Origin of the sequence: Aeromonas sp., from assembly GCF_050633025.1 — a bacterium.
GTDB lineage: Bacteria > Pseudomonadota > Gammaproteobacteria > Enterobacterales > Aeromonadaceae > Aeromonas.
The window spans coordinates 1-57,671 of sequence record NZ_JBODRQ010000002.1 but is presented as its reverse complement, the minus strand read 5'-3'; the positions used below and the strand labels follow the sequence as shown (position 1 = coordinate 57,671).

Sequence of the window (57,671 nt, the reverse complement as noted above, 5' to 3'; positions counted from 1 at the left end):
CGCCTGCAGGTTGTCCATCCCGCCCAACACCTTGAGGTACTGGATCGCCAGCATCTGCGGGTCGGTGGGCACCACGCTGGCATGGCGCGGGTGCTCCTCTGCGATGGGCTTGCTCGGCATGCTGAGGGGCGCGCGCTCCAGCAGTTGATAAAAGAGCAGTGTGTAGGCAACGAAGAACAGGATACCGACCGGAATGAGCCAGAAGCTATGTTCGCCTGCCTGATAGCTCAACACCAGATCCAGCAGACCGGCGGAGAAATAACTGCCCACCTTGATCCCCAGTCCGCTACAGATTGCCAGTGACAACCCGGTCAGCAGGGCATGGGCGAGAAACAGCCAGGGGGCAGTAAAGGCGAACAGAAACTCGATGGGCTCTGTGATGCCCACCAGTGCCGAGGTGAGCGCCAGGGTGAGCAACAGCCCGCCCTGCGGTAGCCGCTGCATCCGCTGGCGGTGCAGCCAGATGGCAAAACAGGCGCCCGGCAGGCCAAACATGATGATGGGGTAGAGACCGGCCACATACCCTTCATGGAGCGGTTGGGCGGTGGCCAGCGCTTGCAGGTTGCTCTCGCCAAGGCCGATGACGCTACCCAGCACCTGATGCAGTCCAAGCGGGATCAACAAGCGGTTGAGGGTGCCGTAGCAGAAGGCGCCAAACGGCGTGGTAAGCAGCTCGGAGGTGAGCAGGGTCAGCCCGCGCTCCAGCGGTGGCCACAGCAGCGAGAGGGGAATGGCGATCAGCAGGCAAGCCAAGGCCGACACCAGCAGGCTGGGAAATTCCCCCTTGGCGATTTGCAGCCAGCGAGGCTGTGTCTGCTGGTGTACCCAGGGATAGATGATGGCGGTGGTGAGCCCCGCCAGCAGGCCGCAGATCATATCGGCGTGCAGGTTGGGGGCTAGCGTATTGAAGGCGGTGCTGAGCAGCAGGAAGTTGACCGCTCCCGCCAGCGTCTGTCCGCTCAGCTCCTGCCGACTCAGACCAAAGGCGATCGCCACCGCATAGATAAGCGGCATTTGGCTGAAGATCGCCTGACCGGTGAGAGAGAGGATTGCCAAATCGAGTACATCGGGTTGCCCAAGCCGGTAGATCAGCGCCGCCATCGGCAGGATGGAGACGGGCAGTAGCAAGGCATAACCGAGCCGTTGCAGGGCTTTAGTAACGACTTGTCGAGTGGCTTTAGCGGGCATACAGAGACTGCTTTTTGTGACTTGGCGCACAGTTTAACCGTAAAAACCTATTTAGGGATAGTATTGGAACCTTTTATTTATTTTGTTGTCATTTACGCTCGAAAAGTGCGCGTACTTCCCGCGAGGGCGGTGTCGTCAGCAGGCTCACCGTGATAAAGACCACCAGCGCCAGCGCGAGGCTTGGCACGATGGCGTGCAGGCCAGCCAGCTTGATCCCCCACTGACTCAGTGCCCCATAGCTGACGATGCCGCTGACCATGCTGGCCAGCGCGCCCGAGCCGTTCGCCCGCGACCAGTAGAGGCCGAGCACCAGCGGCCAGAGGAACACCGCCTGCAGACCGCCAAAGGCGAGTAGGTTGAGCCAGATGATCATCTCGGGCGGTTGCAGCGCCGCCAGCAGTACCAGGGTGCCCAAGATCAGGGTGCAGAGCAGGGAGAGGCGCGGAATGTGCACCTCCAGCTTCTCCTGCTTTGGATTGAGATAGTTGAGATAGAGATCCTTGACCAGGGTGGCGGAGGCCTGGATAAGTTGAGAGTCGATGGTGGACATGATGGCCGCCATCGGCGCCGCCAGAAAGACCCCGGCCAGCCAGGGGGGCAGCACTTCCATCATCAGGGAGGGCATGATCTTGTCCGGGCTATCCATGCCCGGCAGGATGGCGCGGCCAAGGGCACCCGCCAGATGCATGCCGAACATCAGCAGGGCGCTGACCACGGTGCCGATCAGAATGCCGCGATGGAGCGCCTTGCTGTCGCGATAGCCAAAGCAGCGCAGTGCCGAGTGGGGCAGCCCTACCACCCCGACACAGACCAGGATCCAGAAGCTCAGCATGAAGGGCTGGGTCAGCATGTCGCCGGCCCCTTGCGGGCTGACCAGTTTGGGGTCGATCTCCCTGAGCTGGTGGATGAGGTTCGGCAGGCCGTCACCGGCAATCAAAATCCCCGCCAGCAAGGCGCCGGTGCCGATCAGCATGATGATCCCCTGCAGGGCATCGGTCATCACCACCGCGCGGAAGCCGCCGATGATGGTGTAGAGCAGTACGCAGCTGGCAAACAGCATCAATCCCTGCTGGTAGGAGAGGCCGGTGGCGGTCTCCAGCAGGCGGGCGCCGCCGATAAACTGCACCACCATGGTCGCGATAAAGGCGAGGATGATAGTAACGGAGCCGAGGATCACCACTGCCTTGCTCTGATAGCGGGCCCACAGCATGTCGTTGATGGTCACCGCATTGACCCGGCGGGCGATGATGGCGAACTTCTTGCCCAGTACTCCTAGAGTGAGCCAGACGGTGGGCAGCTGGATCATCGCCAGCAGCACCCAGCCCAGACCAATCTTGTAGGCTGCACCCGGCCCACCGATAAAGGAGGAGGCCGAGGTGTAGGTGGCCACCAGCGTCATCGCCAGCACCAGCCCGCCCATGCTGCGGTTGCCGATGAAGTACTCCTGCACGAAGTTGCCTTCGGCGCGATGGCGACTGGCCCAAAACCCGACCCCCAGCACCAGCACCAGATAGATGAAGAGTGGCAGCATCAACTCAAGATTCATGGGATGACTCCTTGCCGGAAGGGGTGTGGGTATCGAGGGGGATCTCCACAAATAGCCGGTTCACCATCAGGGCGCAGAGCAGAATGAACAGCAGCGGCATCACCATGCAGCTGAGCAGGAACCAGAGCGGGATGTCCCACAACTCCAGATGGACTGGGATGAAATAGGCGGTGCCATACCAGGCAAAGAAGTAGAGCAGGGTCAGCAGCAGACAAAAAGCGGCTTCCCGGCGGGCGAGAGCAAAACGGTTCACCTTGGCCTCCGACAAATTTGAGGGGCGCAAGGATAACAAAAAAGGGCCATGCCGCCATTAATGTTGAACCGTTAGGGGCCATAAACCATGGTTATCTGATGTGAAAGGATCAGAAGCCAATGGATTGGTTCCAGATTTTTATATTTTTCACAGGGCATTATTTATATATGGCGTAATGTGACGTGGTTCGTCAGCCATTGAGCAACCGGATTAAAATCGTTCATCGCTTTGTGCAGCAAAGAAAAGGGGGCTACTCAGAGCCCCCATGCCAGATGCGATGTTAATCAGGTCAGGCTTGCTGCCAGCTTTCGATACTGCGCTGGATGCCTGCATCGTCCAGACCGAGCAGGGCATAGATCTCCTGCTGGGTGCCCTGTTCCACGAAGCGATCCGGCAGGCCGAGGTTGAGTACCGGCTTGCACTGCTTGTTGCGCATCAGCAGCTCGTTCACAGCCGAACCGGCGCCGCCCATGATGGCATTGTCTTCGATGGTGACGAAGTGATCGTGGCTGGCCGCCAGCGACAGCACCAGCGCCTCATCCATCGGTTTGACGAAGCGCATGTCCACCAGAGTGGCATCCAGTGCCTCTGCAGCCGCTTTCGCGTGGTGCAGCAGGGTACCAAAGGCCAGAATAGCGGTGCCCTTGCCCTCTCTCAGGATTCGTCCCTTGCCAAGCGCCAGCGCCTGCATTTCTGACGAGATGGGGGCGTCGCTCAGGCTGCTGCCGCGCGGATAGCGCACTGCGGCAGGGCCTTGATGGAGATAGCCGGTATAGAGCATCTGGCGGCACTCATTCTCATCAGATGGCGTCATCACCACCATGTTGGGCACGGTGCGCAGGAAGCTGATGTCGAACGCACCCTGATGGGTCGGGCCATCGGCACCCACCAGACCGGCCCGGTCGATGGCGAACAGCACCGGCAGGTCTTGCAGCGCCACATCGTGGATCACCTGATCGTAGGCGCGCTGCAGGAAGCTCGAATAGATAGCGACCACCGGCTTCTTGTCGGCGATGGCAAGACCTGCGGCGAAAGTGACTGCATGCTGTTCGGCAATCGCCACATCGAAGTAGCGATCCGGATACTGCTGGCTGAATTTTACCAGCCCTGAGCCTTCGCGCATGGCGGGGGTGATACCGACCAGCTTCTCGTCTTTGGCGGCCATGTCGCACAGCCATTGGCCAAAGATGGCGGAGAAGGTGGGTTTGGCGCTGCTCGCCTTGGGCAGGGAGCACTCGTCCGGATTGAACTTGGGCACGGCGTGGTAACCGATGGGGTCTTTCTCCGCCGGCTCGTAACCCTTGCCCTTCTTGGTTTTGACGTGCAGCAGTTGCGGGCCCTTGAGGTTGCGCATGTTGCGCAGGGTCTCGACCAGTGCCTCGATATCGTGGCCGTCAATGGGGCCGATATAGTTGAAACCGAACTCCTCGAACAGAGTACCGGGCACTACCATCCCCTTGAGGTGCTCCTCGGCCCGCTTGGCCAGCTCCTTGACCGGCGGCAGACCCGCCAGCACCTTCTTGCCGCCTTCGCGGATGGTGGTGTAGAGCTTGCCGGACATGACTCGGGCCAGATGATTGTTCAGCGCTCCGACATTCTCGGAGATGGACATCTCGTTGTCGTTGAGGATCACCAGCATGTCCTTGTGGACGTCACCGGCGTGATTGAGTGCTTCAAAAGCCATCCCCGCCGTGATGGCGCCATCACCGATCACCGCCACCACCTTGCGCCCCAGCCCTTCACTCTCGGCGGCGACTGCCATGCCGAGTGCCGCACCGATGGAGGTGCTGGAGTGGCCGACGGATAGCACGTCGTACTCGCTTTCGCCGCGCCAGGGGAAGGGGTGCAGACCATCCTTCTGACGGATGGTGTGGATCTGATCACGGCGCCCGGTCAGGATCTTGTGGGGATAGGCTTGATGGCCCACATCCCAGATCAGCCGATCGAACGGGGTGTTGTAGACGTAGTGCAGGGCTACGGTCAGTTCGACCGTGCCGAGACCGGAGGCAAAGTGTCCGCTGGAGCGGCTGACTGAGCGCAGCAGATATTCGCGCAGCTCGTTGCACAGCACCGGTAGCCGCTCTTTGGGCAGGGAACGCAGCTCTATCGGGGTGTCCGCGAGGGCCAGGTTGGGGAAATTGCTAATATCAACGCTCATTTTTTAACTGTTATCCAGCGTTTAGTGGGTTCGCTCGATGATGTAATCGGCGAACGCTTCCAGAATGTCGGTATTGTAGGGCAAGGATTGCAGGGCTGTTAAGGCTTTCCCATGCAGTTCGCGAGCCAGCTCACGGGCTTTTTCGAGTCCAAGAAGAGCCGGATAGGTACTCTTCTCCAGCGTCAGATCGGAGCCCTGCGGTTTGCCCAGAGTGGCGGTATCACCTGTGATGTCGAGGATGTCATCCTGCACCTGGAAGGCGAGGCCAATCGCAGCGGCGTAGGTTTGCAGTGCAGCCAGCGTGGCGTCATCGACATCGGCTTTGCACAGGGCGCCGAGCGCCACGGCACATTCAATCAGCGAACCGGTCTTGTGGCTGTGTACCTGCTCCAGTTCGGCAAGCGTGATCTGGCGCCCTTCAGCTTGCAGGTCCAGCGCTTGACCGCCACACATACCCAGATAGCCGGAGGCGCGGGCGAGGGTACTCAGCATCCGCACCCGGTTGGCCATCAAGGTATCGGGCATGGGGTGATCGGCCAGAATGGAAAACGCCAGGGTCTGCAGCGCATCACCGGCCAGAATCGCGGTTCCTTCGTCAAACGCCTTGTGAACGGTTGGCTGACCACGACGCAGGTCGTCGTTATCCATGGCGGGCAGATCATCGTGCAGCAGGGAGTAGGCGTGGATGCACTCCACGGCAGCCGCGGGGCCATCCAGCAGTTCGCTCTTTACCCCCAGCATCTCGCCGACCGCGTAGACCAGAAACGGGCGAACCCGCTTACCGCCCAGCAGCAGGCCATAACTCATGGCATCGCGCAGGCGCGGCGCCATGGCGGGCAAGGATTCAAGTTGTGCTGACAGACAGTCGTCAATACGCTGACGATGCAGACGGGAAAAATGGTCCAGCGCCACTCACTCTTCTCCTTGTTCTGGTTGTTCTGGCTGGAAGGGGGCGAGCTGGTCACTGCCATCGGCTTGACTGAGCAGGATCTGGATCTTCTGATCGGCCTGTTCCAGCTTCTGTTGGCCGGCACGCACCAGATGGACTCCTTGCTCGAACTGTTTGAGTGCCTCTTCCAGAGGGAGGGAACCTTGTTCCAGCTGATGAACGATAGTTTCCAGCTCTTCCAGAGTGGCATCAAAACTCAGACGCTCGATTTTTTTACAGGCCATGTCCATCCTCGGGAATTAAAAAAAACGGCTTATATTAACATTGACCGTCCACTGGGGGGAGGCAGAAAAGCATTGGCTCCTCAAACTCTCGCTAAACTGGTCGATAATGAGCCATCATGCATCACTAATGTATGCTTGCCGCATAAGTCGCAATAGCAGAAAATTCAACAGACTATAAATAGACATAAGAACCGGTGACAGGAGTAGGGATGTGGATCTAGGCAGTCTGATAGGGATAGTGCTGGGTTTCGGGGTGGTGGTGTACGGGATGCTGCTGGGCGGGCCCATGAGCATGTACGTGGATATGCCATCGGTCTACATCACCATATTTGGTTCCATCTTCATCGCCATGATGAAGTTTAACCTTGGCCAGTTTCTGATGGCATTTAAGGTGGCGGGCAAAGCCTTTATGTACAAGGGCGACAAGCTTGAAGACCTGATCACCAAAGCCGTTGAACTGGCTGATGCGGCTCGCAAAGGTGGCTTTCTGGCGCTGGAGGCTGCAGAGATCCCCAATGCATTTATGAAAAAAGGGATCGACATGCTGGTGGATGGTCACGATGCTGATGTGGTGCGTGCCGTGATGGAAAAGGATATCGACCTGACAGCCGAGCGCCATGTCATTGCCATCAAGGTATTCCGTACCCTTGGGGATCTGGGCCCTGCCATGGGGATGATAGGTACGTTGGTGGGTCTGGTGGCCATGCTGGCCAACATGAGTGATCCCAAGTCGATCGGCCCGGCGATGGCGGTGGCCTTGCTGACCACTCTGTACGGGGCTATTGAGGCCAATATGTTGGCGATCCCGATAGCAGACAAGCTGGAACTGCGCAGCGGGGAGGAAAAGCTCAGTCGTACCCTGATCCTTGATGCGATTATGGGGATTCAGGATGGTCAGAATCCGCGGGTGATCCAGTCCATGCTGCAGAATTATCTCAACCAGTCCAAACGTAATACCGGCACCGAGTAGGGGGCGTTATGTCTGATTGCAAGTGCCCGCCACCAGGGCTTCCCGGTTACATGGGAACCTTTGCCGACCTGATGTCCCTGTTGATGTGCTTCTTCGTGTTGCTGCTCTCCTTTGCCGAGATGGATGTGCAGAAGTTCAAGCAGCTAGCCGGTTCCATGGATAAGGCATTCGGGGTACAGAATATCCTCGAGGTGAAAGATATCCCCAAGGGCACCTCGGTGATTGCCCAGGAGTTCAGACCCGGTCGCCCTGAGCCTACGCCGATTGATACCGTGATGCAGCAGACTATCGATATGACCCAGACTGAGCTGGATTTTTTGCCCGGTGACTCGGATCAGGCCGGTGGTCAGGACAAGACGGATGGCAAGTTGACGGGGGGGGATACCGCTCAGGATGCGAAGAAGGCGCAGCAGCAGTCAAATACCCTGGCAAAAGCTCTCGCCGAACAGCTGAAAGATCAGATTCAGGATGGTGCCATCGAAATTGAGGCGTTGGGTCAGCAAATCATTATCCGGATCAGGGAAAAGGCGTCGTTCCCGGCCGGTTCGGCGTTTTTGCAGCCCCAGTTCTGGCCGGTCATTCGCAAGGTTGCGACCCTGCTCAAGGATGTGCCGGGTGAAATCACCATTTCCGGTCACACCGACAACGTGGCGACCGAAGATGAGCTGTTCCAGTCCAACTGGGAGCTGTCGTCCCAGCGGGCGGTGGCGGTGGCGCACCAGATGCTGAAGGTCCCCGGTTTTGATCAGGGGCGGCTGGTGGTACAGGGGATGGCGGACTCCCAACCATTGGTGCCCAATACCACCCCGGAAAATCGTCGGATGAACCGGCGGGTGGAGATCGCCATCATGCAGGGTAAACCAACCGTTTCGGCCCCCATTTCCGTACCGGAAGGGAAGTAAGGGGGTAATGTCGATGACGCAAGTGGGATCTGCATCAGGGGGCTGACGTGGATTTTGTGTTGGCTTCATATTAAGATGCCTCATCCGAACCGATTGCTGCGGCCTCCTTGTAGATGGCCGCAGTTTCTATATTCAAGCAACCCAGGTTTCGACTATGAATCATACTCCGATGACTGTTCGCGGCGCTGAGAAGCTGCGCGAAGAGCTCGATTATCTCAAGACCGAGCTTCGTCCCCAGATTATCGAAGCGATTGCCGATGCCCGTGAGCACGGCGATCTGAAGGAAAACGCCGAATACCATGCCGCTCGCGAGCAGCAGGGGTTCTGTGAAGGCCGCATTCAGGAGATTGAAGCCAAGCTCTCCAATGCCCAGGTGATCGATGTCACCAAGATGGCCAACAACGGCCGCGTTATTTTTGGCGCGACCGTGACTCTGCTCAAGAGCGAGACAGAGGAAGAGGTTGTTTACCGCATCGTGGGTGACGATGAGGCTGATATCAAACAGAACCTTATCTCCGTCAACTCCCCCATTGCCCGCGCCCTGATTGGCAAGGAAGTGGACGATGTTGCAATCGTCAAGACGCCGGGCGGTGATGTGGAATACGAAGTACTGGAAGTCGCTTATATCTAAGCGAATGCTACAGACGATGAAACAGGGGGGCTGGTGCTCCCCTGTTTGTCTTTATCTATATGATTGTTTATACAAATCAGGGCAGATATGCCTCGGTAAAGGCGTCCTGATGGCGCTGGAACAACCAGTGGCGCAGCCGTTCGATGTTGCTCTCGCTCATTTGAAAGCTCAGTGCCCAAGTGGCATGCTCGGCATTGGCTTTGATGCGCCTTACCAGTCGTCCCTGCAGTGGAAGAGGGGCCTCTTGCTCGATGCAGAGCTTGCCGTTGATGGGGGTATCGGCCACCATGTCGGTTGGCAAATTTTCCACGATGAGGCCGTTGAGGGAGAGGCTGAGCACCTGAAACAGGCCCAGGTCGCTGCAAAGCTTGGCTTTTTGGGTGAGACGCCAGGCACGCGGTTGGGCAAACCCTAGCTCCCTGATGACTGGTGCAGATAACCGGGGCTCGACGAAGCCATCTTCCCCTTGGGTAAAGCTCAGGGGAAAACGCAGCTGATGGCCTGCGAAGCGAGCTTCGAGTACAAGGTGTTCGGCTTTTTGCAGCAAGCCAAGCATGGGGGCATCGAGGTGACCACTCAGAACATGGGTGTCCTGATTGCTCCCCAAGTCCCGCAGCATGGCCAGCTCATCGTCGGTCAGAATAGGATGGTGAGCCATAATGCGTGTCCGGAAGTATTCATCGCAGGTTAAGGGCTTTGCGACTACTTTGGCAAGCGACTCGGGAAGAAGTGGAATAAGGAAAGAGCGATGCTCTTTCCTTTTACTTGCGGGGCAGCTGGATTTTGGGTTCGTTGGCTTGACGATAAATGGTCAGCACATGACCCATGCTTTGCACCTTGATTGAACCGGTTTCACGGACGATAGCATCCATAACCAGTTGTTTCATTTCGCGATCTTCAGAGGCAACCTTAACCTTGATCAGCTCGTGATGGTTCAGTGCCAGATCGATCTCGGCCAGTACACCTTCGGTCAGACCATGCTGACCCAGCAGGACGACAGGCTTGAGGCTATGGGCAAGGCCCTTGAGGTACTGTTTCTGTTTATTGTTGAGAATCATCGCAATTTCTTCATAAGTCAGGGTTGAAAGGGGCGTATTCTACCCCCACTTAGCCCTTAATACTAATAACCCTTGTGGTTTTTTAAAGTCGATTATCATGACCCAGAAAAAACGTTCCCCCAGTTCAACTCGCTGGTTAAAAGAACATTTCGACGATCAATACGTCAAAAAAGCCCAGAAAATGGGCCTGCGTTCTCGTGCTGTTTTCAAGATTGACGAGATCCAGGGCAAGGATCGCTTGCTGAAACATGGCATGACCGTAGTGGATTTGGGGGCAGCCCCCGGTGGTTGGTCCCAGTTCGCGGTTGAACAGGTTGGTGATTCGGGTCGCGTTATCGCATGTGACATTTTGCCGATGGATCCCATTGCTGGTGTCGATTTCCTGCAAGGGGACTTTCGGGAGGAAACTGTACTCGGCGCTTTGCTGGAAAGAGTGGGTCCCGACAAGGTCGATGTCGTGATGTCTGATATGGCGCCCAACATGAGCGGTACCCAGCAGGTGGATCAGGCTCGCGCCATGTATCTGGTCGAGCTGGCGCTGGACATGTGCAATCAGGTATTGCGTAGTGACGGCAGTTTCGTGGTGAAGGTGTTTCAGGGAGAGGGCTTTGATGCCTATCTCAATGAAATTCGTAAACTTTTCTCCGCTGTCAAAATTCGTAAACCAGACTCATCCCGCGCCAGATCACGGGAAGTCTACATTGTGGCTACCGGTTTTAAACTGTAGTACCCTAACCTTCATCGTTAACTGTCAGTCTGCGAGGTTACTGATTTGAGTGACATGGCGAAAAACTTAATCCTGTGGCTGGTCATCGCCGTCGTTTTGATGTCGGTGTTCAATAGCTTCAGCCCCAGCGATACCACCAGTCGCCAGCTGGACTATTCCAGCTTCGTTAAAGAGGTGACCCAAGAGCAGATCCGTGAAGTGCGGATGGACGGTAAGGTCATTAATGGCGTCAAGCGTACTGGTGAACGATTCACCACCATCATCCCTGCGCCGGATCCCCAGCTGCTCAACGACATGCTCAATCACAATGTCAAAGTGATGGGCGAGAAGCCGGAAGAGCCGTCTCTGTTGACCTCTATCTTCATCTCCTGGTTCCCGATGCTGCTGCTGATCGGTGTCTGGGTCTTCTTCATGCGTCAGATGCAGGGCGGCGGTGGCAAAGGTGCCATGTCGTTCGGCAAGAGCAAGGCTCGCCTGATGAGTGAAGATCAGATCAAGACAACCTTTGCCGATGTAGCTGGTTGCGATGAAGCCAAGGAAGAGGTGAAGGAGCTGGTCGACTATCTGCGCGACCCGAGCAAATTCCAGAAACTGGGTGGCAAGATCCCGACTGGCGTACTGCTGGTAGGTCCTCCCGGTACCGGTAAAACCCTGCTGGCCAAGGCCATTGCGGGCGAGGCCAAGGTGCCATTCTTCACCATCTCAGGTTCCGATTTCGTGGAGATGTTCGTCGGTGTCGGTGCCTCCCGGGTGCGTGACATGTTCGAACAGGCCAAGAAATCTTCCCCCTGCATCATCTTCATCGATGAAATTGATGCGGTTGGTCGCCAGCGTGGCGCCGGTCTGGGTGGTGGTCATGATGAACGTGAGCAGACCCTTAACCAGATGCTGGTTGAGATGGATGGTTTTGAAGGCAATGAAGGCATTATCGTCATCGCTGCCACCAACCGTCCTGACGTACTGGATCCGGCACTGCTGCGTCCGGGCCGTTTCGACCGTCAGGTGGTGGTCGGTCTGCCGGATGTCCGTGGTCGCGAGCAGATCCTGAAAGTGCACATGCGCAAAGTTCCGTTGGCGGATGACGTCAATCCGGCGCTGATTGCCCGTGGTACCCCCGGTTTCTCCGGTGCGGATTTGGCGAACCTGGTCAACGAAGCTGCCCTCTTCTCTGCCCGTGAGAGCCGCCGAGTGGTCTCCATGGCCGAGTTCGAGAAGGCCAAGGACAAGATCATGATGGGTGCGGAACGCCGCTCCATGGTGATGAAAGAGTCCGAAAAAGAGATGACTGCGTATCATGAAGCCGGTCACGCCATCATTGGTCGTCTCGTTCCTGACCATGACCCGGTTTACAAGGTCTCTATCATTCCGCGCGGTCGTGCGCTGGGTGTGACCATGTATCTGCCGGAGCAGGATCGCTGGAGCCACTCCAAGCAGCATCTGGAGTCCATGATCTCCAGCCTGTATGGCGGTCGTCTGGCAGAAGAGCTGATCTACGGAGCCGAGAAGGTATCTACCGGTGCGTCCAACGACATCGAACGAGCTACCGATATCGCACGCAAGATGGTGACCCAGTGGGGGATGTCCGAGCGTCTCGGCCCCATGCTCTACGCGGAAGAAGATGGCGAGGTGTTCCTCGGTCGCAGCATGGCCAAGGCCAAGCACATGTCCGACGATACCGCTCGCGTTATCGATGCCGAAGTCAAGCAGGTCATCGACCGCAACTACGCCCGTTCCAAGCAGATCCTGCTGGATAATATGGACGTGTTGCACAGCATGAAAGATGCTCTGATGAAGTACGAGACCATCGACGCCAAACAGATCGATGATCTGATGGCCCGTCGCGAGGTTCGTGCTCCGAGCAACTGGCATGACGAGCACGGTGATACCCCGCAAGGCGGCTCCACTGTAGCTGCCGAGGCCAATCCTGCCGATGAGGCTGCACCGGTGGCGGATGTCACTATCGACAAAGCCAACGACGCGCCGGCCAAATAATCGTGACTCTCCAAACCCCGGGCTTGCCCGGGGTTTTTCTTTATCAGATGGACATGAAAATGCAGTTAACCAGCAAGGGGCTCAGCCTCTCCCTCGATCGTCCCCATGTGATGGGGATCCTCAATGTAACGCCCGACTCCTTCTCTGATGGCGGTAATTTCAACCAGTTTGAACGGGCAATGGCCCATGCGCGCCAGATGGTCTCTGACGGTGCGACCCTCATCGACATCGGTGGCGAGTCAACCCGCCCTGGTGCGCCCGATGTGAGCGAGCAGGAGGAGCTGGACAGGGTCATTCCTGTCGTGGAACAGATGGTCCGTGAGCTGGATGTGATGATCTCCCTCGATACCTCCAAAGCGGCTGTGATGCGGGAGGGTTGCAAGGTGGGTGCCCATCTGATCAACGATGTGCGGGCACTGCAAGAACCTGGAGCACTGCAAGCCGCGGCCGAAGCTCGGGTTCCGGTCTGTCTGATGCATATGCAGGGGCAGCCGAGAACCATGCAGGTCGAGCCGCACTATGAGGACCTGATCGGGGAGGTACGCGCCTTTTTTGATGAGCGTATTGCGACTTGTCTGACGGTCGGGATCCGTCGTGAAGAGCTGTTGCTGGATCCGGGATATGGCTTTGGCAAGACCCTTACCCACAACTATCAGCTGTTGGCGGCTCAAAAGGAACTGCTTGATTATGGCTTGCCGCTATTGGTGGGGATGTCGCGAAAGTCTATGATAGGCAACTTGCTGGGCCGTCCGGTGGATGAGCGTCTGGCGGGCAGTCTTGCATGCGCCCTTATCGGCATGCAGCATGGAGCCCGAATCATCAGGGTACACGATGTAAGGGAGACCATGGACGCATTGCGCGTCGGTTGGCTGGCAATGACGGGACAAGATTTTATTTCCAGATAATAAAGAGAACAGACAATGGCAAGAAAGTATTTCGGTACCGATGGTGTGCGCGGCAAGGTTGGCGAATACCCGATCACCCCTGATTTTGTAATGAAATTGGGTTGGGCTGCCGGCAAGGTGCTCTCCAAGAAGGGCACCAAAAAGGTGCTGATTGGCAAGGATACCCGCATCTCCGGTTACATGCTGGAATCCGCGCTGGAAGCGGGGCTCTCCGCGGCAGGTCTTAAAGCCATTCTGATGGGGCCCATGCCCACGCCGGCGGTTGCCTACCTGACTCGCACTTTCCGTGCCGAAGCTGGCATCGTCATCAGCGCCTCACACAATCCCTTCTATGACAACGGCATCAAGTTTTTCTCCGCTGACGGCACCAAGCTGCCCGATGATGTCGAGCTGGCAATCGAAGCCGAGCTGGATCACGAGCTCAAGTGTGTCGAGTCGGCCGAACTTGGCAAAGCGGTGCGCATTGATGATGCTGCCGGTCGCTATATCGAATTCTGCAAGAGCACCTTCCCCTCCCATATGAATCTGGATGGGGTGAAAATGGTGGTCGACTGTGGCCACGGCGCTACTTACCACATTGCGCCGTCGGTTTTCCGCGAGCTGGGTGCCGAAGTGATCACCATGGGCTGTGCCCCGGATGGTCTCAACATCAACGATGGTGTCGGTTCGACTGCGCCTGACGCACTGGTTGCCAAGGTGCTGGAGTGCAAGGCCGATCTGGGGGTTGCCTTTGATGGTGATGGTGACCGTCTGATCATGGTCGACCATACCGGCTATCTCATCGACGGTGATGAAGTGCTCTATATCATCGCGCGCGATGCCCTGCGCAATGGTCGCCTCAAAGGCGGTGTTGTCGGCACCCTGATGGCCAATATGGGTCTGGAGCTGGCGCTGCAAACCCTGGGCATTCCGTTTGCCCGTGCCAAGGTGGGTGACCGCTATGTGCTGGAGATGATGGAAGAGAAGGGCTGGCGCATCGGTGGCGAGAACTCCGGCCACATTATCTGTCTGGATCAGACCACTACGGGTGATGGCATCGTAGCCGCCTTGCAGGTCCTTAGTGCCATGCGCAGTGCCGAGATGCCGCTGGCCAAGCTGCGCTCCGGCATAGCTAAGTTCCCGCAGGTTCTGGTGAATGTTCGCTTTGCCGAAGGCAAGGATCCGCTGACCGCTGATGCTGTCATGGCTGAGGTTGCCAAGGTGGAACAGGAGCTGGCTGGTCGTGGTCGCGTACTGTTGCGTAAATCAGGTACCGAACCGCTGATCCGGGTCATGGTCGAAGGGGAGCATGAACAGCAGGTGCGTGACATGGCTCAGCGCATCGCCAAGCAGGTTGAATCGTCGTTTTAATGAACAGCCAGGGCGGCTTTTTAGCCGTCCTGGTTGTATCTTGTTCAAACGATTCAAAAATTTAAAAATAGTACTTGTCAGCTGAGCATCCTCTGGATATTATCAGCCCCGCTTTCGCAAGGGAGTTGCCGATGGGACATCGCAAGCCGTTTGTAGCAGCCAACTGGAAGTTGCACGGTAGTAGGTCGCAGTTAGAGCAGTTTACGAGTCAGTGTCTAAACGGCGTTGACGGAAAAGTAGATGTGGTTCTCTGTCCTTCCCATGTGCATCTCGATTTTAGTGCTTCATTGTTCAATGAGCAGATGGTAATAAAGTTGGGGGCTCAGAATGTGAGTCAGCACGCTACTGGCGCTTACACCGGAGAAATCTCGTGTCAGATGCTGGTTGAGGCAGGGTGTCGTTACGTATTGGTAGGGCACTCCGAGCGCAGGCGTCTCTTTGGTGAGACCAGTTTTATCGTCGCAGAGAAGTTTGCGGCAGCCAGAGCGGCAGGCTTGATTCCCATCCTCTGTTTAGGTGAGTCAGGTGCGGCTAGGCAGGCGAGAAGAGCCTTCGAGGTGATCGCTGAAGAGCTGGATATCGTCATAGAGAAAAATGGCGCGATGGCTTTCGATAATGCTATCATCGCCTACGAGCCGATTTGGGCTGTAGGTACAGGTAAATGCGCCACACCCGAGCAGGCACAAGAGGTTCATTCCTTTATACGTGGTCGCTTGGCGGAGGATACTCCGGTAATAGGTGAAAAAGTTAGAATCATCTATGGTGGGAGCGTAACGCCGAGCAACGCGAGAGATTTGTTTGCACAGCCCGACATTGATGGCGGACTGATTGGCGGAGCAAGCCTCGATAGCGATGCGTTTTTAGGAATTGTTGAAGCGGCAAAGGGTGCAAGTTAAATGTACGAGATTCTTTTAGTCGTTTATCTGCTGGTGTCACTGGCTCTGATTGGTCTGGTGATGATTCAGCAAGGTAAAGGGGCTGATATGGGCGCCTCCTTCGGCGCAGGGGCATCGAACACAGTATTTGGCTCCGGTGGTTCAGGCAGTTTCCTGACCCGAACAACAGCATTTTTGGCTACTCTGTTCTTCGTAATCAGCCTGCTGCTCGGCTCTATGTCAAGCAACAAGGTCAAGCAGGGTAGTGAGTGGGAAAATCTGCAACAGACTCAACAGGTTGAGCAGACCAAGGCGCCAGTGAAGAAAGATACTGACGTTCCCGAGTAAGAGTTTTGCCGTGGTGGTGGAATTGGTAGACACGCTATCTTGAGGGGGTAGTGCTCTAGGGTGTGCGGGTTCGAGTCCCGCCCACGGCACCAATTAAGCAGTGACCCGGGTAACCGGGATGTTATAGCCAGGTCAGTCTTGTATGAAAAGAGTGAAGTGGCTATAATCTCGCACGATTTCGGACGCGGGGTGGAGCAGCATGGTAGCTCGTCGGGCTCATAACCCGAAGGTCGTCGGTTCAAATCCGGCCCCCGCAACCAAATTTCACGCGTTTCCTACGCTCAGGAAGGCGGTCGCTGCGAGGCGACAATCAGGGTAAAGCGCCAAGCCCCGATTTGACATCGGGGCTTTTTGTTATGTGCGATTTACTCTGAATCGATCTCTATCTGGGCTTTGTGCCCTTTTTTTGTTTTTCGGAGGGTGACTTTGGCTACGTTGGAACAACGTTTGACCGATCTGCTCGAGGCTCCGGTCGTTGCCTTGGGTTTTGAACTTTGGGGTATTGAGTTTATCCGTGCGGGTAAACACTCCACCTTGCGCGTCTATATCGATGGCGAGCAGGGTGTGACCGTTGAGAATTGTGCTGAGGTTAGCCATCAGGTTGGCGCCATTATGGACGTAGAAGATCCCATCACCGAGGAGTATTACCTCGAGGTATCTTCCCCGGGTCTGGATCGCCCCCTGTTCAAGGTTGCCCAGTTCGAAAAATACGTTGGCCAAGAGGCGGCGGTAACGCTTCGGATGGCAACAAATAACCGCCGCAAGTTCAAAGGCGTAATCAAAACCGTGCAGGGCGACATGATTACTCTGACGGTAGATGGTAAGGACGAAGTGTTGGCTTTCACCAATATCCAAAAAGCGAACATAGTGCCGAACTTTGGTTAACGAGGCTATCGGATATGAATAAAGAGATTTTGCTGGTCGTTGACGCAGTATCCAACGAGAAAGCGGTACCCCGCGAGAAGATCTTCCAGGCTCTGGAGACTGCGCTGGCGACTGCGACCAAGAAGAAATATGAAGGCGAGATTGAAGTGCGCGTTGAAATCGATCGCAAGACCGGTGACTACGACACTTATCGCCGTTGGGTGGTGATTGCGGATCAAGCCGCAATGGAGAATCCTTACGCCGAGATCACTCTGGAAGCTGCCCAAATCGAGCAGCCGGAGATCCAGATCGGTGAGTACGTTGAAGACCAGATTGATTCCGTTACCTTCGACCGTATTACGACCCAGACTGCCAAGCAGGTTATCGTGCAGAAAGTGCGCGAAGCCGAGCGCTCACAAGTCGTTGACCAGTTCAAGGACAAAGAAGGCACCATCATCAGCGGCGTGGTCAAGAAGAGCAACCGCGACAACGTCATCTTGGATCTGGGCAGCAATGCCGAGGCCGTGATCTTCCGCGACGACATGCTGCCGCGTGAAACCTTCCGCCCGGGCGACCGTGTCCGTGGCCTGCTCTATGCAGTACGTCCGGAAGCCCGTGGTTCCCAGCTGTTTGTTAGCCGCTCCAGCCCTGACTTCCTGAAAGAGCTGTTCCGCATCGAAGTACCGGAAATCGGTGAAGAGATGATCGAAATCATGGGCGCAGCCCGTGATCCGGGTTCCCGCGCCAAGATTGCGGTGAAGACCAACGATCGTCGTATCGACCCGATCGGTGCCTGTATCGGTATGCGTGGCGCTCGTGTGCAAGCTGTTTCCACCGAGTTGAGCGGTGAGCGTGCCGACATCGTGCTGTACGATGACAACCCCGCCCAGTACGTGATCAATGCCATGGCGCCTGCCGATGTGGCCTCCATCATTGTTGATGAAGACAACCACACTATGGATATCGCCGTGGAAGCAGCCAACTTGGCTCAGGCCATCGGTCGCAACGGTCAGAACGTGCGTCTGGCCTCCCAGCTGACCGGTTGGGAGCTGAACGTGATGACCGTCGAGGACATGCGTGCCAAGCACCAGGCCGAAAACGACCGCATCATGAACCTGTTCACCAGCACTCTGGATATCGACGACGATTTCGCCGGTCTGCTGATGGAAGAGGGCTTCTCTACCCTGGAAGAGATCGCCTTTGTACCGGTCAACGAGCTGCTGGCTATCGACGGTCTGGATGAAGACATGGTTGAAGAGCTGCGCAAGCGCGCCAAAGATGCCCTGACTACCAAGGCACTGGCCAAAGAGGAGTCCTTCGATGGCGTTGAGCCGTCTGAAGACCTGCTCAATCTGAACGGTCTGAGCCGCGAACTGGCTTACGCCATGGCCGGTCGTGGTGTTGGCACCCTGGAAGATTTGGCTGAGCAAGGTATCGATGACCTTGCTGGTATTGAAGGGCTGACTGCCGAGAAGGCTGGTGAGCTCATTATGGCTGCTCGCAATATCTGTTGGTTTGGGGAAGAGCAGTCTTAAGTAAGATCAAACGGAGGAAAATGAATGGCAGAAGTATCAGTCAAACAACTTGCCACTGACATCGACACACCGGTTGATCGTCTTCTCCAGCAGCTTGTCGATGCCGGTATCAGCAAGAGCAAGGCCGACGACATGGTCAGCGAGTCTGAAAAGCAGGCTCTGCTGGCACACCTGAAGAAACAGCATGGAGGTGACGAGGTTGCCGCTCCTGCTCGCATGACTTTGCAGCGCAAGACCAAGAGCACCATCAGCGTGCAGGGTACTGGCGGCAAGAACAAAGAAGTGCAGGTAGAAGTACGCAAATCTCGCACCTATGTAAGACGTTCGGCGTTGGAAGAAGAACAGCGTCAGGCGGAAGCCGAGGAAACAGCGCGTTTGGAAGCAGAAGCAAAAGCTCGTAGCGAGGCCGAAGAGAAGGCCCGTCTCGAAGCGGAAGAGAAGGCTCGCCGTGAGGCTGAGCAGGCTCGTCGTGAAGCTGAGGAAAAGGCGCGGATCGAGGCACAACAAAAGGCTCGACAGGCTCAACAGCCCGCCAAAGCAGCCAGTAGCACAGCTCAGCAAGAGGCAGAAAAGATGGCCAAGCGCGAAGCAGAAGAACTGAAGCGCCAACAGGAACAGACAGCTTTGCAAAAAGCTGAAGAGCTCGCCGCCAAGAAAGCCGAAGAGGCTCGTCTCATGGCAGAGCAGAATGCAGCCCGCTGGGCTGAAGAAGAAGCGGCACGCGCCAAAGAGAGCAGCGACTACCACGTGACCACCTCCAAGCATGCCCAGGCGGCTGAAGATGAGCTGGATCGTAAGGAAGAGAGCAGTCGTCGTACTGCCGCTGCGGCCAAAGGGCCGAAGAAAGCAGGCCGTCGTGATGATGATCGCAACGACCGCAACTCACGTGATCCCCGCGCCCGTAAGGGCAAGCGTGGCAAGGTGGCTACCCCGAACGCCATGAAGCACGGCTTCAACAAGCCGGCTGCCGCTGTTAACCGTGATGTCATCATCGGCGAGACCATCACAGTGGCCGAGCTGGCCAACAAGATGGCCGTCAAGGGCGTTGAAGTCATCAAGGTGATGATGAAGATGGGTGCCATGGCCACCATCAACCAGGTGATCGATCAGGAGACTGCTCAGCTGGTCGCCGAGGAGATGGGTCACAAGGTTGTGCTGCGTCGTGAGAACGAGCTGGAAGAGGCGGTGCTGTCCGATCGTGACGAGACCTCCGAAGCCAAGCCGCGCGCACCGGTCGTTACCATCATGGGTCACGTTGACCACGGTAAGACCTCGCTGCTCGACTACATTCGTAAAGCCAAGGTTGCTGCTGGCGAAGCCGGTGGTATTACCCAGCATATCGGTGCTTACCACGTACAGACCGACAGCGGCATGATCACCTTCCTGGATACTCCGGGTCACGCGGCGTTTACCTCCATGCGTGCTCGTGGTGCCAAGGCGACCGATATCGTGGTTCTGGTTGTTGCAGCTGACGACGGCGTGATGCCGCAAACCATCGAAGCTATCCAGCACGCCAAGGCGGCCGGTGTACCGCTGGTTGTTGCGGTCAACAAGATCGACAAGCCTGAAGCGGATCCGGATCGCGTCAAGACCGAACTGGCCCGTTACAACGTCATGTCCGAAGATTGGGGCGGTGACTGCCAGTTCGTGCACGTGTCCGCCAAGTCCGGCGAAGGCATCGACGACCTGCTGGAAGCCATCCTGATCCAGGCTGAAGTACTGGAGCTGAAAGCGGTGGTTGATGGCATGGCCAACGGTGTGGTCATCGAATCCTTCCTGGATAAAGGTCGTGGTCCGGTTGCTACCGTACTGGTACAAGAAGGTACTCTGCGTCAGGGCGACATCGTGCTGTGTGGTCTCGAGTACGGCCGAGTTCGCGCCATGCGTGACGAACTGGGTCGCGAGATCAAGGAAGCGGGCCCGTCCCTGCCGGTGGAAATCCTGGGTCTGTCCGGCGTTCCCTCTGCCGGTGACGAAGCGACTGTGGTTCGTGACGAGAAGAAAGCCCGTGAAGTGGCGCTCTATCGTCAGGGCAAGTTCCGCGAAGTCAAGCTGGCTCGCCAGCAGAAGGCCAAGCTGGAAAACATGTTCGCCAACATGACCGAGGGCGAAGTCTCCGAAGTGAACGTGGTGATCAAGGCCGACGTACAGGGTTCTGTGGAAGCGATCTGCGATGCGCTGGTCAAGCTCTCCACCGACGAAGTGAAGGTGAAGATCGTGGGTTCCGGCGTAGGTGGTATCACCGAAACCGACGCGACTCTGGCTGCTGCATCCAGCGCCATCCTGGTTGGCTTCAACGTCCGTGCCGATGCTTCTGCTCGCAAGGTTATCGAAGCCGAGAGCCTGGATCTACGTTATTACTCCGTCATCTATGACCTGATCGACGAAGTGAAGCAGGCCATGAGCGGCAAGCTGGCTCCCGAGTATCGTCAGGAGATCATCGGTCTGGCCGAAGTGCGCAGCGTCTTCAAATCACCGAAGTTTGGCGCAGTTGCCGGCTGTATGGTTACCGAAGGTGTGGTCAAGCGCTCCAACCGTATTCGCGTTCTGCGCGACAACGTGGTTATCTATGAAGGCGAGCTGGAATCCCTGCGTCGCTTCAAGGATGACGTCAACGAAGTCAAGAACGGCTACGAGTGTGGTATCGCGGTCAAGAACTACAACGACGTACGCGAAGGCGACCAGATCGAAGTTTACGAGACCGTTGAAATCCAACGGACTCTGTAAGCCGAGAGTCAGACAAAATAGGGGGCCATGGCCCCCTTTTATCGTAGGATAGAATATGGCCAGAGAATTCAGCCGGACCCGTCGGGTCGGACAGCAGATCCAGCGTGAAATCGCGCTGATCCTGCAGCGTGAGGTGAAAGACCCGCGCATCGGCATGGTGACCGTTTCCGATGTGGAAGTGTCCCGTGACCTTAACTACGCCAAGATTTATGTCACCTTCTTGCAGCTGGAAAATGATGCCGAGCGCATCAAGGAAGGGCTCAAGGCGTTGACTGAAGCGGCCGGTTACATCCGTAGCCTGCTGGGCAGTGCCATGCGTCTGCGCGTGGTGCCCGAGTTGCGTTTTTTCTATGATCAGACGTTGGTTGAGGGGATGCGTCTTTCCAACCTGGTGACCAATACCATCCGTGAAGACAAGCGCCGCATGGCGGAGTCAGGTCGTGACGAAGAGTCCGACGTGGCTGCGGATGATAACGCTGAGGATAAAGGCTGAGATGACTCGAAGACGTCGTTTCAAGGGCCGTGATGTGCACGGCATTCTGCTGCTGGACAAACCGACCGGGCTGACCTCCAACGATGTGTTGCAGAAGGTCAAGCGTATCTATAACGCCGCCAAGGCCGGTCACACCGGTGCGCTGGATCCGCTGGCGACCGGCATGCTGCCGATCTGCCTCGGCGAGGCCACCAAGTTTTCCCAGTATCTGCTGGATGCCGACAAGCGTTACGAAGTGACGGCCAAATTGGGAGAGCGCACCAACACCAGCGATTCCGATGGTGAAGTGGTTGCGACCCGTCCGGTTAATGTGGCAGTGGGGACCCTGATTGAAGCGTTGGACCAGTTCCGCGGCCCCATCATGCAGGTGCCCTCCATGTACTCCGCGCTCAAGCACAACGGCCGTCCGCTCTACGAGTATGCCCGCGAGGGGATCGAGATTGAGCGTGAAGCCCGCCCCATCACCATTTTCGAGCTGAAACTGCTGAGCTTCGAAGGGGACGAGGTGAAGCTCGAAGTGCACTGCAGCAAGGGCACCTACATCCGCTCTCTGGTGGATGATCTGGGTGAAGTGCTGGGTTGTGGTGCTCACGTCTCCCAACTGCGTCGTACTCAGGTTGCCAGCTATCCGTATGATCGGATGCTGACTCTGGAGCAGCTCGAGTGCATCTTCGAGCAGGCCAAGGCCGAGAGCATCCCGCCGCGCGAGCAGCTGGATCCGCTGCTGCTGCCGATGGATACCGCCGTGGCATCCCTGCCCGAGGTGAACATGCTGGCGGTTGTGGCTGCCTATGTGAATCAGGGCCAGGCCGTGCAGGTGGCGGGTGCGCCGCAAAGCGGTCAGGTTCGCATGACGGTCGGCCCGGAGCGCGAGTTCATCGGGGTTGGCGAGATTGATGATGATGGCCGTGTCGCGCCCAAGCGACTGGTGCGTTATCACGACGAGGAGTGATCCTCAGGCGGTATCAGGGCGTCTTTCCCGTTGCGCCTCTTTATCGTTGCGAAAAGGGGCAGGGACGATTATGATACCGCCCTCATTTCACGGCTGAATTAGAGATTGGCTGTGAACCTTTAAACACTCTACTGGAGTAATACCATGTCTCTAAATGCTGAGATCAAAGCTTCCATCGTTGCTGACAACGCTCGTTGCGCCAACGACACTGGCTCCCCCGAAGTGCAAGTTGCCCTGCTGACTGCCCAGATCAACCATCTGCAAGGTCACTTCAAAGAGCACTCCAAGGACCACCACGGTCGTCGCGGTCTGCTGCGCATGGTTTCCCAGCGTCGTAAGCTGCTGGACTACCTGAAGCGTAAAGACGTTCAGCGTTACGCTGCTCTGATCGCCAAGCTGGGTCTGCGTCGTTAATCGACCATCAGATTTCGCGAAAAAGGGGAACCGTTAGGTTCCCCTTTTTTTATTGCTCTTCAAGCCGTTGCCTGCCTCACAGAATTCGCGTCGCCGCTTACCTTTTGCATCGAATCAAGTATACTTGTGCGCGAATTTAAAGAGCCAAATTGTAAAAAGGAAATTCACGTGAATCCTATTGTAAAGTCATTCCAGTACGGTCAACACACCGTCACTCTGGAAACCGGTGTGATGGCCCGTCAAGCCACTGCGGCCGTAATGGTCAGCATGGACGATACCTGCGTATTTGTGACCGTAGTTGGCAAGAAAGAGGCCGATCACGGCCGTGATTTCTTCCCGCTGACCGTCAACTACCAGGAGCGTACCTATGCTGCTGGTCGTATCCCGGGTGGTTTCTTCCGTCGTGAAGGCCGTCCGAGCGAAGGCGAGACCCTCATCTCCCGTCTGATCGACCGTCCTATTCGTCCGCTGTTCCCGGAAGGCTTCCTCAATGAGGTTCAGGTCGTTGCGACCGTCATGTCCGTGAATCCGGCCGTATCCCCCGACATCGTTGCCATGATCGGTGCCTCCGCGGCGCTGGCCATCTCCGGTATCCCGTTTGGCGGCCCGATCGGCGCGGCTCGCGTGGGTTACATGAACGGTCAGTATGTGCTGAACCCGACCACCACCGAACTGCCGCAGAGCGATCTGGATCTGGTGGTTGCCGGTACTGCCAACGCGGTACTGATGGTTGAGTCCGAAGCGGCTATCCTCTCCGAAGAGGTAATGCTGGGCGCCGTGGTATACGGTCACGACCAGATGCAGACCGTGATCAATGCGATCAACGAGTTTGCCGCTGCCGTCGGCACCAAGCCGTGGGATTGGACTGCTCCTGCCATCAACGAAGCGCTGAAAGCCAAGGTTGCCGAGCTGGCGAGCGCCGAGCTGGGTGAAGCCTACCGCATCACCGAGAAGGCTGTTCGTTACGAAACCATCGCTGCCATCAAGGGTCGTGTGGTTGAGCAAGTTATCGCTTCCGGCGTGGAAGAAGATGCCAAGAAGATCGGCGAAGAGTTCCACAGTCTGGAAAGCCGCATCGTTCGTGGTCGCGTAGTACGTGGTGAGCCGCGTATCGATGGTCGCGATCCGGAAATGATCCGCGCCCTGAGCGTAGGCACCGGTATTCTGCCCCGTGCTCACGGTTCTGCCCTGTTCACCCGTGGTGAAACTCAGGCTATCGTGGTTGCCACTCTGGGTACCGAGCGTGACGCCCAGAACATCGACGAGCTGACAGGCAACCGTGCCGATCGTTTCATGCTGCACTACAACTTCCCGCCATACTGCGTTGGTGAGACCGGCATGATGGGTAGTCCGAAGCGTCGCGAAATCGGCCACGGCCGTCTGGCCAAGCGCGGCGTTGCTGCCGTGATGCCGAGCGCCGCCGAGTTCCCGTACGTGGTGCGCGTGGTGTCTGAAATCACCGAATCCAACGGTTCCTCCTCCATGGCCTCTGTCTGTGGTTCCTCTCTGGCACTGATGGATGCCGGTGTGCCGATCAAGGCCTCCGTTGCCGGTATCGCCATGGGTCTGGTGAAGGAAGAAGAAGGTTTCGTCGTGCTGTCCGACATTCTGGGTGACGAAGATCACCTGGGCGACATGGACTTCAAAGTAGCCGGTACTACCGAAGGTGTGACCGCGCTGCAGATGGACATCAAGATCGAAGGCATCACCAAAGAGATCATGGAGATTGCGCTGAAGCAAGCTCGTGGCGCTCGTCTGCACATCCTGAAAGTGATGGATGAAGCTATCCAGGCTCCGCGTGCCCAGATCTCCGATTTCGCACCGCGTATCCACACCATCAAGATCAATCCTGAGAAGATCAAGGACGTGATCGGTAAGGGTGGTTCCGTGATCCGTGCGCTGACCGAAGAGACCGGCACCAACATCGAGCTGGATGATGACGGTACTGTACGTATCTCCGCCGTGGCCAACGAAGCCGCCATGGAAGCGATCCGTCGCATCGAGGCCATCACCGCCGAGATCGAAGTGAACCGCATCTATGAAGGTAAAGTTGTTCGTCTGGCCGATTTCGGTGCATTCGTCAACATTCTGCCGGGCAAAGATGGTCTGGTACACATCTCCCAGATCACCGATGCTCGCGTGCAGAACGTGGCTGACCACCTGACCATCGGTGACGTGGTCAAGGTGAAGGTACTGGAAGTGGACCGTCAGGGCCGCGTACGTCTCTCCATCAAGGAAGCGAACGCCCCGACCGAAGCAGCAGCACCTGCTGCTGACGCCGCTCCGGCCGCTGAAGAAGCGCCTGCTGCAGAGTAATCTGCTAGCCTGATACCGGATCGGTTCCGGTTGATGTAAAAAGTCCGGCTCCCCTTGGGGAGCCGGACTTTTTTATGGGCAATGGCGGAGATCCCGGTCAAAGGAGTTATCTGCCGAGGATGGCAGGATGCATCTCCTGCAATGGAAATGGTAAATAAGAACATCGAGATAAAAAAGAGCCTGCGATTGCAGGCTCTTTTGCTGAAAGCGGTCGCTGTCAGGCTTCGTTGGCGTGGGCCTTCTGGCACCCTTCGACGGCGTGAGCAATCAGTTCCAGTGCGCTCTGGTCGCACGGTGGCAGTTCAGCCTCGCATTTACTGATAGGGGTAACACGATCGCCCCACTTGATGATGGCGGCACCCCAGGTCAGGCCGGCACCGAAAGCGGCGGTCAGCAGATAGGAGTTCGGCTTGACGCGGCCCTGCTCCAGCGCTTCACACAGGGCGATGGGCACAGTAGCTGCGGAGGTGTTGCCATAATTTTCGATGTTGACCATCACCTTCTCCATCGGCGCATTCATCCGCTTGGCGAGGGTCTCGATGATGCGGATATTGGCCTGGTGCGGCACGATCAGGTTGACCTGCTCCGGCGCAATACCGGCCTGCGCCAGCACAGTGCTTGTGGCCTCACCCATGCCGCGCACGGCGCGTTTGAAGATCTCCGGCCCTTCGAAGTTGAAGGTGAACAGCCCATCGATATCGGCAAAACGCACCCGATCGGTACCGAAGTTAGGTACGTGCAGGATCTCCCGCGCTTCGCTGTCACAGCCCAGCTTGTTGGCGATCAGGCCACACTCCTGCTCGCTCGCCTCGATTACCACGGCACCGGCACCATCGCCAAACAGCACGGCGGTATCGCGGCGCGCCCAATCCAGCAGGTAGGTGAGGCGCTCGGCACCGATCACCAGCACCTTCTTCATCATGCCGGTCTGCACCAGCGAGGTGGCGACGGAGAGGGAATAGACGAAACCGGTGCAAGCCGCGTTGAGGTCGAACACGGCGGCGTTGACGGCGCCCAGTTTCTTCTGCACCGCAGAGGCGGCGCTTGGCAGCAGGTTGTCCGGGGTTGCGGTCGCCAGGATGATGCCATCGAGATCGCTCGCTTCCAGACCGGCGCAGGCCAGTGCGCGGCGACCGGCCAGGGTGGCGAGATCCGAGGTGCTGACGTGGGAGATCCGGCGGGCCTTGATGCCGGTGCGCGGATAGATCCACTCGTCTGACGTATCCATGATGGTGCTGAGGTCATCGTTGGTCAGCACGGAGGGAGGCAGGCATTTGCCCCAGCCGGTGATATTGGCGTATTTCATCTTGTTACCGCTTCTCAAAGTGGATAGCCCGCGGGCGGAAAATCGTGCGATTATGCCGCACCGGAGCGGGTGTGTCATCTTGCGTGTCCCGGCTCGGTGCAGGAAGGGGTGTGCCCAGACGCGTCAGATAGGATAATGTCACAGCAGGAGCGGCACATAGCTTGTCAATCTGCCCAGTTCCGACTTGCCGGCGGCCCGCCTGATCTGTCAGCACAGGGAGTGCCACCCATCATTACTACACCTGACAGAGGTACATCATGGAATGGACGAGTTGGCTTGCTCTGGCCGCAATCTGCGTGATGGGGGCCATCAGCCCGGGGCCGAGTCTGGCGCTGATCATCCGCAACACGGTGCAGGGCGGGCAGGGGCATGGCGTCGCCACTGCGCTCGGTCACGGCTTTGGGGTTGGAATCTATGCGCTGGTCACCGCACTGGGTCTCTCCATTTTGATCACCCAGACCCCGATCCTGTTTGATCTGATCCGCTACGGCGGCGCCGCATTTCTTGCCTGGCTCGGGGTGAAAGCCCTGCTGGCAAAACCTGCCAGTAGTGAAGCGAATGAAGAGGTGCATCAACTGCGCGGTCGGCAGGGGGCCTTTGAAGGTTTTATGGTGGCTTTCCTTAACCCCCAGCTGGCGGTTTTCTTCATCGCCCTGTTCAGCCAGTTTGTGCGGGCCGATACCGGCTGGAGCGAAGGAGGCATCATGATGCTTACCGCTGGCGGGATCGATGCCGCCTGGTATGTGCTGGTGGCGCTGGTGCTCTCGCGCGGGCCTGTGCTGGCGTGGCTTAAAGCCAAATCCTTTGTGATCGACAAGGTGAGCGGCTTGGTGCTGCTCGGGCTGGCGCTCAAGGTGGTTATCTAATCCTGCATTTTGCGGATACCTTAAGCGGGATCAAGGCACGCGGGTGGTGAATGGGCTAGAGTAGCGCCCATTTGCTGTCCGCCCTGATCCCGAGACCATGCACCAGAACAAGCACCCGTTAAGCCACAACAACCGGTTGGAGCTGCTGGCTCCGGCCAAGAACCTCGCCTACGGCATCGAAGCCATCAATCATGGTGCGGATGCCGTCTACATGGGGGGCCCCGCCTTTGGCGCCCGCAGCGCTGCGGGCAACTCTCTCGAAGATATCGAAGCGCTGGCGCGTCACGCCCACCGTTTCGGTGCCCAGGTTTTTGTCGCCTTCAACACCCTGCTGCATGATCATGAGCTGGAGCAGGCTCGGCGCCTGACCTACCAAATTTACGAAGCCGGTGCCGATGCGCTGATTGTGCAGGATATGGGACTGCTGGCGCTCGATCTGCCACCCATCGCGCTTCATGCCAGTACCCAGACCGACAACCGCACGCCGGAGAAGGTGAAGTTTCTGCAGGATGTGGGTTTCTCTCAGGTGGTGCTGGCGCGCGAACTGTCGCTGGCGCAGATCCGCGAGATCAGCGCGGCGACCAATGTGCAGCTGGAGTTTTTTATCCACGGCGCGCTCTGCGTCTCCTACAGCGGCCAGTGCAATATCAGCCACGCCCGTACCGGCCGCAGCGCCAACCGCGGTGAATGTGCCCAGCTCTGCCGTCTGCCCTGCTCGCTGCAAAAGCCGGACGGTGAAGTGCTGGTAGCCGACAGCCACCTGCTGTCGCTCAAGGATATGGATCAGACCGACAACCTGGAGGCCTTGATCGAGGCGGGGATCCGCTCCTTCAAGATTGAAGGGCGCCTCAAGGGGCTCGACTACGTCAAAAACGTCACCGCCTGGTATCGCCAGAAGCTCGACGCCATTCTGGATAGTCGCTCCGATCTGGTGGCCGCTTCGGCAGGTCGTTGCAGCTACAGCTTCGAACCGGATCCGAAAAAGAGTTTCAACCGTGGCTCTACCGACTACTTCCTCAATGGTCGTCAGCAAGGGATCGATTCTACCAGGAGCCCGAAATATGTGGGCGAGCCGCTGGGGCGGGTCACTAAGGTGACCCGTGACGGTATCGAGATCGATGGCAAACAGGTCACCCTCAACAACGGCGACGGTCTGGGCTTCTTCAAGCCGAATAACGAGCTGGTGGGGATGCGCCTCAACAAGGTCGAAGGTAAGCAGTTACTCCTGTCAGAACGCATGCCGGGGCTAAAGGTGGGGACAGAAATCTACCGCAACCACGATCAGGCGTTCAGCAAGATGCTGGAGAAGGCGAGCGCGGATCGCCGCATCCGGGTCGATATGGTGCTGGCAGAGTGCGATGAGGGCGTGAACCTAACGCTCACCGACGAGCAAGGCATCAGCGCCGCGGTGACGCTTCCCTGTGGCAAACAACCTGCCGACAATCCGGAGCGGGCGCTGCAACAGGCGCGGGATCAACTTGGCAAGCTCGGCAATACCCTGTTTGTGGCGCGCAAGATTGAGTTGGCAGTAACGAGGCCGCTATTTATCGCCGCATCACAGCTCAACGGTCTGCGCCGGGACGGCATCGCCGCGCTGGAGGCGGCGCGGGTGGCCAGCTACCAGCGCCCCGAGCGACGGATCGCCCTGCGGGATATCCACTATCCCCAGCACCGCCTCTCCTACCTTGGCAACGTGCTTAACAGCGCGGCTGAAAAGTTCTTCCATGAGCACGGGGTGGAGCGCATTGCCCCCGCCTATGAAGCGAACAAGGAGGAGCGGGAAGTGGTGCTGATGATCACCAAACACTGCATCCGCTACAGCCAGAACCTCTGCCCGAACGAGGTGCCCGGTCTCAAGGCCGAGCCGCTGGAGCTCAAGATGGGTAAAGACACCTTCCGTCTGCGTTTTGACTGTAACCGCTGCGAAATGCATGTGATGGGCAGCCTGAAACGCTGATCAAAGAGCCCCTTTCTCCATCTGGAAAGGGGGCTGTTTTTTAGCACAGGCTTTCCGCCCATCCTCCTTTATTGCCCCTCTCCAGCGCCAGCAGCGCTTTTTTGATCTCCAATCCCCCCGCATAGCCGGTCAGGCTACCGTTTTGGCCGATCACCCGATGGCAGGGGACGATGATCGAGAGCGGATTGCGGCCATTTGCTGCGCCCACAGCCCGCACCGCATCGGGTTTGCCGATGGCGCGAGCAATATCGCTGTAGCTGCGGGTTTCGCCATAGGGGATGTCGCACAGCGCTTGCCACACCGCCTGCTGAAAGGCGGTGCCACGGGCGGCAAGGGGCAGGGAGAAGCGCTGCAAGCGACCGACCAAATAGGCGTCAAATTCGGCGAGGAAGGGGGCCAGCGCCTCGTGATCTTGCTGCCAGCCACTCATATCGGGCAGCGCCCGCAGGCCCGCCATAAAGTCCACGTGTACCAGACCATATTCATTGATGGCGACCAGCAGATCGCCGCAGCGGGTCGGCAGGATATCGTAGCGGATCATGGGGTTCTCTCCTGTTGTTGGGTATCTGGCTGTTGTTCGTTGCCGGTGGCACGGAGCAGCAAATCGGGCGCTTCACTCATTGCGTGCCACAGCCAGCTGGCCGCGTAGCTGCGCCACGGCTGCCATGCTGCGCTTTGCGCCAACACCTCTTTTACCGGCAGCTTGGTGCCGCCGCCGAGTGCCTTTTGCAGCACCAGATCGGAGGCGGGGAAAGCATCTGTATCGAGCCCGCAGCGCAGTCGCCAGTAAGCGACTGTCCAGGGGCCTATGCCCGGTAGCGCCAGCAACTGCTCATCACTGGCTGTCGTGAGGGTCAGCTCGCCGCTGGCCAGCGCCTGAGCCACTCCCTGCAGGGTACGAATACGGCTGCCGGGCATGCCGATACCGTCGAGATCGAGCTCGCACAACTGGGCGGGGGTCGGCAGTTGCGCCCCCCCGAATTGCGCCTCGGTGCGCGCCACCAGCCGCCCGAGTATGGTGATGGCTCCCTTGACCGACACCTGCTGGCCGACGATGGCGCGCAGCATCACCTCGTATTCGTCCCAGCCACCCGGCAGCCGCACGCCGGGCCAGCGCCCCTGCAAGCGGGCGAGCAGCGGATCCTGACCGAGCAGATCACCGATCCGCTGCATATCGGCATCGAGATCCCACATCCTGCGCACCCGATAGAGCAGATCGGGCAGTGCCGCGAGCGGCAGGTCATGCACGGTGAGTTGCAGGCTGTGCCCCTTGCCCTGCGCGATACGCACCAGCGCGACCTGATCGCCGACCCGGTAGCGCCGCTCATATACCTCGCCATCTACCCGCTCCAGTCCGGGGATAGCCCGCAGCCGGTAGAACGCCAGCATGGCCGCCACGTCATATGGGGGGCGGTAGGGAAGTTGCAGCGTCAGGGTTGCGCCGCGCGGCTGCGCGCTCATGTGCTCTGGCGCATGATCCTCTTGTTGGCGCAAGGTGCGTGGGGCCATCCCATAGGCGTTCAGCCAGGCATCGTTGAAGCGGCGGATGCTGGCAAAGCCTGCGGCAAACGCGATATCGGTGATGGGCAGCCCGGTTTCGGTCAGCAGCCTTTTTGCGAGCAGCAGGCGGCGTGTCTGTTCCACCTGTTTTGGTGAGGCGCCGAGGTGCTGCTCGAATTGGCGGCGCAGAGTGCGTTCGCTGATCCCGGCCTTAGCGGCCAGTTTGGCGAGCGTGCCCTCCGCCAGCTCGCCGCGATCGATGCGTGCCAGCAGATGTGCCAGTTCAACCGGCAGATCGCCACGGGCGGCGGGGGCCAGCTCAGGGCGGCAGCGCAGGCAGGGTCGCAGCCCATACTGTTCGGCGGCCGCGGCGCTTTGGAAGTAGCGCACATTGTGCTCGTGCGGTGGCCGTGCCGGGCAGACAGGCCGGCAGTAGATGCCGGTCGAGAGCACGCCGGTAAAGAAGCGGCCATCAAAGCGAGCATCGCGGGCGAGCCGTGCGGCGTGACACTGTTCGCGGCTGAGGGTGTTGATCTGGTGATCCTGTGGCTGGTCACGCTCGTGCTGCGGCGTCATGGCATGGCTCTCTTGCTGGTGGGGGCCGGGTGTTTGCTGATGCGGCACAAAAGGGATGAGTGAGAGACTAAGCAGGATCGCGAGGGATGACTAGCCAGAAACGGACAGGGATAATAATTAAGTTTGCGAGGAATGTGCGCTGAAACAGGTGAAGGTCGTGCGCAACTGTGCGAAGGTGGATGAGCCTTTATCACCGAGGATTGCACTATGCCAGGTCCCGCCCGTGCCGGCGCCCTGATCTATGCCAGGGAGCCGGGCTTGCTGAGCCACTTTTACCGAACCTTGCTGCAGATGGAGATCCGCAGTCAGAGCGAGCAGCTGATCGTGCTGGAGAACGGTGACATCCAGCTGCTTGTGCATGTCATCCCCGAGCCCTATATCGGACAGGTCGTTGTCACGACGCCGCCAGCGCTGCGCGAGCAGGGGGCCATCAAGCTCTTCTTTACCGTGCCAAGCCTTGCGTGGGCGGAGGCGAAAGCGGCGGATCTCGGTGGTGGCCTGCTGCCACAGCAGTGGTCCGGGCCCGGCTTTGTGGTGCGCAACGCCTTCGACCCTGAAGGCAATATTCTGCAACTGCGCGAATTTTTAAGCGCGCAGGATCCGCTCTGACACGGATCGTTTACCAATAAAAAAACGGGGCCTGTCATGGCCCCGTCATGTTTTACCCGTATTGCACGGATCACTTCAGATAGCGCTGTTCCAGATGCTGGCGCAGCCAGTGCGGATTGAGCGCTTCACCGGTGGCACGGCGCACCAGCTCGTCGGTGCTGTGCAGGCTTGCCTGTGACCAGATGTTGCGTCCGAGCCAGCCAAAGATCTCCGGCAGGCGGCCTGCGGTGATCAGCTCACCCATGTTGCCCAACTCTTTTTCGAGAGCAAAGCGCAGTTGGGCGGCATACATGGCACCTAGCGTGTAGCTCGGGAAGTAGCCAAACATCCCATCGGTCCAGTGAATATCCTGCATGCAGCCATTGCGGTAGTTGCCCTTGGTGGAGAGCTCCAGCCATTGCTGCATTTTGGCGTCCCACAGCTCGGGGATATCGGCTACCTCGATCTTCCCTTCAACCAGATCGCGCTCCAGCTCGTAGCGCAGGATAACGTGGGCCGGATAGGTCACCTCGTCGGCATCGACCCGGATAAAGCCCGGCTCGACCCGGCTGTAGAGAGTGGCCAGGTTCGCCGGTGAAAATGCCTCCTGCTCGCCGAAGTGATGACGAATATAGGGGGCAAGCAGTGCCAGGAAGGCCGGATTGCGTCCCAGCTGCATCTCGCAAAACAGGCTCTGGCTCTCGTGAATCGCCATGGAGCGCGCCTCGGCCACCGGCTGACCCAGCAGATGGCGTGGCAGCCCCTGCTCGTAACGGGCGTGGCCGGTCTCGTGCACTATGCCCATCAGGCTCGAGACAAACTCCTGCTCGTTGTAACGGGTGGTGATCCGCACATCGGTCGGCACCCCGCCACAGAAGGGGTGACTGCTCACGTCGAGGCGGCCGTGGGCGAAATCAAAGCCGAGCACCCCCATCACTTCCTGACCGAAGGCTTGCTGGGTGGGGATGGGGAAGGGGCCTTGCGGTATAAGCAGGGCATCGCCCTTCTGCTGCTCGCTCACGGTCTGGATAAGACCGGGCAGCCAGCTGGCGAGATCGCCGAAGATCTCATCGAGCCGAGTAGTGGTCATGCCCGGCTCATAGCGGGCCAGCATGGCATCGTAGGGGCGCACGCCAAGCGCATCGGCCCGCAACTGTGCCACTTCACGGGAGAGGTTCACCACCGCCTCGAGATTGGGGGCAAAACCGGTCCAGTCGTTGTTCGTGCGCTGGCTGCGCCAGGCGTGCTCGCACTTGCTGCCGGCCAGTGACAGCGCTTCGACCAGCTCACCGGGCAGCAGGCTTGCATCTTGCCACTGGCGCTTGATCTCGCTGAGGTTGGCGCGCTGCACCTCATCGAGTGGCTCACTCTCGGCCTTGGCAATCCAGTCGCCGAGCTCGGGAGCGGTGCGCTTCTGGTGGATCAGCAGACCGAGTTCAGCCATCGCTTCGGCACGGGCATCGTTGCCCCCTTCCGGCATCATGGCCGCCTGATCCCAGCCGCAGATGGCGGCGAGGTGGCTAAAGCGGTGGATCTGTTGCTGATGTTGTTCAAGCTTTTGATATGACATGGGATTGTCCTTGTTCGCGTCCCTGATGGTAGACAGCCCCGTACCTGGCATGACCGGGGCTGGTCGATGCTAACACTGCTATCGTCTGGTTGACCACCTTCGCGAGGGCGGGTCCGAGGAGTGGCAGCTATCGGGTTAGCCGAGGCGCTTCTGGTGCCGTTCGCGGTTTTCCGCTTTTTTGCGTTCGCTTTTACGCAGCAGCACATAGAGCGCGCCGCTGCCGCCGTGGCGACGCTCGGCGCTGTGGATCGCCATGACGGCAGGCAGTTGCGGCAACCAGGCGCTGACATAGCTTTTCAGCAGAGCGCGCGGGGTGCTGCGCTCCCCCTTGCCGTGCAGGATCAGCAGGCAGCGGATATCCCGGACTTCACAATCTGCAATGAACTGCACCAGCGTCTGGCGCGCTTCGTTGAGGGTTTTCTGGTGCAAGTCCAGGCTGGCCTGAAGCTCGTATTTGCCGAGCCGCAGCTTCTTGTAGACCCCCTCCTGCACCCCATCACGTTTGAAGCCGACGATTTCGTGCGGATCGCGCATCTCGATGGCCTCCATGGTGAGGTGGTCGAGGGTGAGTTGTTCGGCGGTGGCGGCCTGACGGCGAGCGAGATGCGCCTCGGTCGGGGCGGATTTGGCCGCATGGGGATGGATGTTGTCGCTGCGAATGGGCCGCACGTCGGCCACTTCATTCATAAATAGCGAGAGTTCGTCGTTATGAGACACGGCAGGCTCCCCATAAAAAAAGTGGCGGCCATTATAACGGCCGCAACCGGCACAGAAAACGGGGAAAGGGGCAGGGGATAAGAGGGGGGCAACGTATGGGCACTGGTGCAGCCTGGCCAGGGCATCACTATCGCGAACCATAAAACAGCACAGGCGGTCAGTGTGTGCTGCCGCCTGGGGTCAGAGGATTATTTTCCCTCTTTGGTTTGCTGAGAATAGTGTTGCTGCGAATGCGGCGGTTGTGAGTGCATCACCTTGTAGATGAAGTAGGCCGCGTAAGAGCTGATGAGCAAGAAGGTGCCGATAATCACCAGCATCGACATCAATCCCACGCTGTTGCCAAACATCAGGTCCAGCCAAAAGTCCATTTTATTGCTCCTGTCACCCGGTTGATGACAGGCATGATAAATACCTCTTTGCCCCGTCCGGGATGATCCCGATCAACTCCCTTGCAGGTTGTTTAATAACCAGCGCAATCTGTGATCGTTCTCACTGGACTCCTTGCGACCGAGCCTGCACAGGGCCTGGTGTGGTGAGCGGGGTAATACGCCACCCTTGCTGCTCCAGCAACGCCAGCAACCCCTGCTCGCCGTAAAGGTGCAGGGCGCCTACTACGATAAAGCTCTCGTTGGGCAGGGTGGACCATTTCTTCAGCCAGTTGTGGTTGCGCTCGGCCAGCAGGGTCTGCTCCATCCAGCTTTGTAGCGGGGGGGGAGCCATCTCCTCCTTGAGCAGATTGATCAGCGTCGCCTCATCCCCCTGTTGCCACGCCTTCATCACGGCGGCGAAACCACTCTCCAGCATCGGTAGCTCATCCAGGGTGCTGGCGAGCATCAGGGTCTGGTTATCACCCACGCTGGCCAGATAACCGAGCTGCTCCAGCAGGGTCTCAAAGCCCACCACCGGTTTGCCCTCTTTGGCGGCCCGGGCGGCAAAGTGCTGGTCTATCCCGAGTTCACTCTTTAAGTCGGAGCGGGCCATGGCGGCCTGGGTCAGGGTAATGGCGGCAAACCAGGGGCGCAGGGGGGCGAGGGTTGCTTCATCGAGGTCGTAACGGGCCCCTGCCATCAGGGTACGCTGATAGAGTTCGGCAGGCAGATATTGCTTGAGTGATTTGCCATCCACCAGTCGGGTGATAGATCCCATCTCTTGCCACTGATCCGGCGTGATGCTGTTCATGTCCACCTCCATCACCAGTGCGCGACTCTGCAGCCAGGCACGCTCCACAGGCTCGGGAAGAGGATAGAGGGAAGGCTTGCCCGCATGGATGGAGCCCAGCAGCCAGTGTTGCTGGTTGCCCTTGCTTACCCGATAGAAGGCGGGATCGGCAAAGGCGTGCAGCGGTAGCAGCAGGCAGAGCAGGAAGGCAAAGAGGGTGCGATGAAATCTCATGGGGATCCTTAATGTGCGCCGGGTGACTTCTCTTGCTGACAATAAGCCCTATGATAAGTCCTCATTTCAGATAACCAAGAGGTTTGCCATGCCCCACCTTCGTTTTCGCGCCGTGGCGCTTGAGACCCTGCAACAGGTGAGCGGCCCGCTGCTGGCCGAGCTTTGCGAGCTGACCGGCGGCAAGCCGGAGTTTGTCACCATGGAGCGGGTGGAGAGTTGCTGGATCCGTAACGGCGAGCCAGAGGCGGGATTTCCGTTTGTCGAGTTGCACTGGTTCGAACGGCCGCAGGAGATGCAGGACGCCGCCGCGCGCCTTATCACGCGCCATTTGAAGCAGGTGCTGGGGGAGCAGACCTATGTGGTGGTGCAGGTGATCCCCTTGGTCAAGAGCGCCTACTACAGCAATGGCGAGCACTATTGAAGAGAGGGACAAACCAGGTTGGCGGGACGGGTGACGCCGCTACCCGGCTAACGCCACTTGGGCGGCAGGATGCTTGTCGCCCATCACGGGATCAGGCCGATTTGGCCAGCAGTTTATCGAGCCAGCGAGTGGGCAATACCCGTCGCAGGAAGGCAAACAGCCGGGTTGGAGTGGTCACCGGATAGCGTGCCTTGGGATGGGCGTGGGTCAGCGCATGGAGCAGCGGCGGGATGCAGGCTTCGCTTGGGAGGGTAAAGCCGCTGGTGGCCCCCTCTTTTTCCAGCCGCGTCAGAGTTTGGCGGTAGGCCGACTGATGACGACTCTGAGCCGGGTCGATGTGGCGCAAGAAGGCGCTGCGGGCATTGTCACGAAAACGGGTATCGATGGGGCCCGGTTCAATCAGGCTGATATGTACCCCGCTACCCGCCAGTTCGAGGCGCAGAGTGTCGCTATAACCTTCCAGCGCAAACTTGCTGGCGTTGTAGGCGCCGCGATACTTCATGGCAACCAGTCCCAGTACCGAGCTGTTCTGCACTATCCGCCCCTCTTTGGCCTCCAGCATCGGCGGCAGCACCTGACGGATCAGATGGTGCCAGCCAAACAGGTTGGTATTGAACTGCTCCCTGAGCGCCTCGGTGGGCAGATCTTCCAGCGCCCCGGGTTGGCCATAAGCGCCATTGTTGAACAGGCCATAGAGGCGCCCGCCCGCCAGATGGAGCGCCGCACTGGCACCCAGCTCGATGGAAGCAGGGTCCGCCAGATCCAGCTGTACCGCCAGCAATCCCTGTTGCTGCAAGCGGGCCACATCTTCCGCCTTGCGCGCCGAGGCGATCACGGTAAAACCGTGCTGCCCGAGCGCCTGTGCGGCGGCGAGGCCAATACCGCTGGAACAACCGGTGATCAGAACAAAACGGGGCATGATGGCGTCCTTGTGACTGCTGACAAAAGCGTGCGGGCGGGTGAGTGGATAAAATCCCTATCCGGCTCGCATGTTAGCCTGCCAACCGGCAAAAAGAAAACCGGGCCAAGTGGCCCGGTTTGCTGACATCGTATTGCCTGATTACATGAAGGTAAGCGGCATGATGATGTGGAACTTGACGTCCTTCTCTGAGGCGAAGATGTTGGGATAGTCGGTCCAACCACCTTTTTGAGTTATGTCGTTGTTGTAGTCGGTGTAGTGCAGTTTGAACAGGGTGCCTTTCAGCTTGCCATCCTGCACGGTATAGCTGACATCAAAGTTGGCAGCCCATTCGGTATCTTCACCGTTGGTAGCTTTAGTGCCATCACCTTTCTCGATATCCCAACCGTAAGCACCGGATACACCGACTGACCAGCCAGGGGCACCCACCAGGTCATCCAGAGAACGGGTCACGCCGAAGAACAGCGCTTTCTCGTTGTTGGCGTTCCAGTCAGAGCGGGAGTCCCACCAAATTTCGTTGGCACCCTGGGAGTTGGCGTAGCCACGGGTCAGGCGGGGCAGGTAGTTGCCTTCGTTACCTTCGGCCTTGGTCCACAGACCTTCCAGACGGAAGCCGTACGGGCCCATGCCCCAGGCAGCTGTCAGAGCTTGTTGCCATGCCAGACCGTCATAAGTCTCGATCTGGGAAGCGCCCTTGGTGTAGGTCTCGGTCTCGGAACCGTAGAACTGGTAGCTGGTGGAGAGGCCGCCCAGTACGTCAAACTTGTGAGCCAGTTTGAAGTGGTAGCTATCCATGTAGCCTTCGGACTGACCGAAAGAACCGGTCACTGCAGTGCCATTCTCGAAGGTGTAACGGGCTGCGATACCGTGGATGTAGTCGATGACGTTTTCATCAGCGAACGGATCCATCCACGCTTTGGCACGGGAGAAGACCTGAGTCTCTTTGTACCAGGGGGCCTTGTACTCGTCAGCGATGGCGTAGGTCAGGTAGAGGCCACCGAAGTTACCTTCAACTTGACCACCACGATAGGTACCCGGTTGATAAGACCAGTTAACACCGATTTGGCCAGGGACATACAGCTGGGTATAACCACCCTTGGCAGTGATGCCGCCGTCCAGGAATTTCAGCTTCATCGCTGCGTTGGAGAGGCTGAAACCACCTTCAGGGGAGCCATCTTTGGCGTTGTTGCCCCAAGAACGGCCAGCGAAGGAGAATTCGTTTTCCTGGTTGACCGGGTGATTTTCGGTAACGGCCAGGTCATAGGCACCGAAGCCGCCCAGATCCAGACCTACGGTGTCCCAGGCATAACCGGAGTTGAAGTTGAGAGCGGCTTGAACGGTGGAATGGCTCAGGTTGGACTGGTATTTGCCTTCTTTCTTGGCTGCAGTCGGGTCACCATCGATGCGCTGACGATCACGCTGGAAGTAGAACAGACCGCCGGTCAGTTTGGAGTCTTTAACGAAGGTTTCATAGGACTGGCCGTATTCCGGGCTCATCATATCCTGAGCTGCCAACGCCATACCGGGGGCGACCAGAGCGGCTACCACAGCGGCACTCAAAGCGGCGCGCTTGAAGATCACTTTTTCCATTTTTATTGCTCCTGATTTTATGGACTTAGCTTTTTTTCCGGCAGTTGGCATCGGGCCTACCGCTCGGTATTGGCATTGCAATCAAAACCCCGAAGGGCAAAAAATCTTCTCTTGGCTACCTGCAACCCGGATGTCTTGGCACATCTGTAGTTGGCAGTCCTGATCATCACATGTTGTTTTTTTATGTTCCGATTCTTGGCTATCGGACAACCCCAAGAGTACGTTCGCGCTGCGAAATATCAATGAAAAGTTCCCCTGGTTCTTCAAAAATATGACCGAGAGCAAATAATTACGGCTAAGGCCGCAAGCGGTGTTATGGCAGGATTTATGTGAAGGGAAACGTTTTTCTGTCGGTATCCCGCGTCAGCTCGGCTTTTCATGCGAGATAGGGGGGCTTGGATTAACTTTTTAGCAATGTGTAATTTTGTGGTGGAAAAAAACATTCCCTCTGGTTGAAGGTCGGAGATCTGGTTGCGATGGGCCGGTGGAGTGAAGTGAGGTCAGAACCTTGATGGATGACGAGGAGAGGTTCAGGCGGCGGAATGGGAGGTCCGTTCAAAAAAAGTCCCCGGCAGATGCCGGGGACTTTTGGATAAGAGACAGGCGCCAGGCCCGGTTTGTTCAATCAGTTGCGCTGTGATTACTGGAGTACCAGCACCATCAGCAGACCGACGGTAATGGCGGATACCAGGAAGGCAAAGCCATAGAACACATAGTGGTGCAGTTTGGTGGTGTGGATCCCCAGATCATGTAGACCGTGGTAGATACGGTGCATACCGTGCCAGATGGGCAGGGCGATGACAGCTAACAGGATGCAGGCACCCCACCAGGAGCTGGCAAATGCCAGCACGCGATCATAGCTCATGGTCTCTACGTCCATGATCCCCATGGGTACCAGCAGACCGGTGATGAGGACAATGACCGGCAGCAGCATGGCAACGACCATGCCACCCGCACCAAACAGACCCCAGTAAATTGGTTCGTCAGAACGTCTCATGGTTTTCTCCTCAGGCCACGATGATCAGGACAAGCAGGGACACCACCGCCAGCGCCACATACTGGGCGATGACGATCGGTTTCTCCGGCACCAGCTCTTCACCACGGAACATGCGCATGGCTTTCGGCGCCAGGGCGAACCAGGTTTTGGCATGGAACAGGCATGCCGCCAGTGCGATGACATGGAACAGGATGGCGATCGGGCTTTGCAGGGACTCCAGCCAGCCGTTGAACGCTTCCTGACCCTGAACCAGGCGCATCAGGCCCCACATCAGTACAACGGCATAGATGGAGACGAAGATACTGGTGCCTTCACGGATCATGTAACCGGTGTAGAAGGCGTTCTTCAGCCACCAGTCTTTCTTCATTTCGCGGACGTAAGGTTTACGTTTGCTATCAGTGTTGTTCATGGTCTCAATCCTGCTCTCAATCTGGCTTGAACATGGCGATCATGTAGTCCTTGGCGCTCTCGACCTTGCCAAGCTGGATGGCAGCGGCCGGATCCACGCCTTTCGGGCACACTTCGGAGCAGTAGCCCACGAAGGTACAACTCCATACGCCTTCGTCCTGGCTGATGATCTTCATCCGCTCTTTGGACGCGCTGTCGCGGTTGTCGGCGTTGTAGCGATAGGCCAGAGCCAGTGCCGCCGGACCGGTGAACTTCTTGTTGATGCCATACTGCGGGCAGGCTGCGTAGCAGAGACCACAGTTGATGCACATGGAGAACTGGTGATACTTCGCCATGTCAGCCGGAGTCTGGATGTACTCGCCATCGCACAGGCTGCGCGGCTCAGACGGGATGATGTAGGGCTTGATACTCTCCAGCTTCTCGATGAAATCGGACATATCGACCACCAGGTCACGCTCAATCGGGAAGTTGTTGAGCGGTTCAATGGTCATCTTGCCCGGCAGGTAGTCGCGCAGGAAGGTCTTGCAACCCAGCTTGGGCACACCGTTAACCATCATGCCGCAGGAGCCGCAGATCGCCATCCGGCAGGACCAACGGAAGCTCAGGGTAGAGTCCAGGTGATCCTTGATGTACTGCAGGGCATCCAGCAGGGACATCTCTTTCAGGTAAGGCACCTGGAAGGTCTGCATCCAGGGCTCGTTGTCCTGCTCCGGGCGGTAGCGCAGGATCTCAATTTCAATCATCTCAGCCATTCTTCTTAGCCTCGTCTTGTTTCTCACCCTCGGAGCCGTACACGCGTTTTGCCGGCTGGGACTTAGTGATCTTCACATCGGAGTAATCGATGGTGGGCGTTTCGCCGTTGTTGTAGAACGAGAGCGTGTGCTTGAGGAAGTTCACGTCATCGCGCTCCTCATAACCGTCCAGACGCTGGTGGGAACCGCGGGACTCTTTACGATTGATGGCGGAGTGAGCCATGGCTTCGGCCACGTCCAGCATGTAGCCCAGTTCGATGGCGTACAGCAGATCGGTGTTGAAGACAGAGGACTTGTCGTTGACCTTGATCTTCTTGTAACGGGCTTTCAGCTCGTTGATCTTGTCGATGGTGCCCTGCATCAGCTCTTCGGTACGGTAGATACCGACACCGGCTTCCATGGACATACCCAGTTCGTTGCGGATGTCGGCCGGGTTTTCGGTCCCGTCGATATCCATCAGCGAGAGGTGCTGCTTGATCAACTGCTCGGCCTTGGCGACCAGCGCTTCGGTGTTGCCGTGCTGCTGGGTCACAGCGAATTCGGCTGCCTGTTCACCGGCCACCTTGCCGAATACCACGATCTCGGACAGAGAGTTGGAACCCAGACGGTTGGCACCGTGCAGACCGACGGAGGCACACTCGCCAGCGGCGTAGAGGCCTGGCATGCGGGTTGCGCACTTGCCGTCAGTTTCGATACCACCCATGGTGTAGTGGGCAGTCGGACGTACCGGGATAGGCTCCTTGACCGGATCCACACCCACGTAGGCCTTGGCCAGTTCGCAGATGAAAGGCAGACGCTCTTTCAGGTACTTCTCGCCGAGGTGGCGCAGGTCGAGGTGAACCACGTCGCCCATCGGGCCCTGGATCACGCGGCCTTTCTGCTGCTCTTGCCAGAATGCTTGGGAGAGACGGTCACGGGGACCCAGCTCCATGTGTTTGTTCTTCGGCTGGCCGACCGGGGTTTCCGGGCCCAAGCCGTAGTCTTGCAGGTAGCGGTAGCCATCCTTGTTGAGCAGGATACCACCCTCACCACGACAACCTTCGGTCATCAGGATGCCGGTGCCCGGCAGACCGGTCGGGTGATACTGGACGAACTCCATATCACGCAGCGGTACGCCGTGACGGTAGGCCAGCGCCATTCCGTCACCGGTCACGATGCCACCGTTGGTGTTGTAGCGGTAAACGCGACCGGCACCGCCAGTCGCCAGCACCACAGATTTGGCCTGGATGAAGCGGGTGATGCCGTTCTGGATATCAAAGGTCAGTACGCCCTGGACGCGGCCATCTTCTACGATCAGATCCAGACAGAAGTGCTCGTCATAGCGCTTGATGGTCGGATACTTGATGGAGGTCTGGAACAGGGTGTGCAGAATGTGAAAACCGGACTTATCTGCGGCGAACCAGGTGCGCGGGATCTTCATCCCGCCGAAACGGCGAACGTTGGCCTTGCCATCCGGCTTGCGGCTCCAGGGGCAACCCCAGTGTTCCAGTTGGATCATTTCGTTGGTGGCGTTGTTGACGAAGTATTCGACTACGTCCTGCTCACACAACCAGTCGCCACCGGAGACGGTGTCGTTGAAGTGGTTTTCGAGGGAGTCGTCATCACGGACGACACCGGCGGCGCCACCTTCGGCGGCCACTGTGTGGCTGCGCATCGGATAGACCTTGGAAATCAGGGCGATTTCCAGCTCCGGGTGGGCTTCTGCAATGGCGATTGCGGCACGTAGGCCACCACCACCAGCACCGATGATGGCCACATCGGTCTTGATAATATCCACATCTGCCTCCTTAGGGATAGATTTGCTGGGCACGATTTTGCTATATGAAAAAAATTCAGGCTTGATACAAGTCAAACTGCTTGGTTTTATTCCATTTGTCGTAGTTATTTTTTTCTAAAACACCCTGATTCCTGGACGAAAATGTCGTTATTATCGTCACTCTCCGGTCTTATTGATGGATTCGATAGCGGCCTCTCGGCACTTTAACATCAGGATTGTACGTAGTTTTCTTTCAATAAAATGCGAATTATCTCTCTTTTTGGGTACCAACAAAAAAACTTTAAGTTTTTTATTGTATTTTTTTAATGATAATTATTGGCATTTGGCTGTTCGAATTAAAATAGGTAATTCGAATGGCGATGGTTACAACAGCGGTGATTGGATAAATCCAGATGAATCACTGGAGGTTTATGGTGGGGTAGGATTGGGTTATTTGAGATTACTAACTGAAAATTAAGCGCTATTTAGAAAAATAAAAGGGGCCTGTACGGCCCCTTTTGCTCATGCTCAAATGCGGAACATGCCGACCTGATTGCTCAGTTCACCCGAAATATTTTTAAGTTGCTCAGAGAGATGGCGGGAATTGTCTGCGTCCACCGCCAAGTCATCAGAGACATCTTTCACTGCCTGAATATTACGGCTTACCTCATCGGTGACGGCACGCTGCTCTTCAGCCGCGCTGGAGATCTGGGTCGCCATGTCGGAGATCTGGTTGATCGAGGTGGTGATCTGCTCGAGCGCACGGGTGGCGTTGTTGGCATCATCCACGCTGTTCTGGGCCAGCAGCTGGCCTTCGTGCATGGTGCTGACCGCCCCCTGGGTATTGCGTTGCAGGGTTTCGATCATATTGCGGATCTCGACGGTTGAGCTGTGGGTACGCTGTGACAGGACGCGTACCTCGTCGGCTACCACCGCAAAGCCGCGGCCCTGTTCACCGGCACGTGCCGCTTCGATGGCGGCGTTGAGTGCCAGCAGGTTGGTCTGCTCGGCGATGCCCTGAATGGTGGAGAGGATGGTGTTGATCTCCTGAGCGTTTTTCTCCAGTTCCTGAATGATGTTGGAGGCTTGTTCTACCTGGGTGGCCAGATCGGTGATAGAACGCTGGTTGCGGGCGATCACCTGCTTGCCATGTTCGCAACTGCTGCTGGAGGCGCGGGCTGCTTCAGCGGTCTGCTCGGCGTTGCTGGCAACCTCGACCGCGGTGGCCGACATTTCGTGGACAGCAGTGGCAATCTGGGAGATCTCGTTTTGCTGGCGTGCCAGCCCTTGATTGGCTTTTTCGGCCATGCTGTGGGAGGACTCGGCCTGCTGATTGAGTTGGCCGGAGGAGTTAGAGATATCCTGCACCATCACATGGATCCGGTCGATGAAGGTGTTGACGTGTTTGGCGAGCGCGCCCACCTCATCCTCACGTTCGATCTTGATACGGCGGGTCAGATCGCCGTTGCCACGGGAGAGATCGGCAATCGCCTCGCCCAATGCTTTAAGAGGGGCCAGCGAGCCGTTGATGGCGACATAGGAGAAGCCCGCCACGATCAGTATGGTGATGATACCCTCGATGAGAGAGATGGTGATCATGCGGCGTACAGACTGGTAGGCGATCTCCTCATCCACCATCATACCGTAATACCAGTTGGTATTTGGGATGCTCTTAAAGTCAAAGACTACTTTTTTGCCGCTGATCACCTGCTCGTTGATCTTGCCATCATTGGCGATCTGATTGATGTAAGCTGCGGTTAGTTCTGGCGCCAGCGAGGTGGCGGATTTCAGGCTCAGGGAGGCATCAGGGTGAGCGATGATGGTGCCACTGCTATCCACCAGCATGGCGTAGGTGCCCTCGGTGGTGACCGCCAGAATGTCCGAGATCAGTGAGCTGATGGAGACGTCACCGGCGATGACGCCTTGGGTATTGCCGCGCTGGAACGGCTCGGCAATGGTGACAATCAGCTGACCGGTGGAGATATCCGCATAGGGGGAGGTGATGGTCATCTTGCCAGCAGCCATTGCGTCTTTGTACCAGGGGCGCTGGCGCGGGTCATAACCGGCGGGCAAGTCGGTTGGTTTGCTCCGGATCATCTTGCCGTCTGCGGTACCGGCATAGATCAGATCAAAACCACCAGCATTCATGGACTGGGCCAGATGACTGATGGGCTCATCTTCAGTGGCGAATGCCTCCTTGGTGGTGCTGACCATGCTGATCCGCGAGTCAACCCAGCGGGAGATCCCCTTGACGTTGGCCATAGAGCTTTCATCAATGGTATTCCAGATCAAGCGATGGGTTTCGCTGCTTAGTTGCGAGGTGTTGTACCAGACTTGCAGGCTGGTGATTACCAGAATGATGCTCCCGATAGCCAGAGCAAGTTTGTTTTTAATGGATAAGTTCATGGTTACATCCTTGTGAGCGTCAGTCTGAAGTGTGTGGCATCTAGTTATTGTTATGAGCCTTTGTTTATCGGCCGAACTTGAACTCGTTGTATCCCGGTCAGCTATTTAAAGTTAGTGCCTAAATCAGTGGTTATCCATGCGCGTCTCGCCCCTCACCGAGCCAGAAAACAATCTGGTCGATTGGTAAAGATTCCATCGACACCCATGCTAGAGAGCGTTTCATAATCTTCTCGATAATCAACGGTATAAACCAGAACTTTGAGCCCCCGGCGATGGGCATCATCGACCAGCGCGGCGTCGATGAAATCAACATCGCAATTGATGGACCAGGCCCCCAGCTCGTCGGCAAACTGCGCCAGGTTGAGCGGAAGGTTGGCGGTCAGGGCACCGAGCCGGATAGCGGGCCGCGAGGCGGCAAATCGGGCCAGTTCCGGGTGATGGAAGGAGGAGACCACCCACTGTCCGGGGGTAAAGCCAAGCTCGACCTCTGCCCGTCGGGTCAGGGCTGCCACCACATCGGCAGTATGAGCGCCCTTGAGCTCGATATGCAGTTCGCAGCGTCCGGCGATGATCTCCATTACCTGCCACAGGGTCGGGATCACCTCTCCCTCACCGGCATCGAGCTGCTCCAGATAGGCGCGGGATTGCTCGGTCAGTACCCCCTTGCCATTGGTGCAACGCTCCAGCCGCCGGTCGTGGAAGACCCACAACTCGCCATCGGCCGCCTGCACGTCGATCTCGATGGCTGACGCTCCCAGCTCCAGCGCTTTGGCCATCGCCTTGAGGGTGTTCTCCGGTGCCAGACCGCTGGCGCCACGGTGGGCAATAATCTGCATGTTCTGCTCCTTTACCTCGCGGATCAGCCGCGGCTCAGGTGAATGTCGATTTGTTGATGGGGCAGGGTAAGTCCCTGCTGCTGCATCTTCTCCAGCACCAGCGAGTGAACCTCGTGGGTGATGGGCATCCGGTGATCCATGTTGTTGACGTAGAGACGGATCTCGTAGATCAGCGCCGAGTCGGTGAATTCGATCAGGAACACCTCGGGGGTCGGTGTCTCCAGCACCAGAGTCGATGCCTGGATGGACTCCTCCAGAATGCGCTGCACCAGTTTCGGGTCCCGGGTCAGACCGATCCTGATCTTCAGTTTGACCCGGGTGATGGCATCGGAGAGCGACCAGTTGATGAACTGTTCGGTGATGAAGGCCTTGTTGGGCACGATGATCTCCTTGCGATCCCAATCCACTATGGTGGTTGCCCGGGTTTTGATCTTGGTGACGGTGCCGGTGAGATCGCGGATGGTGACGGTGTCACCGAGCCGGATCGGCTTTTCAAACAGGATGATGAGGCCGGAGACGAAGTTGGCGAAGATCTCCTGCAGACCGAAACCCAGCCCCACCGAGAGGGCTGCGACCAGCCACTGGGTCTTCGACCAGTCGATGCCGAGCATGGAGAAGCCGGTGAGGGCGCCGATCAGGATCACCAGATACTTGCTGGTGGTCGTGAGGGCAAAGCCGGTACCCGGGGAGAGGCTGAGGTGCTGCAACAGGGTCAGCTCCATCAGCCCCGGCAGGTTTCGGGCTGTCACCACGGTCAGGATGAAGACGAAGGCGGTCAGCATCAGATCCTGCAAGGTGATGGCCGAGAGCTGCTCGATGCCGCCAATCTTGCTGCTCACCTGCCACACCTCGATATTGCTGAGGAAGCTGAAGGCGGAGTTGAGATCCGACCATTGCACCACCACCAGCATGGTGAAGCCCAGCATCAGCAAGGTGCGCACCAGCCCCAGCGACTGGGCGCTGATGGTATCGAGATCCAGCTCGTTCTCTTCCACCACATCGGGGATCTCCGAACTCAGCTCCTCCTGATTGTCGTCACGCCCGCGCTGGGCCAGGATCTCGGCCCGCTTGCTCTTGGCGCGCTCGAAGGCGAGGCGGCGGCGCTGGATCAGCATCCAGCGTCTGGCCAGATAGTAGACCAGCAGGCAACCCAGCCCCATCAGCAGGCTAAGCTCCAGCTGGCGCAGCAGGGTGCGCGAGGTATAGAAGTAGCCAAACAGGGCGCCAATCACCGCCAGCAGTGGCGCCAGCATCAGGCTGTTCCAGATGAAGTGGTGCAGCAGATGGGGCTTGGTCATGTCGGTCTGGCCCCAGGTGAGCGGCAATCGCTCCCGGTTGAGACGGGCAAAGAAGAGCAGCAGCCAGAGTGCACCGATCATGAAGGCCATCCGGCCGAGGGAGTCGTAGAAGGCGTGCTCCTGATAGCTGTTGGCCATCCCCTGCACGAAGAAACTCGGGATCAGCACCAGCAGCAGGGTGCGAAACTGCCCCCATACCTTTTGCACCTGTTCCCGGGGCCAGCGGAAGTGGTGGATCAAAATCCCCCGCTCCAGCGTCAGATGGCGGGCCATCACCAGCGCCAGCAGCAGAAACCAGATCTCGCCAAGACCGCGCGCCACCGCCACCGCAAACGGGTATTGCCAGGCTCCTTCAAGCAGGCCGCGCACCATCAACACCATGGCGGGCAAGGGGAGGGCGGCAAGCAGGGAGCGCAGCAGCAAGCGGCTGGTGAGGCTGAATTTGTCCTGGGTCACCTTGCCGATCCGCGGCGCAATATGGTCGCAATAGAGGCTCAGATGACGGGCCAGTTTGAACCAGCTCCAGGCCAGCACCAGCAGCCCAATACCGGCCAGCGTGAGGCTCAGCGGGCTGTTCTCAGCGATGGCGTAGGGTAGTTGCAGCCAGTTATCCGGGTTGAAGGCCAGGGTCAGCGCGGCGGGAATGCCGAGCATGACCTGCGGGGTAAAGGGGCGCACATCTGGCATCCAGAACAGGTGGCTGGCGCTTATTTCACGGATCTCGTCGATCTTGCTGTTCTGGCGGCTGTAGAGCAGCTTGAGACGGGTCTGCTCCTGAATGAGGGTGTCGGAGGCGTCGTTGAGCCGGGTCAGCAGCTGGCGTCGGGCCTTGAGCAGGTTGTCGAGCACCGCTTGCTGCGGCCGATCGAGCGTTACCTCCTCTTCGGCCATCAGTTTGTCGCGCAGCTGACGGGTATCCTTGAGCCCATCCTGCTCGCTCTCGTACTGGTACTTGGCCATGCGGGCGCTGACGATGGCGGACTCCAGCTTGTCGAGGGGGAACTGGGGAGGCAGATCGGAGAGTTTGCTGCGCAGGTTCTCGCCGTAGGCATTACTGATCTGCAGCCACTCCAGCTGTTCGCGTACCGAGTTGACCAGCTCATTCAGTTCAAACAGATTCTTGTCGACGCTGCGCTGCTCGTCCTGCACCCGCTCAATCTGATCCTCCAGCGTGCCGAGCTGGATGGAGAGCGCCTGATTCTGCTGTTGCTGCTCCAGTAGCAGCGGCATGTCGGTGGTAAGCTGTTTGCGCAGCCGTTCGCTCTCCTCCAGCGCCTGCTCGGTCTTCTCCCGCCGCAGCTGGTTCTGCTGGGTCAGCAGGCTGGCTTGCCACTCATCCTCGTCGGCGATGGCCAGATTGAGCTCCTGCAGTTTCAGCTTGCCGAGATCGTTGCGCTGCTGGGCCGAGAGCTGCTCCAGCTCCAGCATCTGGATCCGGTCGGAGAGGCTCTGCTCCTTCATTCTGGTCAGCAGCAGCTGGGCTTCCTGCTGGCGATCCGATTCGCTGCTGAAGCTCAGTCGCTCCAGCTGGCTGCGGGTCAGTTGCAGCTGTTTGCGCAGATCGTCCACCCGCAGGTGATACTCCTGCCCGGTGCTCTCCAGCTGGTTGAGGCTGTCCATCACCCCCTGCCGCTCCTTGCGCAGGTTGAGCTGGCGGTTGCTGCCAAGGCCAATGGCCTGGCGCAGCGCCTCCTCCTTGAGGCTCGCCAGCGGCGGGCGAGCGGCGGGCTGATAGTTGTGCAGGCTCTCCTTGAGCCGTGCCGACTCCTTGGGGTAATCGATAAGGATCTGCTGATAGGCTTTGCTCTGCTCCCGGTAGCGCTCGGCCTCTCTGGCAAATTGCAGCGCCTGCTGGTAGCTCTCCCGCAGCTTCTGGTTTTCCGGGGTATCGCTCTTGGGCACGCTCTGCAACAGGGATTCGGCCTGGGCAATGGCATCGTCGGCGCGCACGGCTGGCGGCAACAAGAGAAGGGAGAGCAGCAAGAGGGTGAGCAGGCGTTGCAACATGAGGCTCGTTTCCGTTCAGAAGAGGTGGCCCTAGCCTAAAACAGGGCAGGGAGGGGGTAAAGCAGTCTATATTAATGATTCATAACACAAATAACAGGAAGTCGTGCGGCCGTTTCGCTATGATCCCGGCCGCTTTCTCTCCACCGAGTCGAATATGTCAGCTGTTGATCTGGGCACAGCCCCGCTATCTCGCCTTTTCTGGCGTTACGTAACCCCGACCGTGGCCGCCATGCTGATCACCGGCGTCTATGTCACCATCGATGGCATCTTCGTTGGCCATGTGCTGGGTCAGGATGGCATGGCCGGTCTGATGCTGGCTTACCCCATCTGCGCCGTGCTCTATGCGGTGGGGGCGCTGATCGGCATGGGGGCCTCGTCGCTGGTCTCCTTCTATCTGGGGCAGGGCAACCCGGCCAAAGCCCGCCATATCGTCGGCAATGCGCTGGTGATGGTGTTGCTGGCCTCGGTACTGCTCAGTTTTATCGGGATTCGCTATGGCGAGCCCATGCTGGCCTGGATGGGGGCGGAGGGGGAGATCTTCACCGCCGGGCTCGCCTACCTGCAGGCCTACGCCTGGCTCAGTGTCTTTGCGGTGCTGTCAATGGCGTTCAGCTCCCTGCTGCGCAACGATGGCCGCCCCGGGTTTGTCACTATCATCATGGTGGTCGGGGGGCTGCTCAACGTGCTGCTCGACTATCTGCTGATGGTGGTGTTTCCGTTCGGACTGGCCGGGGTGGCGACGGCCACTATGCTCTCCCAGGCGGTGACGGGCCTCGCCTGCCTGTGGCACTTCTTCACGCCGCGCAGCCAACTGCGGATAAGTTGGGACACCTTGCGCCCCGATCTGCGGCTGATGGGCGAGACGGTGCGCCTGGGGGTATCGAGTTTTTTGATGTACCTCTATCTCTCGGTAGTGCTGGCACTGCACAACAAGGCGTTGCTGGCGGTCGGCACTTCGCTGCATGTGGCGGCCTACGGGGTGATCAGTTACACCGAGGCCTTCTTCTATCTGGTGTTCGAGGGGATCGCCATGGGTATCCAGCCCATCGCCAGCTTCAATGCGGGCGCCGGTCACTGGCGGCGGGTGTTGCGGATCCGCAATCTGGCGCTCGGAGTGACGCTGGGGATCGCCCTGTGTGCCATGCTCCCGCTCTATCTGTGGCCGGAGGCGGCGGTCTATCTGTTTGCCGGGGACAACGCCACCTTGTTGCCGGTGGCGAGCCTCGGGATCTGGCTCTACTTCTGGGGGCTGCCGATGGAGGGCTTGCTGCTGGTGGGGGCTACCTACTTCCAGGCCATCAATCGGGCTCGCATCGCCTCCCTGCTCACCGGCGGCAAGCTGGTGCTGATCGGCGGTTTCTTGTGGGGATTCTCGACCCTGTGGGGCGTGCCCGGCGTCTGGCTGGCATTGCCAACCTGCAGCTCTTTGCTGGTGCTGGTGATGTGGCGGGCTATGCGTCGGGAGTCCGGCGCCCACGCACTGGCCGAATAGGCAATCGGGCTCCAAGTGCAGAGAATAAAGCTGGCTGCAGTGCGGTGGTCTTCGACCTTGCTCCGGGACTTTATCGCGGTGCAATAGCTGTGATGGCTGAAGAAGAGGGAGATGGTATCCTGCCAGACGAAGCCGCGCGATGGGTGTACAAGCCTCTGGTGATTCTGGGGGGAAGGATATCAAGCGAACGAGGCGAGCCTCGATTGCGGTATTATAGGAAGGCTGGTTTCGGTTCCCTTTTGTGAAGTCACCCCGACAGGCTAAGGGGATGGGGGTTGGTGCCGATAACAGAGTGCAGCAGGAGATCCTTATGATGAAACCCCTTACCCTTCTCATTCTTGTCGGTGCATTCACCGCGCCCCTCTATGGTGCCGAGGCGGTATCGGCTGCCGTATCGAGCGATGTGCCTGCAGCAAGTGCATCGGCACCGACCGCAAGCAGTGCTGCGGTGGCAACGGCGGCTGTCTCTGCTGCTACGCCAGCGCCCTCTGAGGCCGTCCCCGTCTTGCTTCCGGCCGAGCCGGTCACACCCGTTGCCAGCAGTGGCGAGGGGGCCGCACCGCTGCCAAAACCGGCGGAACCTGCTGCTGTGGTGGCGCCTCCCGCACCTCTTGCCGCAGGCGAGTTGCAGGCGGTGCCGCTCTATCGTCAGGACGAGCTGCTCAACTGGATTGAGCAGGGGCGCCACCTCACTCAGGTGAAGCAGGATCGCTGTCAGCTGACTCAGGATATCGAAGCACGCGCCTCGGTGATGAAGATCCCGGCCTACCAGTTCCTCTGGGGGGATATGCTGGCGTGGGGTGTCTGTACCAAACCCAATGCCGAGATCGGGGTGCAATATATGTGGGAGGCGGCCAATCAGGGGTTGGCGCCGGCGCTGGAGCAGTTGGGTCGCTACTACTGGAAAGGAACTTTGGTGCAGAAGGATCTGGTGCGAGCCGAGACACTTATGCGCGAGGCGGCCAGCCTCGGTTTTCTGCGGGCCCGCATCGAGTGGGTCGAGATGCTGTTGCAGGGGATGGGCAGTCCGCTCGATTATGAGGACGCCTATCGCTGGCTCCATGGCTCCGTCATCGGTGACAAGGCGCTACACCAGAAGGCGGCGAGTCTGCTCAACCGTCTTGGCAACCGGATGCCGGCCAACGTGGTGGCCCGCGCCAAGGCGATGCACTGATCCAAAAAAATGACCCACAGATCTGCACCTGTGGGTCCGGTTCCAGCCGCCGTGCCATGACAGGCCGGAACCTCCCTCTGTTATATGGCTGCCCGCGCCTTAGAGATCTTGATGGGGGCCAAAAACTTCGTAATGGAGCTGCCCCGCTTTCACCCCAGCCGCCAGCAGCTGCCGCTTGATCTCTTGCATGAAGCCGACAGGGCCACAGAAGTAGTAGTGGGCCTCTGGCGTGATGCGCTCCTTCACGGCAGTCAGATCCATGGTGCCGGCCAGATCGTAATCTTGACCCTGCACATCACTAGCCTCCGGCTCCCGATACCAGATCCGGCTCAGCAAGTTGGGATGCTGGCGGGATTTTTGCTGAATATCCTCCCGGAAGGCGTGTACAGCGCCCTGTTCGCAGGCGTGCAGCCAGGTGACATCAGCCTGATGGCCGTTCGCCAGCAGCTGGTTGAGCATGCTCATCATCGGCGTCACGCCGACACCGGCTGAGAGCAGTACCACCGGGGTCTGGCTGTCGGCGTTCAGGTAGAAATCGCCGGTAGGGGGCATCACCTCGATCTTGTCACCCGCCTGCAGGTGATCGTGCAGCAGGTTAGAGACCTGACCCTGTGGCTCACGCTTGACGCTGATGCGGTAATCCTGCCCGTTGGGGGCATCGGAGAGGGAGTACTGGCGGATCTCCTGATATTCCAGCTCGGGGTGAACCAGCTTGATGCTGAGGTATTGGCCCGGTTTGAAGGCCAACACTGGCTTGCCATCTTCCGGCGTCAGCAGGAAGGAGGTGATGAGGGCGCTATCGGCCCGCTTCTCCTTGATGACGAAGGTGCGGGTTCCTTGCCAGCCGCCATCCTGATTGGCCTTCTCCTGATAGATCTCCTGCTCGCGGCCGATGAAGATGTCGGCCAGCACGCCATACGCCTTGCCCCATGCCTCCAGCACCTCGTCGGTGACCGCACTTCCGCCCAATTCTTTGAGCGTGGCCAAGAGATGACTACCTACAATGTGATATTGTTCCGGCTGGATCAGGAATCCGGTATGTTTGTGCGCAATCCGCTCGACCGCACCGGCGAGCGCTCCCAGATTGTCGATATTTTTGGCGTAGGCTGCGACGGCATTGAACAGGGCCAGTGGCTGACCACCGCTGCGCTGATGGGCCAGATTGAAGATATCTTTCAGCTCCGGGTTATGGCTGAACATCCGCTGGTAGAAGTGCTGGGTGAGGGCAGGGCCTGCCGATTCAAGCAGAGGAATGGTGCTTTTGATGACGGCAACGGTGGTTTGGTCTAGCATAGGGAGCCTCGTAGTTAATTGAACATCTAAAATGCCATTTAATAAGTGGTATCCTAGATGTTTATTTGATTTGAATCAATACTCCACTTTTCGCATCGCGCTAATCAGGTTTTATGAGACTAACCAGTTATACAGATTTCGGATTGAGAGCCCTGCTCTATCTTGCCACCCTGCCGGAAGGGGAGTTGTCGAGCGTTGCCAAGGTATCGGCCCTGTATGGTGTTTCCCGCAATCACATGGTGAAGGTGGTCAATCAGCTGGTGAAGCTGGGCTATCTGCAATCCCAGCGGGGCAAGAATGGCGGTATTCGCATGGCTTGCGATCCCGCCACCATCAATATCGGGCAGGTGATCAGGGCGCTGGAAGGCAATCTGGACGGCATTGACTGCGGCTCGCCCGCTTGCCACATCGTCTCTGTCTGTCTGCTCAAGAGTGCGCTGAAAGAGGCGATGGATGCGTTTCTGGCGGTGATGGACAGCTATACGCTGCAAGACCTGCTGGCCAACCGTGACGAGCTGCAACGGGTGTTTGGCGAGTTGATCCCGACTCTGGTGCTGGAGCCGGATGACGAAGATGAACAATGACGGTGAGAAATAGAAAGGACTGCCACTGGCCTTAATGTCCGTCAGCCAGGCATCCTTGTGATGAGATATGCGAAAGACTGAATATTAAAAGCGGCACCATGATTAAAGAACAATTGCGGCTACAGCCCTTGCCCTGACTGGCATGCAATAAAATGAGGGAGGCATCACACCTCCTTCAATGATTAGTCTTTATAGCTCGTGGATCGGGGCTCAAATTCTCTTAACTGACTTGCATTACCGGTTGTGGGCAGCCTGTTTTGTTAGCGGTTTTTTGGTTAGAGGGCTCTGCCGATTCAGGGCTTGAAGACACCGATAAAGATGGCGGGATCGACCCGGGTGTCGTTGAGGCTGACATTCCAGTGCATATGGGGGCCGGTAGCGCGGCCGGTCGAACCGACTCGCCCGACGATGCCACCGCGCGGCAGGCTCTGACCCAGCTTCACATCGATCTTCGACATGTGGCAGAACATGCTGATGAGCCCCTGACCGTGGTCGACAAAGACGGTGTTGCCGTTGAAGAAATAGTCGCCAATCAGGATCACCTTGCCAGCGGCGGGGGACTTGATCGGGGTGCCTGCGCCGACGGCGAAGTCGAGCCCTGAGTGGGGGTTGCGCTCCTCGCCATTGAAGAAACGACGCAGGCCAAACGGGCTGGAGAGGGGGCCGTTGACCGGCTTGTCGAACATCAGGTTGCTCGGCTGGTTGGGGCTGAAGGTTTGGTAAGCTCGGGTCTGCTCGGCCAGCTCGCGGTTGATACGGGTCATATCCTCGGCGAGTGGATTGACCTGACGGCTGTTCTTGAGCTTGATGTGCTGCTCACGGTAGTGCTTCGGTGTAACGGTGAAGCCGTGAGTACGGCCATCACCTGTGGTCAGTTGCTGGGCCCCAAGCGGGTTTTTGAGAGAGATGCCGACGATGGCGATCCACTGGTTGTCTTCGCGCACTACCAGCACGGGTTTGTCGTGATAGCGGGCCGTGGGGGCAGTGGGTGACGCGCCAAGAGGGATCACCGCAACGCCACCCGGCACCGGATGGTTGAGCAGGCGACTGATAAAACCCTCGGCCAGGGCTGACTGGCTGGCCAGTAACAACAACAGACAACACACAACTCTCATGACGATACCACTCGATGTTAAAACGCCCGGGATGGCGGGATGACAACCCCTTGTCCTGCATTCGTCGATCACTAAAGAGTGACCACGGCACGCTGGCCACGACAGTGGCTGCTGGGGGAGGGAGCAGATTGTGCCTCGTTATAGTCGGGGCAGCCAGAGGCGAGGCGTGGCTGACGCCCCTTTTGTGCATAGCTGCGTCAGGTTTTATGTCGTGGTCGAACCGCTTCACCATTGAGTTGCCCCCGCCCTGGCTCTAGAATCGGCTTCCGGCACTGATGCCACCGACACTCCGAGGAGACGATATGAACGGATTACCCCCTTTGCGCACCACTCCGGCTCGGTACACGACAGGTCGTGGCTGGGTCTGGGTTCGCAGCGGATTCGATATCTTCAACAAGGGGATGGGGGCCAGTGTTGCCATGGTAGTGTTCTGGTTTGGCGTCGGCATGGTGCTCGATCTGCTACCGGCGGGTGGTCTTATCTCCCAACTGCTCTACATGGTGTGGGGCGCGGGTTGGGTGGCGGTCGCCGCTCGGGGTTATCGGGGGGAGCCGCTGCAGTTTGCCGATCTCTTCGCCGGTTTTCGCCACAAACTAACCCCCTTGATGCTGGGTGGCCTGCTGGTGTTGGCACTTTTTATCCTGATTGGGCTGGTTTGCGGGGGGCTGCTCTCCATGTGGGGACTGCTCTCTGTGTTGACTCAAGATCCGGATAGCATGGTGGTCTCGGCCCTGCAACTACAGCAACTGCTGCTGGTGTTGCTGGTGGGTATGGTGCTGGCTATTCCGGTGCTGATGGCGGTGACCTTTTCGCCAGCCCTTATCTATTTCCACGATGTCGGTATTTTGCAGGCGGCCCGACTCAGCTTTGCCGGTTGCTGGCACAATATGTGGCCCTTCTTCTGGTGGGGTCTCCTCTCTGCCATTCTGCTGCTGTTTGGCGCGGTGTTGCTGCTGGTAGGTCTGCTGGTGGTGATCCCGGCGCTTAACTACTCCATCTATGTGGCCTATCGGGATATTTTCCTGGACGAGATGGCGCAGCAGGATGCGCCAAATGCGGAACCATTCGGATTTGAAGCCTGATCAATGGATCGGGATAAAGAAGAGGTCTGCGGGGCTGGTGCCGATCAGTTAAGGAGCGATTGACCGATCTTTCTGGTGTATGAAAGTCCGAAACCTGTTGCTTGGTTTCGGATTTTTTATGCGTATCGCTCAGGCCCTCGACTTCCTCCACGCCTGCAATGCCGTTCAGTTTGGGTCGTCTCAGGGCCAATTCCACCCGAATTTATCGTGACTCTACTCGCCGAAGAGGGGGCGCGCCTCTCCGTCGTCGCCGTATGCCCACGGACCCAAGATCGAGCTGCTATTGGCGGCCTCTGGCTGGGCCGCCGCCGTCAGTCGTTGGGTGAGGCATTGTGTGTTGATGCGCGACTCCACGGTCTGCTGCGGATCGAGGTGTTGACCGGTCAGCATTTTGGCGAGTGTTACTTCAACTGATTGTTGCAACATCTTGTTGCAACATCTGGTCGATAGCCCGGGCTGGGTGAAACAGCTGGGCGGTCAGGGTTAGTCTCCCCCTTGGGCTGATGCACAAATGCACAAGAATAAGGGGAGAGTCGTGTTGCTGACTTCTTGGGCGATCCTGCCGGGGGGCTTTGGCATCTTCCTGAATTGATTGAATTGTTATTAGAGTGTGAACTGGCAAGTTCTCTTTAGAGTGGAGAAAAAGGGCCGATATACAGTGTGCTGCAGCGGTATGAATTACTTCCGTTTTCTGTTGGCAGGCTATGCTTTATATGACCATTCCGGCGGAGGTCGCGGGAGTGAAGACCCATTTCAAGGAAGCCCTCATATGTTCAAAAACATGTCTATCGGCCAGAAACTGAGTGCCGGATTCGTTGTACTAGCGCTGCTGGTGCTGGGCTTGGCCTGGTTCTCCATCAGCCAGTTGGCAAGGCTTTATGGTGATACCGAAACCATCACCGGCAATTTGTTGCCCTCCACTCGGTATGCCAGCCAAATGCATGTCGCCATTCTTGATGCGCGGCGCTCCCAGTTGGCTCAGGTGATCGCCGGGCTGAGCAACGATGCCCAGGAGGTGAGTGAGCGTACGGCCACCTTTAACAAGGCCAAGCAGGAGTTTGACGCTGCGGCCCAGAAATATGGCGCCTTACCCTTCACCACAGATGAAGAGAAGCAGACGTATGACCAACTGCTGAGCGGTGCCGCCAAATATTTTGCGATACATGATCAGCTGATGAATGCCTTTGCTGCCAATGACCTGGAAAAAGTCAAAAATTTGCGTAAAGTAGACACCCGCCTCGCACTGGAGGAGGTGGGAGCCAAGTCACTGCGGCTGCGAGAGATCAATAACGAGATCGCCATTGATATGACCAAAAGCGTGGCCGATGTCTATGACGATGCCAAAACCATGAGCCTAATTGTCAGCCTGGTGACCCTGAGCTTTGTGGTGGGGATTGCCTGGTTGTTGACCGGTCAAATCCGCAATCCGGTGATGGCGTTGCTGGAACAGACCCGCAAGGTTGCAGCCGGGGATCTCACTTCCCGCATCGATCTGCAGCAGTTCAACAATGATGAAATGGGTACCCTTGCCAAAGGGTTTGGCGAGATGCAGACCAATCTGCGCACCCTGGTGAGTGAAGTGTCGGGCTCTGTGGTGCAACTGAGTTCCGCCGCAGAGGAGATAAGCTCGGTGGCTCGCCAGTCAGCCAACAACATGAATGCTCAGCAACATGAGCTGAACCAGCTGGCAAC

The 57,671-nt window shown here is 58.0% G+C and carries 52 protein-coding genes and 2 tRNA genes (1 of these 54 running past the window's edge); 28 read left to right on the top strand and 26 right to left on the bottom strand.

The genetic code is table 11. The features are described from left to right. The 6 genes from ACRAUW_RS00625 to xseB form a co-directional block, all read right to left on the bottom strand. Nucleotides 1–1,188, bottom strand: partial view of a PTS transporter subunit EIIC gene (locus ACRAUW_RS00625; protein ID WP_431360747.1) — the 5' portion only. It extends 240 nt beyond the left edge of the window; the window shows 1,188 of its 1,428 coding nt (coding positions 1–1,188); it begins with the start codon at nt 1,186–1,188; the stop codon falls past the left edge of the window. Nucleotides 1,189–1,276: 88 nt separating this feature from the next. Continuing rightward, on the bottom strand, nt 1,277–2,734 hold the full coding sequence (gene panF, locus ACRAUW_RS00620) for a sodium/pantothenate symporter (RefSeq protein WP_431360746.1): 1,458 nt from the start codon (nt 2,732–2,734) through the stop codon (nt 1,277–1,279). After that, nucleotides 2,724–2,987: a YhdT family protein gene (locus tag ACRAUW_RS00615; RefSeq protein WP_431360745.1), complete on the bottom strand. Its 264-nt coding sequence runs from the start codon at nt 2,985–2,987 to the stop codon at nt 2,724–2,726. Before ACRAUW_RS00615 ends, panF begins: the two co-directional genes overlap by 11 nt. A gap of 289 nt (nt 2,988–3,276) precedes the next feature. Beyond that, entirely contained in the window at nt 3,277–5,145 is a 1,869-nt protein-coding gene (gene dxs / locus ACRAUW_RS00610; RefSeq protein WP_431360744.1) for a 1-deoxy-D-xylulose-5-phosphate synthase, read from the bottom strand. A gap of 21 nt (nt 5,146–5,166) precedes the next feature. Then, on the bottom strand, nt 5,167–6,057 hold the full coding sequence (gene ispA / locus ACRAUW_RS00605; RefSeq protein ID WP_431360743.1) for a (2E,6E)-farnesyl diphosphate synthase: 891 nt from the start codon (nt 6,055–6,057) through the stop codon (nt 5,167–5,169). Beyond that, nucleotides 6,058–6,318, bottom strand: coding sequence for an exodeoxyribonuclease VII small subunit (gene xseB, locus ACRAUW_RS00600; protein ID WP_431360742.1), 261 nt, complete (start codon nt 6,316–6,318; stop codon nt 6,058–6,060). 211 nt (nt 6,319–6,529) lie between these two features. Here xseB and pomA point away from each other — a divergent pair, with 211 nt between their 5' ends. The 3 genes from pomA (at nt 6,530) to greA (ending at nt 8,821) form a co-directional block, all read left to right on the top strand. Continuing rightward, nucleotides 6,530–7,288 carry a flagellar motor protein PomA gene (gene pomA, locus ACRAUW_RS00595; protein ID WP_431360741.1) on the top strand — a complete coding sequence of 253 codons (759 nt, stop codon included), beginning with the start codon at nt 6,530–6,532 and terminating at the stop codon, nt 7,286–7,288. Between the two features lie 8 nt (nt 7,289–7,296). Further along, nucleotides 7,297–8,190, top strand: a complete 894-nt coding sequence (locus tag ACRAUW_RS00590; RefSeq protein WP_431360740.1) for a flagellar motor protein MotB — start codon at nt 7,297–7,299, stop codon at nt 8,188–8,190. A gap of 154 nt (nt 8,191–8,344) precedes the next feature. Then, a complete protein-coding gene (gene greA, locus ACRAUW_RS00585; protein WP_431360739.1) occupies nt 8,345–8,821 on the top strand; it encodes a transcription elongation factor GreA in 477 nt (158 codons plus the stop codon). 76 nt (nt 8,822–8,897) lie between these two features. Here greA and ACRAUW_RS00580 read toward each other — a convergent pair whose 3' ends face one another. Continuing rightward, nucleotides 8,898–9,479: a PilZ domain-containing protein gene (locus ACRAUW_RS00580; RefSeq protein ID WP_431360738.1), complete on the bottom strand. Its 582-nt coding sequence runs from the start codon at nt 9,477–9,479 to the stop codon at nt 8,898–8,900. A 103-nt stretch (nt 9,480–9,582) separates the two neighbouring features. After that, nucleotides 9,583–9,879 carry a ribosome assembly RNA-binding protein YhbY gene (yhbY, locus tag ACRAUW_RS00575; protein WP_005338829.1) on the bottom strand — a complete coding sequence of 99 codons (297 nt, stop codon included), beginning with the start codon at nt 9,877–9,879 and terminating at the stop codon, nt 9,583–9,585. Nucleotides 9,880–9,976: 97 nt separating this feature from the next. Between yhbY and rlmE the strand changes: the two genes are divergently transcribed. The 15 genes from rlmE (at nt 9,977) to pnp (ending at nt 25,377) form a co-directional block, all read left to right on the top strand. Then, nucleotides 9,977–10,606, top strand: a complete 630-nt coding sequence (rlmE, locus tag ACRAUW_RS00570) for a 23S rRNA (uridine(2552)-2'-O)-methyltransferase RlmE (RefSeq protein WP_005338828.1) — start codon at nt 9,977–9,979, stop codon at nt 10,604–10,606. A 45-nt stretch (nt 10,607–10,651) separates the two neighbouring features. Beyond that, complete coding sequence (gene ftsH, locus ACRAUW_RS00565) at nt 10,652–12,598, top strand: ATP-dependent zinc metalloprotease FtsH (RefSeq protein ID WP_005338827.1); 1,947 nt, start codon at nt 10,652–10,654, stop codon at nt 12,596–12,598. Between the two features lie 59 nt (nt 12,599–12,657). Then, nucleotides 12,658–13,503 (top strand): dihydropteroate synthase, encoded by an 846-nt coding sequence (gene folP / locus ACRAUW_RS00560; protein WP_431360737.1) that lies wholly within the window; start codon nt 12,658–12,660, stop codon nt 13,501–13,503. Nucleotides 13,504–13,518: 15 nt separating this feature from the next. Next, complete coding sequence (gene glmM, locus ACRAUW_RS00555) at nt 13,519–14,853, top strand: phosphoglucosamine mutase (protein WP_431360736.1); 1,335 nt, start codon at nt 13,519–13,521, stop codon at nt 14,851–14,853. Between the two features lie 131 nt (nt 14,854–14,984). After that, complete coding sequence (tpiA, locus tag ACRAUW_RS00550; protein WP_431360735.1) at nt 14,985–15,749, top strand: triose-phosphate isomerase; 765 nt, start codon at nt 14,985–14,987, stop codon at nt 15,747–15,749. Beyond that, nucleotides 15,750–16,076, top strand: a complete 327-nt coding sequence (gene secG / locus ACRAUW_RS00545; RefSeq protein WP_431360734.1) for a preprotein translocase subunit SecG — start codon at nt 15,750–15,752, stop codon at nt 16,074–16,076. It begins immediately after the preceding gene. Nucleotides 16,077–16,083: 7 nt separating this feature from the next. Next, nucleotides 16,084–16,168: transfer RNA gene (locus ACRAUW_RS00540), tRNA-Leu, on the top strand. Between the two features lie 91 nt (nt 16,169–16,259). Then, nucleotides 16,260–16,336, top strand: a tRNA-Met gene (locus tag ACRAUW_RS00535). A 166-nt stretch (nt 16,337–16,502) separates the two neighbouring features. Next, nucleotides 16,503–16,961, top strand: coding sequence for a ribosome maturation factor RimP (gene rimP / locus ACRAUW_RS00530; protein WP_431360733.1), 459 nt, complete (start codon nt 16,503–16,505; stop codon nt 16,959–16,961). Between the two features lie 14 nt (nt 16,962–16,975). Then, entirely contained in the window at nt 16,976–18,475 is a 1,500-nt protein-coding gene (gene nusA, locus ACRAUW_RS00525) for a transcription termination factor NusA (protein ID WP_431360732.1), read from the top strand. Between the two features lie 24 nt (nt 18,476–18,499). Continuing rightward, a complete protein-coding gene (gene infB / locus ACRAUW_RS00520; protein ID WP_431360731.1) occupies nt 18,500–21,202 on the top strand; it encodes a translation initiation factor IF-2 in 2,703 nt (900 codons plus the stop codon). A 55-nt stretch (nt 21,203–21,257) separates the two neighbouring features. Then, the gene (rbfA, locus tag ACRAUW_RS00515) at nt 21,258–21,695 is read left to right on the top strand and encodes a 30S ribosome-binding factor RbfA (protein WP_431360730.1); all 438 of its coding nucleotides are present in this window, start codon (nt 21,258–21,260) and stop codon (nt 21,693–21,695) included. A 1-nt stretch (nt 21,696) separates the two neighbouring features. Beyond that, the gene (truB, locus tag ACRAUW_RS00510) at nt 21,697–22,647 is read left to right on the top strand and encodes a tRNA pseudouridine(55) synthase TruB (protein WP_431360729.1); all 951 of its coding nucleotides are present in this window, start codon (nt 21,697–21,699) and stop codon (nt 22,645–22,647) included. Between the two features lie 144 nt (nt 22,648–22,791). Further along, the gene (rpsO, locus tag ACRAUW_RS00505; protein WP_005326646.1) at nt 22,792–23,061 is read left to right on the top strand and encodes a 30S ribosomal protein S15; all 270 of its coding nucleotides are present in this window, start codon (nt 22,792–22,794) and stop codon (nt 23,059–23,061) included. Nucleotides 23,062–23,229: 168 nt separating this feature from the next. Then, nucleotides 23,230–25,377: a polyribonucleotide nucleotidyltransferase gene (gene pnp / locus ACRAUW_RS00500; protein ID WP_431360728.1), complete on the top strand. Its 2,148-nt coding sequence runs from the start codon at nt 23,230–23,232 to the stop codon at nt 25,375–25,377. 217 nt (nt 25,378–25,594) lie between these two features. Here pnp and ACRAUW_RS00495 read toward each other — a convergent pair whose 3' ends face one another. Next, nucleotides 25,595–26,683 carry a ketoacyl-ACP synthase III gene (locus tag ACRAUW_RS00495; protein WP_431360727.1) on the bottom strand — a complete coding sequence of 363 codons (1,089 nt, stop codon included), beginning with the start codon at nt 26,681–26,683 and terminating at the stop codon, nt 25,595–25,597. Nucleotides 26,684–26,940: 257 nt separating this feature from the next. Here ACRAUW_RS00495 and ACRAUW_RS00490 point away from each other — a divergent pair, with 257 nt between their 5' ends. Together ACRAUW_RS00490 and ACRAUW_RS00485 are read left to right on the top strand one after the other, a co-directional pair. After that, nucleotides 26,941–27,549, top strand: coding sequence for a LysE family translocator (locus ACRAUW_RS00490; protein ID WP_431360726.1), 609 nt, complete (start codon nt 26,941–26,943; stop codon nt 27,547–27,549). Nucleotides 27,550–27,646: 97 nt separating this feature from the next. Beyond that, nucleotides 27,647–29,506 (top strand): peptidase U32 family protein, encoded by a 1,860-nt coding sequence (locus ACRAUW_RS00485; protein ID WP_431360725.1) that lies wholly within the window; start codon nt 27,647–27,649, stop codon nt 29,504–29,506. 40 nt (nt 29,507–29,546) lie between these two features. Here the strand turns inward: ACRAUW_RS00485 and ACRAUW_RS00480 are convergent, their stop codons facing one another. Further along, entirely contained in the window at nt 29,547–30,047 is a 501-nt protein-coding gene (locus ACRAUW_RS00480; protein WP_431360724.1) for a methylated-DNA--[protein]-cysteine S-methyltransferase, read from the bottom strand. Further along, on the bottom strand, nt 30,044–31,582 hold the full coding sequence (locus tag ACRAUW_RS00475; RefSeq protein WP_431360723.1) for an AlkA N-terminal domain-containing protein: 1,539 nt from the start codon (nt 31,580–31,582) through the stop codon (nt 30,044–30,046). Before ACRAUW_RS00475 ends, ACRAUW_RS00480 begins: the two co-directional genes overlap by 4 nt. Nucleotides 31,583–31,789: 207 nt before the next feature. Between ACRAUW_RS00475 and ACRAUW_RS00470 the strand changes: the two genes are divergently transcribed. After that, on the top strand, nt 31,790–32,191 hold the full coding sequence (locus ACRAUW_RS00470; protein ID WP_431360722.1) for a glyoxalase/bleomycin resistance/dioxygenase family protein: 402 nt from the start codon (nt 31,790–31,792) through the stop codon (nt 32,189–32,191). A gap of 70 nt (nt 32,192–32,261) precedes the next feature. Here ACRAUW_RS00470 and ACRAUW_RS00465 read toward each other — a convergent pair whose 3' ends face one another. The 4 genes from ACRAUW_RS00465 to ACRAUW_RS00450 all read right to left on the bottom strand — a co-directional run bounded on the left by ACRAUW_RS00465 (nt 32,262) and on the right by ACRAUW_RS00450 (nt 35,849). Further along, on the bottom strand, nt 32,262–33,740 hold the full coding sequence (locus ACRAUW_RS00465; RefSeq protein WP_431360721.1) for a carboxypeptidase M32: 1,479 nt from the start codon (nt 33,738–33,740) through the stop codon (nt 32,262–32,264). Nucleotides 33,741–33,875: 135 nt separating this feature from the next. After that, nucleotides 33,876–34,457, bottom strand: a complete 582-nt coding sequence (gene smrA, locus ACRAUW_RS00460) for a DNA endonuclease SmrA (RefSeq protein WP_431360720.1) — start codon at nt 34,455–34,457, stop codon at nt 33,876–33,878. 188 nt (nt 34,458–34,645) lie between these two features. Then, entirely contained in the window at nt 34,646–34,825 is a 180-nt protein-coding gene (locus tag ACRAUW_RS00455; RefSeq protein WP_431360719.1) for a DUF3149 domain-containing protein, read from the bottom strand. A 121-nt stretch (nt 34,826–34,946) separates the two neighbouring features. Continuing rightward, nucleotides 34,947–35,849 carry a TraB/GumN family protein gene (locus tag ACRAUW_RS00450; protein WP_431360718.1) on the bottom strand — a complete coding sequence of 301 codons (903 nt, stop codon included), beginning with the start codon at nt 35,847–35,849 and terminating at the stop codon, nt 34,947–34,949. Between the two features lie 88 nt (nt 35,850–35,937). On the opposite strand from ACRAUW_RS00450, the gene ACRAUW_RS00445 reads away from it, so the two are divergent. After that, on the top strand, nt 35,938–36,270 hold the full coding sequence (locus ACRAUW_RS00445) for a DUF1904 family protein (RefSeq protein WP_111899918.1): 333 nt from the start codon (nt 35,938–35,940) through the stop codon (nt 36,268–36,270). Between the two features lie 91 nt (nt 36,271–36,361). Here ACRAUW_RS00445 and ACRAUW_RS00440 read toward each other — a convergent pair whose 3' ends face one another. The 9 genes from ACRAUW_RS00440 to mscM all read right to left on the bottom strand — a co-directional run bounded on the left by ACRAUW_RS00440 (nt 36,362) and on the right by mscM (nt 49,239). Next, entirely contained in the window at nt 36,362–37,189 is an 828-nt protein-coding gene (locus tag ACRAUW_RS00440; protein WP_431360717.1) for an SDR family oxidoreductase, read from the bottom strand. A gap of 141 nt (nt 37,190–37,330) precedes the next feature. Then, nucleotides 37,331–38,779: an OprD family outer membrane porin gene (locus ACRAUW_RS00435; protein ID WP_431360716.1), complete on the bottom strand. Its 1,449-nt coding sequence runs from the start codon at nt 38,777–38,779 to the stop codon at nt 37,331–37,333. Nucleotides 38,780–39,419: 640 nt separating this feature from the next. Further along, nucleotides 39,420–39,776, bottom strand: a complete 357-nt coding sequence (gene frdD, locus ACRAUW_RS00430) for a fumarate reductase subunit FrdD (protein ID WP_431360715.1) — start codon at nt 39,774–39,776, stop codon at nt 39,420–39,422. A 10-nt stretch (nt 39,777–39,786) separates the two neighbouring features. Next, nucleotides 39,787–40,185 carry a fumarate reductase subunit C gene (locus tag ACRAUW_RS00425; protein ID WP_431360714.1) on the bottom strand — a complete coding sequence of 133 codons (399 nt, stop codon included), beginning with the start codon at nt 40,183–40,185 and terminating at the stop codon, nt 39,787–39,789. A 16-nt stretch (nt 40,186–40,201) separates the two neighbouring features. Beyond that, nucleotides 40,202–40,936, bottom strand: a complete 735-nt coding sequence (locus ACRAUW_RS00420) for a succinate dehydrogenase/fumarate reductase iron-sulfur subunit (protein WP_431360713.1) — start codon at nt 40,934–40,936, stop codon at nt 40,202–40,204. Further along, nucleotides 40,929–42,713 (bottom strand): fumarate reductase (quinol) flavoprotein subunit, encoded by a 1,785-nt coding sequence (gene frdA, locus ACRAUW_RS00415; protein WP_431360712.1) that lies wholly within the window; start codon nt 42,711–42,713, stop codon nt 40,929–40,931. The genes ACRAUW_RS00420 and frdA overlap by 8 nt, the downstream gene beginning before the upstream one ends. A gap of 507 nt (nt 42,714–43,220) precedes the next feature. Continuing rightward, nucleotides 43,221–45,098, bottom strand: a complete 1,878-nt coding sequence (locus ACRAUW_RS00410) for a methyl-accepting chemotaxis protein (protein ID WP_431360711.1) — start codon at nt 45,096–45,098, stop codon at nt 43,221–43,223. Nucleotides 45,099–45,250: 152 nt separating this feature from the next. Beyond that, nucleotides 45,251–45,934 carry a glycerophosphodiester phosphodiesterase gene (locus ACRAUW_RS00405; RefSeq protein ID WP_431360710.1) on the bottom strand — a complete coding sequence of 228 codons (684 nt, stop codon included), beginning with the start codon at nt 45,932–45,934 and terminating at the stop codon, nt 45,251–45,253. 23 nt (nt 45,935–45,957) lie between these two features. Next, a complete protein-coding gene (gene mscM, locus ACRAUW_RS00400) occupies nt 45,958–49,239 on the bottom strand; it encodes a miniconductance mechanosensitive channel MscM (RefSeq protein WP_431360709.1) in 3,282 nt (1,093 codons plus the stop codon). Nucleotides 49,240–49,393: 154 nt separating this feature from the next. Between mscM and ACRAUW_RS00395 the strand changes: the two genes are divergently transcribed. Both ACRAUW_RS00395 and ACRAUW_RS00390 read left to right on the top strand, forming a co-directional pair. Continuing rightward, nucleotides 49,394–50,731 (top strand): MATE family efflux transporter, encoded by a 1,338-nt coding sequence (locus tag ACRAUW_RS00395; RefSeq protein ID WP_431360708.1) that lies wholly within the window; start codon nt 49,394–49,396, stop codon nt 50,729–50,731. Between the two features lie 589 nt (nt 50,732–51,320). Further along, entirely contained in the window at nt 51,321–51,905 is a 585-nt protein-coding gene (locus ACRAUW_RS00390) for a tetratricopeptide repeat protein (protein WP_043826113.1), read from the top strand. A 99-nt stretch (nt 51,906–52,004) separates the two neighbouring features. On the opposite strand, the gene hmpA is transcribed toward ACRAUW_RS00390, so the two are convergent. Further along, nucleotides 52,005–53,198, bottom strand: coding sequence for an NO-inducible flavohemoprotein (gene hmpA / locus ACRAUW_RS00385; RefSeq protein WP_431360707.1), 1,194 nt, complete (start codon nt 53,196–53,198; stop codon nt 52,005–52,007). A gap of 113 nt (nt 53,199–53,311) precedes the next feature. Here hmpA and ACRAUW_RS00380 point away from each other — a divergent pair, with 113 nt between their 5' ends. Beyond that, entirely contained in the window at nt 53,312–53,782 is a 471-nt protein-coding gene (locus ACRAUW_RS00380) for an Rrf2 family transcriptional regulator (RefSeq protein WP_005340388.1), read from the top strand. Nucleotides 53,783–54,075: 293 nt separating this feature from the next. Here ACRAUW_RS00380 and ACRAUW_RS00375 read toward each other — a convergent pair whose 3' ends face one another. Continuing rightward, nucleotides 54,076–54,897: a peptidoglycan DD-metalloendopeptidase family protein gene (locus ACRAUW_RS00375; RefSeq protein WP_431360706.1), complete on the bottom strand. Its 822-nt coding sequence runs from the start codon at nt 54,895–54,897 to the stop codon at nt 54,076–54,078. Between the two features lie 302 nt (nt 54,898–55,199). Here ACRAUW_RS00375 and ACRAUW_RS00370 point away from each other — a divergent pair, with 302 nt between their 5' ends. The 3 genes from ACRAUW_RS00370 to ACRAUW_RS00360 form a co-directional block, all read left to right on the top strand. Then, nucleotides 55,200–55,979, top strand: coding sequence for a BPSS1780 family membrane protein (locus ACRAUW_RS00370; protein WP_431360705.1), 780 nt, complete (start codon nt 55,200–55,202; stop codon nt 55,977–55,979). Between the two features lie 207 nt (nt 55,980–56,186). Then, nucleotides 56,187–56,393, top strand: a complete 207-nt coding sequence (locus ACRAUW_RS00365; RefSeq protein WP_431360704.1) for a hypothetical protein — start codon at nt 56,187–56,189, stop codon at nt 56,391–56,393. 355 nt (nt 56,394–56,748) lie between these two features. Further along, nucleotides 56,749–57,671: MCP four helix bundle domain-containing protein (locus ACRAUW_RS00360; protein WP_431360703.1), on the top strand; the 923-nt coding region annotated here is incomplete at its 3' end.

Coding starts and splice junctions, on each gene's coding strand:
- ACRAUW_RS00450 (WP_431360718.1), bottom strand. CDS start 35,849: ATGAGATTTCATCGCACCCTCTTTGCCTTCCTGCTCTGCCTGCTGCTA.
- ACRAUW_RS00475 (WP_431360723.1), bottom strand. CDS start 31,582: ATGACGCCGCAGCACGAGCGTGACCAGCCACAGGATCACCAGATCAAC.
- ACRAUW_RS00455 (WP_431360719.1), bottom strand. CDS start 34,825: ATGGACTTTTGGCTGGACCTGATGTTTGGCAACAGCGTGGGATTGATG.
- ACRAUW_RS00480 (WP_431360724.1), bottom strand. CDS start 30,047: ATGATCCGCTACGATATCCTGCCGACCCGCTGCGGCGATCTGCTGGTC.
- nusA (WP_431360732.1), top strand. CDS start 16,976: ATGAATAAAGAGATTTTGCTGGTCGTTGACGCAGTATCCAACGAGAAA.
- ACRAUW_RS00495 (WP_431360727.1), bottom strand. CDS start 26,683: ATGAAATACGCCAATATCACCGGCTGGGGCAAATGCCTGCCTCCCTCC.
- ACRAUW_RS00405 (WP_431360710.1), bottom strand. CDS start 45,934: ATGCAGATTATTGCCCACCGTGGCGCCAGCGGTCTGGCACCGGAGAAC.
- truB (WP_431360729.1), top strand. CDS start 21,697: ATGACTCGAAGACGTCGTTTCAAGGGCCGTGATGTGCACGGCATTCTG.
- yhbY (WP_005338829.1), bottom strand. CDS start 9,879: ATGATTCTCAACAATAAACAGAAACAGTACCTCAAGGGCCTTGCCCAT.
- ACRAUW_RS00590 (WP_431360740.1), top strand. CDS start 7,297: ATGTCTGATTGCAAGTGCCCGCCACCAGGGCTTCCCGGTTACATGGGA.
- frdD (WP_431360715.1), bottom strand. CDS start 39,776: ATGAGACGTTCTGACGAACCAATTTACTGGGGTCTGTTTGGTGCGGGT.
- xseB (WP_431360742.1), bottom strand. CDS start 6,318: ATGGCCTGTAAAAAAATCGAGCGTCTGAGTTTTGATGCCACTCTGGAA.
- ACRAUW_RS00440 (WP_431360717.1), bottom strand. CDS start 37,189: ATGCCCCGTTTTGTTCTGATCACCGGTTGTTCCAGCGGTATTGGCCTC.
- rbfA (WP_431360730.1), top strand. CDS start 21,258: ATGGCCAGAGAATTCAGCCGGACCCGTCGGGTCGGACAGCAGATCCAG.
- ACRAUW_RS00435 (WP_431360716.1), bottom strand. CDS start 38,779: ATGGAAAAAGTGATCTTCAAGCGCGCCGCTTTGAGTGCCGCTGTGGTA.
- folP (WP_431360737.1), top strand. CDS start 12,658: ATGCAGTTAACCAGCAAGGGGCTCAGCCTCTCCCTCGATCGTCCCCAT.
- greA (WP_431360739.1), top strand. CDS start 8,345: ATGAATCATACTCCGATGACTGTTCGCGGCGCTGAGAAGCTGCGCGAA.
- ACRAUW_RS00470 (WP_431360722.1), top strand. CDS start 31,790: ATGCCAGGTCCCGCCCGTGCCGGCGCCCTGATCTATGCCAGGGAGCCG.
- ACRAUW_RS00445 (WP_111899918.1), top strand. CDS start 35,938: ATGCCCCACCTTCGTTTTCGCGCCGTGGCGCTTGAGACCCTGCAACAG.
- tpiA (WP_431360735.1), top strand. CDS start 14,985: ATGGGACATCGCAAGCCGTTTGTAGCAGCCAACTGGAAGTTGCACGGT.
- ACRAUW_RS00375 (WP_431360706.1), bottom strand. CDS start 54,897: ATGAGAGTTGTGTGTTGTCTGTTGTTGTTACTGGCCAGCCAGTCAGCC.
- ACRAUW_RS00490 (WP_431360726.1), top strand. CDS start 26,941: ATGGAATGGACGAGTTGGCTTGCTCTGGCCGCAATCTGCGTGATGGGG.
- ACRAUW_RS00380 (WP_005340388.1), top strand. CDS start 53,312: ATGAGACTAACCAGTTATACAGATTTCGGATTGAGAGCCCTGCTCTAT.
- ACRAUW_RS00485 (WP_431360725.1), top strand. CDS start 27,647: ATGCACCAGAACAAGCACCCGTTAAGCCACAACAACCGGTTGGAGCTG.
- rpsO (WP_005326646.1), top strand. CDS start 22,792: ATGTCTCTAAATGCTGAGATCAAAGCTTCCATCGTTGCTGACAACGCT.
- secG (WP_431360734.1), top strand. CDS start 15,750: ATGTACGAGATTCTTTTAGTCGTTTATCTGCTGGTGTCACTGGCTCTG.
- dxs (WP_431360744.1), bottom strand. CDS start 5,145: ATGAGCGTTGATATTAGCAATTTCCCCAACCTGGCCCTCGCGGACACC.
- rlmE (WP_005338828.1), top strand. CDS start 9,977: ATGACCCAGAAAAAACGTTCCCCCAGTTCAACTCGCTGGTTAAAAGAA.
- ACRAUW_RS00395 (WP_431360708.1), top strand. CDS start 49,394: ATGTCAGCTGTTGATCTGGGCACAGCCCCGCTATCTCGCCTTTTCTGG.
- infB (WP_431360731.1), top strand. CDS start 18,500: ATGGCAGAAGTATCAGTCAAACAACTTGCCACTGACATCGACACACCG.
- ACRAUW_RS00465 (WP_431360721.1), bottom strand. CDS start 33,740: ATGTCATATCAAAAGCTTGAACAACATCAGCAACAGATCCACCGCTTT.
- ACRAUW_RS00420 (WP_431360713.1), bottom strand. CDS start 40,936: ATGGCTGAGATGATTGAAATTGAGATCCTGCGCTACCGCCCGGAGCAG.
- ACRAUW_RS00410 (WP_431360711.1), bottom strand. CDS start 45,098: ATGAACTTATCCATTAAAAACAAACTTGCTCTGGCTATCGGGAGCATC.
- ACRAUW_RS00370 (WP_431360705.1), top strand. CDS start 55,200: ATGAACGGATTACCCCCTTTGCGCACCACTCCGGCTCGGTACACGACA.
- mscM (WP_431360709.1), bottom strand. CDS start 49,239: ATGTTGCAACGCCTGCTCACCCTCTTGCTGCTCTCCCTTCTCTTGTTG.
- panF (WP_431360746.1), bottom strand. CDS start 2,734: ATGAATCTTGAGTTGATGCTGCCACTCTTCATCTATCTGGTGCTGGTG.
- hmpA (WP_431360707.1), bottom strand. CDS start 53,198: ATGCTAGACCAAACCACCGTTGCCGTCATCAAAAGCACCATTCCTCTG.
- ACRAUW_RS00425 (WP_431360714.1), bottom strand. CDS start 40,185: ATGAACAACACTGATAGCAAACGTAAACCTTACGTCCGCGAAATGAAG.
- glmM (WP_431360736.1), top strand. CDS start 13,519: ATGGCAAGAAAGTATTTCGGTACCGATGGTGTGCGCGGCAAGGTTGGC.
- ACRAUW_RS00580 (WP_431360738.1), bottom strand. CDS start 9,479: ATGGCTCACCATCCTATTCTGACCGACGATGAGCTGGCCATGCTGCGG.